Origin of the sequence: Clostridium ganghwense (genome assembly GCF_026735165.1) — a bacterium.
GTDB classification, from domain to species: domain Bacteria; phylum Bacillota; class Clostridia; order Clostridiales; family Clostridiaceae; genus Clostridium_H; species Clostridium_H ganghwense.
On sequence record NZ_JAPQES010000003.1, the window covers coordinates 1 to 57,671 of the forward strand.

At 28.8% G+C, this 57,671-nt stretch carries 54 protein-coding genes and 1 riboswitch (1 of these 55 running past the window's edge); of the genes, 12 read left to right on the forward strand and 42 right to left on the reverse strand.

The features are described 5' to 3' along the window. The 8 genes from OXH55_RS09280 to OXH55_RS09315 form a co-directional block, all read right to left on the reverse strand. A partial coding sequence (locus tag OXH55_RS09280; protein WP_268049659.1) for a PTS transporter subunit EIIC occupies positions 1–286 on the reverse strand: 286 nt, incomplete at its 3' end. Between the two features lie 522 nt (positions 287–808). Next, positions 809–943, reverse strand: coding sequence for a hypothetical protein (locus OXH55_RS09285; protein ID WP_268049660.1), 135 nt, complete (start codon positions 941–943; stop codon positions 809–811). Positions 944–974: 31 nt separating this feature from the next. Then, the gene (locus OXH55_RS09290) at positions 975–2,381 is read right to left on the reverse strand and encodes an aminopeptidase (RefSeq protein ID WP_268049661.1); all 1,407 of its coding nucleotides are present in this window, start codon (positions 2,379–2,381) and stop codon (positions 975–977) included. A 145-nt stretch (positions 2,382–2,526) separates the two neighbouring features. After that, positions 2,527–3,075: a 5-formyltetrahydrofolate cyclo-ligase gene (locus tag OXH55_RS09295; RefSeq protein WP_268049662.1), complete on the reverse strand. Its 549-nt coding sequence runs from the start codon at positions 3,073–3,075 to the stop codon at positions 2,527–2,529. Next, entirely contained in the window at positions 3,065–3,982 is a 918-nt protein-coding gene (hprK, locus tag OXH55_RS09300; RefSeq protein ID WP_268049663.1) for an HPr(Ser) kinase/phosphatase, read from the reverse strand. Before hprK ends, OXH55_RS09295 begins: the two co-directional genes overlap by 11 nt. Before the next feature lie 234 nt (positions 3,983–4,216). Further along, the gene (gene glpX, locus OXH55_RS09305; RefSeq protein ID WP_268049664.1) at positions 4,217–5,185 is read right to left on the reverse strand and encodes a class II fructose-bisphosphatase; all 969 of its coding nucleotides are present in this window, start codon (positions 5,183–5,185) and stop codon (positions 4,217–4,219) included. A gap of 349 nt (positions 5,186–5,534) precedes the next feature. Next, complete coding sequence (locus OXH55_RS09310) at positions 5,535–6,083, reverse strand: flavodoxin family protein (protein WP_268049665.1); 549 nt, start codon at positions 6,081–6,083, stop codon at positions 5,535–5,537. A gap of 18 nt (positions 6,084–6,101) precedes the next feature. After that, complete coding sequence (locus OXH55_RS09315; RefSeq protein ID WP_268049666.1) at positions 6,102–6,491, reverse strand: hypothetical protein; 390 nt, start codon at positions 6,489–6,491, stop codon at positions 6,102–6,104. 360 nt (positions 6,492–6,851) lie between these two features. Next, positions 6,852–6,939: riboswitch (cyclic di-GMP riboswitch) on the forward strand. 157 nt (positions 6,940–7,096) lie between these two features. On the opposite strand from OXH55_RS09315, the gene OXH55_RS09320 reads away from it, so the two are divergent. The 4 genes from OXH55_RS09320 to OXH55_RS09335 are packed head-to-tail and all read left to right on the forward strand — an operon-like array spanning position 7,097 to position 11,713. Further along, a complete protein-coding gene (locus OXH55_RS09320; protein WP_268049667.1) occupies positions 7,097–8,998 on the forward strand; it encodes a SpoIIE family protein phosphatase in 1,902 nt (633 codons plus the stop codon). A gap of 12 nt (positions 8,999–9,010) precedes the next feature. After that, positions 9,011–9,448, forward strand: coding sequence for an ATP-binding protein (locus tag OXH55_RS09325; protein ID WP_268049668.1), 438 nt, complete (start codon positions 9,011–9,013; stop codon positions 9,446–9,448). Beyond that, on the forward strand, positions 9,426–11,420 hold the full coding sequence (locus OXH55_RS09330) for a methyl-accepting chemotaxis protein (protein WP_268049669.1): 1,995 nt from the start codon (positions 9,426–9,428) through the stop codon (positions 11,418–11,420). The genes OXH55_RS09325 and OXH55_RS09330 overlap by 23 nt, the downstream gene beginning before the upstream one ends. Before the next feature lie 11 nt (positions 11,421–11,431). Continuing rightward, positions 11,432–11,713, forward strand: a complete 282-nt coding sequence (locus tag OXH55_RS09335; protein WP_268049670.1) for an STAS domain-containing protein — start codon at positions 11,432–11,434, stop codon at positions 11,711–11,713. Between the two features lie 148 nt (positions 11,714–11,861). Here the strand turns inward: OXH55_RS09335 and OXH55_RS09340 are convergent, their stop codons facing one another. The 3 genes from OXH55_RS09340 to OXH55_RS09350 form a co-directional block, all read right to left on the reverse strand. After that, positions 11,862–13,040: an FprA family A-type flavoprotein gene (locus OXH55_RS09340; protein ID WP_268049671.1), complete on the reverse strand. Its 1,179-nt coding sequence runs from the start codon at positions 13,038–13,040 to the stop codon at positions 11,862–11,864. A 157-nt stretch (positions 13,041–13,197) separates the two neighbouring features. Continuing rightward, positions 13,198–15,486 (reverse strand): RNA polymerase recycling motor HelD, encoded by a 2,289-nt coding sequence (gene helD, locus OXH55_RS09345; protein ID WP_268049672.1) that lies wholly within the window; start codon positions 15,484–15,486, stop codon positions 13,198–13,200. An 81-nt stretch (positions 15,487–15,567) separates the two neighbouring features. Next, positions 15,568–15,906: a hypothetical protein gene (locus OXH55_RS09350; protein WP_268049673.1), complete on the reverse strand. Its 339-nt coding sequence runs from the start codon at positions 15,904–15,906 to the stop codon at positions 15,568–15,570. A gap of 215 nt (positions 15,907–16,121) precedes the next feature. Here OXH55_RS09350 and OXH55_RS09355 point away from each other — a divergent pair, with 215 nt between their 5' ends. Continuing rightward, positions 16,122–16,970, forward strand: a complete 849-nt coding sequence (locus OXH55_RS09355; RefSeq protein ID WP_268049674.1) for an SDR family oxidoreductase — start codon at positions 16,122–16,124, stop codon at positions 16,968–16,970. A 22-nt stretch (positions 16,971–16,992) separates the two neighbouring features. Here OXH55_RS09355 and OXH55_RS09360 read toward each other — a convergent pair whose 3' ends face one another. Further along, complete coding sequence (locus OXH55_RS09360; protein ID WP_268049675.1) at positions 16,993–17,517, reverse strand: ECF transporter S component; 525 nt, start codon at positions 17,515–17,517, stop codon at positions 16,993–16,995. A gap of 176 nt (positions 17,518–17,693) precedes the next feature. On the opposite strand from OXH55_RS09360, the gene OXH55_RS09365 reads away from it, so the two are divergent. Further along, positions 17,694–17,990, forward strand: a complete 297-nt coding sequence (locus OXH55_RS09365; protein WP_268049676.1) for a hypothetical protein — start codon at positions 17,694–17,696, stop codon at positions 17,988–17,990. A gap of 131 nt (positions 17,991–18,121) precedes the next feature. Here OXH55_RS09365 and def read toward each other — a convergent pair whose 3' ends face one another. The 20 genes from def to OXH55_RS09465 all read right to left on the reverse strand — a co-directional run bounded on the left by def (position 18,122) and on the right by OXH55_RS09465 (position 38,023). Next, a complete protein-coding gene (gene def / locus OXH55_RS09370) occupies positions 18,122–18,586 on the reverse strand; it encodes a peptide deformylase (protein ID WP_268049677.1) in 465 nt (154 codons plus the stop codon). Positions 18,587–18,673: 87 nt separating this feature from the next. After that, on the reverse strand, positions 18,674–19,063 hold the full coding sequence (dhaM, locus tag OXH55_RS09375; RefSeq protein WP_268049678.1) for a dihydroxyacetone kinase phosphoryl donor subunit DhaM: 390 nt from the start codon (positions 19,061–19,063) through the stop codon (positions 18,674–18,676). A gap of 22 nt (positions 19,064–19,085) precedes the next feature. After that, the gene (gene dhaL, locus OXH55_RS09380) at positions 19,086–19,715 is read right to left on the reverse strand and encodes a dihydroxyacetone kinase subunit DhaL (protein ID WP_268049679.1); all 630 of its coding nucleotides are present in this window, start codon (positions 19,713–19,715) and stop codon (positions 19,086–19,088) included. Positions 19,716–19,781: 66 nt separating this feature from the next. Beyond that, positions 19,782–20,783 (reverse strand): dihydroxyacetone kinase subunit DhaK, encoded by a 1,002-nt coding sequence (dhaK, locus tag OXH55_RS09385; protein ID WP_268049680.1) that lies wholly within the window; start codon positions 20,781–20,783, stop codon positions 19,782–19,784. A 73-nt stretch (positions 20,784–20,856) separates the two neighbouring features. After that, positions 20,857–21,567: an MIP/aquaporin family protein gene (locus OXH55_RS09390; protein WP_268049681.1), complete on the reverse strand. Its 711-nt coding sequence runs from the start codon at positions 21,565–21,567 to the stop codon at positions 20,857–20,859. Positions 21,568–21,775: 208 nt separating this feature from the next. Further along, entirely contained in the window at positions 21,776–23,857 is a 2,082-nt protein-coding gene (locus OXH55_RS09395; RefSeq protein ID WP_268049682.1) for a sigma 54-interacting transcriptional regulator, read from the reverse strand. 142 nt (positions 23,858–23,999) lie between these two features. Beyond that, a complete protein-coding gene (locus OXH55_RS09400; RefSeq protein WP_268049683.1) occupies positions 24,000–24,662 on the reverse strand; it encodes a V-type ATP synthase subunit D in 663 nt (220 codons plus the stop codon). Positions 24,663–24,664: 2 nt separating this feature from the next. Then, the gene (locus OXH55_RS09405) at positions 24,665–26,047 is read right to left on the reverse strand and encodes a V-type ATP synthase subunit B (RefSeq protein WP_268049684.1); all 1,383 of its coding nucleotides are present in this window, start codon (positions 26,045–26,047) and stop codon (positions 24,665–24,667) included. Beyond that, positions 26,040–27,815: a V-type ATP synthase subunit A gene (locus OXH55_RS09410; protein WP_268049685.1), complete on the reverse strand. Its 1,776-nt coding sequence runs from the start codon at positions 27,813–27,815 to the stop codon at positions 26,040–26,042. The genes OXH55_RS09405 and OXH55_RS09410 overlap by 8 nt, the downstream gene beginning before the upstream one ends. A gap of 18 nt (positions 27,816–27,833) precedes the next feature. Continuing rightward, positions 27,834–28,148: a V-type ATP synthase subunit F gene (locus OXH55_RS09415; protein WP_268050069.1), complete on the reverse strand. Its 315-nt coding sequence runs from the start codon at positions 28,146–28,148 to the stop codon at positions 27,834–27,836. Continuing rightward, complete coding sequence (locus OXH55_RS09420; protein ID WP_268049686.1) at positions 28,135–29,136, reverse strand: V-type ATP synthase subunit C; 1,002 nt, start codon at positions 29,134–29,136, stop codon at positions 28,135–28,137. The genes OXH55_RS09415 and OXH55_RS09420 overlap by 14 nt, the downstream gene beginning before the upstream one ends. A 14-nt stretch (positions 29,137–29,150) precedes the next feature. Next, the gene (locus tag OXH55_RS09425) at positions 29,151–29,747 is read right to left on the reverse strand and encodes a V-type ATP synthase subunit E (protein WP_268049687.1); all 597 of its coding nucleotides are present in this window, start codon (positions 29,745–29,747) and stop codon (positions 29,151–29,153) included. A 22-nt stretch (positions 29,748–29,769) separates the two neighbouring features. Next, complete coding sequence (locus tag OXH55_RS09430; protein WP_268049688.1) at positions 29,770–30,261, reverse strand: V-type ATP synthase subunit K; 492 nt, start codon at positions 30,259–30,261, stop codon at positions 29,770–29,772. A gap of 119 nt (positions 30,262–30,380) precedes the next feature. Next, positions 30,381–32,339, reverse strand: coding sequence for a V-type ATP synthase subunit I (locus OXH55_RS09435; protein WP_268049689.1), 1,959 nt, complete (start codon positions 32,337–32,339; stop codon positions 30,381–30,383). After that, positions 32,326–32,652 (reverse strand): ATPase, encoded by a 327-nt coding sequence (locus OXH55_RS09440; RefSeq protein WP_268049690.1) that lies wholly within the window; start codon positions 32,650–32,652, stop codon positions 32,326–32,328. The genes OXH55_RS09435 and OXH55_RS09440 overlap by 14 nt, the downstream gene beginning before the upstream one ends. Positions 32,653–32,940: 288 nt before the next feature. Further along, the gene (locus OXH55_RS09445; protein WP_268049691.1) at positions 32,941–34,674 is read right to left on the reverse strand and encodes a B12-binding domain-containing radical SAM protein; all 1,734 of its coding nucleotides are present in this window, start codon (positions 34,672–34,674) and stop codon (positions 32,941–32,943) included. Beyond that, a complete protein-coding gene (locus OXH55_RS09450) occupies positions 34,649–35,185 on the reverse strand; it encodes a class I SAM-dependent methyltransferase (protein WP_268049692.1) in 537 nt (178 codons plus the stop codon). Before OXH55_RS09450 ends, OXH55_RS09445 begins: the two co-directional genes overlap by 26 nt. A 145-nt stretch (positions 35,186–35,330) precedes the next feature. Further along, positions 35,331–36,044: a zinc dependent phospholipase C family protein gene (locus OXH55_RS09455; protein WP_268049693.1), complete on the reverse strand. Its 714-nt coding sequence runs from the start codon at positions 36,042–36,044 to the stop codon at positions 35,331–35,333. Positions 36,045–36,064: 20 nt separating this feature from the next. After that, positions 36,065–37,387: a PQQ-dependent sugar dehydrogenase family protein gene (locus tag OXH55_RS09460; protein ID WP_268049694.1), complete on the reverse strand. Its 1,323-nt coding sequence runs from the start codon at positions 37,385–37,387 to the stop codon at positions 36,065–36,067. Between the two features lie 72 nt (positions 37,388–37,459). Continuing rightward, positions 37,460–38,023, reverse strand: coding sequence for a ferritin family protein (locus OXH55_RS09465; RefSeq protein ID WP_268049695.1), 564 nt, complete (start codon positions 38,021–38,023; stop codon positions 37,460–37,462). 210 nt (positions 38,024–38,233) lie between these two features. On the opposite strand from OXH55_RS09465, the gene OXH55_RS09470 reads away from it, so the two are divergent. Both OXH55_RS09470 and OXH55_RS09475 read left to right on the forward strand, forming a co-directional pair. Beyond that, a complete protein-coding gene (locus tag OXH55_RS09470; RefSeq protein WP_268049696.1) occupies positions 38,234–39,493 on the forward strand; it encodes a dicarboxylate/amino acid:cation symporter in 1,260 nt (419 codons plus the stop codon). Positions 39,494–39,660: 167 nt separating this feature from the next. Beyond that, positions 39,661–40,821, forward strand: a complete 1,161-nt coding sequence (locus OXH55_RS09475; protein ID WP_268049697.1) for a LysM peptidoglycan-binding domain-containing protein — start codon at positions 39,661–39,663, stop codon at positions 40,819–40,821. Between the two features lie 32 nt (positions 40,822–40,853). On the opposite strand, the gene uvsE is transcribed toward OXH55_RS09475, so the two are convergent. Continuing rightward, the gene (gene uvsE, locus OXH55_RS09480; RefSeq protein WP_268049698.1) at positions 40,854–41,813 is read right to left on the reverse strand and encodes a UV DNA damage repair endonuclease UvsE; all 960 of its coding nucleotides are present in this window, start codon (positions 41,811–41,813) and stop codon (positions 40,854–40,856) included. Between the two features lie 208 nt (positions 41,814–42,021). On the opposite strand from uvsE, the gene spoVB reads away from it, so the two are divergent. Further along, positions 42,022–43,548, forward strand: coding sequence for a stage V sporulation protein B (spoVB, locus tag OXH55_RS09485; protein ID WP_268049699.1), 1,527 nt, complete (start codon positions 42,022–42,024; stop codon positions 43,546–43,548). Between the two features lie 13 nt (positions 43,549–43,561). Here spoVB and OXH55_RS09490 read toward each other — a convergent pair whose 3' ends face one another. The 6 genes from OXH55_RS09490 to OXH55_RS09515 form a co-directional block, all read right to left on the reverse strand. Continuing rightward, a complete protein-coding gene (locus tag OXH55_RS09490) occupies positions 43,562–45,181 on the reverse strand; it encodes a putative polysaccharide biosynthesis protein (protein WP_268049700.1) in 1,620 nt (539 codons plus the stop codon). Positions 45,182–45,284: 103 nt separating this feature from the next. Beyond that, a complete protein-coding gene (locus OXH55_RS09495) occupies positions 45,285–46,253 on the reverse strand; it encodes an RluA family pseudouridine synthase (protein WP_268049701.1) in 969 nt (322 codons plus the stop codon). 102 nt (positions 46,254–46,355) lie between these two features. Continuing rightward, positions 46,356–47,537, reverse strand: coding sequence for a M20 metallopeptidase family protein (locus tag OXH55_RS09500; protein WP_268049702.1), 1,182 nt, complete (start codon positions 47,535–47,537; stop codon positions 46,356–46,358). Between the two features lie 23 nt (positions 47,538–47,560). Then, positions 47,561–49,630, reverse strand: coding sequence for a cell division protein FtsA (locus OXH55_RS09505; RefSeq protein ID WP_268049703.1), 2,070 nt, complete (start codon positions 49,628–49,630; stop codon positions 47,561–47,563). Positions 49,631–49,748: 118 nt separating this feature from the next. Next, complete coding sequence (locus OXH55_RS09510) at positions 49,749–50,042, reverse strand: hypothetical protein (RefSeq protein WP_268049704.1); 294 nt, start codon at positions 50,040–50,042, stop codon at positions 49,749–49,751. 225 nt (positions 50,043–50,267) lie between these two features. Further along, on the reverse strand, positions 50,268–52,448 hold the full coding sequence (locus OXH55_RS09515; protein WP_268049705.1) for an ATP-dependent helicase: 2,181 nt from the start codon (positions 52,446–52,448) through the stop codon (positions 50,268–50,270). A gap of 311 nt (positions 52,449–52,759) precedes the next feature. On the opposite strand from OXH55_RS09515, the gene OXH55_RS09520 reads away from it, so the two are divergent. Then, a complete protein-coding gene (locus OXH55_RS09520) occupies positions 52,760–54,235 on the forward strand; it encodes a nicotinate phosphoribosyltransferase (RefSeq protein ID WP_268049706.1) in 1,476 nt (491 codons plus the stop codon). Between the two features lie 84 nt (positions 54,236–54,319). Here OXH55_RS09520 and OXH55_RS09525 read toward each other — a convergent pair whose 3' ends face one another. Further along, positions 54,320–54,553, reverse strand: a complete 234-nt coding sequence (locus OXH55_RS09525) for a hypothetical protein (RefSeq protein WP_268049707.1) — start codon at positions 54,551–54,553, stop codon at positions 54,320–54,322. A 212-nt stretch (positions 54,554–54,765) separates the two neighbouring features. On the opposite strand from OXH55_RS09525, the gene OXH55_RS09530 reads away from it, so the two are divergent. Beyond that, a complete protein-coding gene (locus tag OXH55_RS09530; RefSeq protein ID WP_268049708.1) occupies positions 54,766–55,116 on the forward strand; it encodes a hypothetical protein in 351 nt (116 codons plus the stop codon). A gap of 27 nt (positions 55,117–55,143) precedes the next feature. Here the strand turns inward: OXH55_RS09530 and OXH55_RS09535 are convergent, their stop codons facing one another. Both OXH55_RS09535 and OXH55_RS09540 read right to left on the reverse strand, forming a co-directional pair. Further along, positions 55,144–56,382, reverse strand: a complete 1,239-nt coding sequence (locus tag OXH55_RS09535; protein ID WP_268049709.1) for a serine hydrolase — start codon at positions 56,380–56,382, stop codon at positions 55,144–55,146. A 102-nt stretch (positions 56,383–56,484) separates the two neighbouring features. Next, complete coding sequence (locus tag OXH55_RS09540) at positions 56,485–57,105, reverse strand: NUDIX hydrolase (RefSeq protein WP_268049710.1); 621 nt, start codon at positions 57,103–57,105, stop codon at positions 56,485–56,487. A 155-nt stretch (positions 57,106–57,260) separates the two neighbouring features. On the opposite strand from OXH55_RS09540, the gene OXH55_RS09545 reads away from it, so the two are divergent. Next, a protein-coding gene (locus OXH55_RS09545) for a D-alanyl-D-alanine carboxypeptidase family protein (protein ID WP_268049711.1) crosses the window boundary here: on the forward strand, positions 57,261–57,671 show its start. The gene runs 918 nt beyond the window's last position; 411 of the gene's 1,329 nt are visible here — the first part of the coding sequence; its start codon is at positions 57,261–57,263; the stop codon falls past the right edge of the window.

Genomic DNA, 57,671 nt, shown 5'->3' on the forward strand with positions numbered 1-57,671 from the left:
CTATTGCTGCAAGTCCTGCAACACCTTCTCCTCCTGCTAAACCTACTGCAACTCCTACTGCGAATAATAATGAAAGATTACCAAAAATAATTCCTCCTGATTGTTCCATAACTTTAGCAAATGCTTGAAACCAATGTACATTTAACGCTGGAACAGCTGATAAAAATTGTGGATTTTGGAACATATTACCAAAAGCAAGCAATAAACCTGCTGCTGGTAGTAATGCAACTGGTAACATTAATGCTTTACCTACTTGTTGCAAAACACCAAATGATTTTTTAAACATATGATTTTCTCCTTCCTCATTATTTTGTTGGTCATTTTATTGTGTTAACCAAAACATAAAAGGCATGAACAATAGTAACAAAGATTAAACTCATATTTAGTATTTGTATTACCCTTAAACTTATACAGTTAAAAATAACTAACTGCATAAATCCAATTATAAAAATCCCCTCTTGGAACTTTATAATTATAATACAAATAATAAATATAACTTCATCTTATTTATTACCATTGGTCATGCCTTGCCTGATCGAATCAGTAACACGCAAATGTCCAATTCAAAATACATAATATTATTAAATTTTATAAAAATTACATATGACATTACCTGTCTACGTTTACAGTATAGCACGTCATTTATAATTTTTCAATACTGAAAAACATAATTTTTATTTTCAAAAAATTTTCATATAAGTCAAACATTGTTTTGTATTTTCAAATAATTATATTATATTTCTATGAAAATTCTAATAAAAATTAGGTATGCAGGACTATATCAAAAACACTCCCACATACCTGTAATCTATTTTTTTCTGTTCAGTTCATCTATTACTCTTTTTATTGTATTAAATATCAATCCCAGCCCTATCAATACAAACACTATATATACTTTTTTCTTATTGGCTGGATTGTTTATAAACTGAAGAATTTTATCCATTTCCATCTCTCCAGAAATACTTAATTATTTATTAAGCTTCTTGTAAAAATGCATGGTATCCTCTCATTGTTTCGTATACATCAGCTTTACTTACAACTTCCCATGGAGCATGCATGTTTTGTACTGCAACACCACAATCTATAACTTCCATACCATATTCAGCAAGTATATACGCTATAGTTCCACCGCCGCCTTGGTCTACTTTTCCAAGTTCAGATGTTTGCCATGATACATTATGTTTTTCCATCATAGCTCTTATTTGTGCTATATACTCAGGATTCGCATCATTGCAGCCTGATTTTCCTCTTGCTCCTGTGTACTTATTAAATACTATACCTTTTCCAAAGTAAGCACAATTTCTCTTTTCCATTACTGATGGATAGTTTGGATCATAAGCAGCACTTACATCTGATGATAACATTTTAGAATTTGAAAGCGCACGTCTAACCTTTAGTTCATTGTAATCTCCGCAAAGATTCATAACTTCTGCTACTACATTTTCAAAGAATCTAGAGTGCATTCCTGTAGCACCAATACTTCCAACCTCTTCTTTATCAACTAAAAGAGTTACACAAGTTTTTGTTGGATTTTGCATTTTAAGCATTGCTTCAAAAGATGTAAATGAGCATACTCTGTCATCATGACCATAAGCCATAACCATACTCTTATCAAGTCCATAATGTCTTGCAGCACCAGCTGGAACTACTTCAAGTTCTGCTGATACAAAATCTTCTTCATCTATATCATATTTTTCGTTTAATATCTTTAATATGTTTTGTTTCACTCTGCTTTTAGCTTCTTTATCTTCAATTGGCATACTTCCAACTAAAATATTTAAATCTTCACCTTCAATTCCTTTAGCTAACTTCTTTTGAAGTTGATCTGCTGATAAATGAACCAATAGGTCTGAAATACCTACCACTGGATCATTAGCATCTTCTCCTATAACAACATTTACAACAGTTCCATCCTTCTTAATCATAACTCCGTGAATAGCAAGAGGTAATGTTACCCATTGATATTTTTTAATTCCACCATAGTAGTGAGTATCAAGTAATGCTAAGTCTGTATCTTCATATAATGGATTTTGTTTTAAATCTAGTCTTGGAGAATCAACATGAGCTCCAAGTATTCTCATTCCTTTTTCAAAACTTTCACTTCCTATTGTAAACATAGCTAAAGTTTTGCCCATGTTATTTCCATATACTTTGTCTCCAGCCTTAAGACTGCCATTTTCTTTTATTAAATCATCTATATTTTTATATCCTGCTTTTTCTGCAAGTACTATAAATTCGTCTATGCATTCTCTTTCTGTTTTACATTTTGACATAAAATTTATGTATCTATCATTTAATTCAAATACTTTTTCTAAATCTTCCTTAGAATATTTGTCCCAAGCATATTCATATTTTTTTTCTAAACTCTTTTTCTTTTCCATTTTCTTTCCTCCTATATAGTTGTATTATAAGAATATATAGTCTATTTAAGTCACATTATCCATTATACCATAAATTTTCAAATGAAAAAGTTTACTTGTATATTATCACCAACCAAATTTATTTAGCACGCTTAGTTTTTACTTTTTAGTTATTAATTATTCTATCTACCAAAACATCAAGTTCATCCTTAGGAACTTTGTCCATAACTTGAAAATCATAAGCTAAGGCAAGCTTTACTGTATATTGATTAAGATTTTTTAAAAATCTATCGTAAAACCCTCCCCCATAGCCTACCCTTCCTCCAAAATTATCGAAAGCTACTCCTGGAACTAATACTAAATCTATATTTTTTTCATCTATTTCATGTTTAAAGCTTTCAGGTTCTAAAATTCCATAAGCTCCCTTTTTTAATTCCATTAAGTTCTTTATTTGAACTGCCTTCATACCCTTTTCTTTTGAAATAACCTTAGGAACACATATATACTTATTATCTTTCAATGCATAATCTATAATTTTATGCGTATCTACTTCACCAGAAAAACTTACATATACAAAAATATATTTAGCCTCATTATATTCCTTACTGTTTATTAATTTACTAAATATAGAAATATCTAAAATTTCTTTTTCGCCGTTCCTCATTAAAGCTCTTTTTCTTTTTATATGCTCTCTTATCTCTTCTTTACTTTCCATTACCAAACATTTCTTCCATTCTTTTATCAATCGTTTCTACTGGAGATACCTTAGATACTAAACCATATCTATAATTTGCAGCAGCTGCTTCTATGATAACTGCTATATTTCTACCTGGTCTTATAGGTACAGTTATTTTTTTAACTGGAATATCTAATATATCTAAATATTGTTTATCAGTGCCTAATCTATCATAATTTTGCTCAGCTTTCCATTGTTCTAAGTATATTACAAAATCAATAGTTTTTTCTTCCAATACTGAACTCAATCCATAAAGAGCTGGCACATCAATTATTCCCATTCCTCTAACTTCCATCATACCTGAAGTTATATATGGTGCTGTTCCATGTAAATTGCCATCTATTTCTTTTATGTCTACTGCATCATCCGCAACTAATCTATGACCTCTTTTTATAAGTTCAAGAGCAGTCTCACTTTTTCCTATACCACTTTCTCCAGTTATCAATATACCAATACCATATACATCCACTAAAACACCATGTAATCTAGTTTCAGGTGCAAGTTCAGAATCAAGATAATTTTTAAGTCTTGTTACCACTTGTGTAGTCAATAATTTACTTCTAAGTACCCATCTATTATTAAGCTTAGCATGTTCTATAAACTCATCATGAGGTTCTAAACCTCTAGCTATAATAATGCATGGTGTTTCAAATTTAAAAAACTTTCTCATTCTCTTTTTTATAACTTCAATCTGCATCGTTTCTAAAAAGCTCCACTCAGCTTTCCCTACTATTTGAACTCTTTCATTAGCAAAATAGCTGTAGTATCCCGCAAATTGAAGTCCTGGTCTATTTATATCACTAGTTCTAATTTCTGCTCCTGCTTTACCTTCTACTAATACTTCAAGATCTAAATCTTCAACTAATTTTTCAACTGTTATCGCCATTCTTTTTCCTCTCTTTTCTAGTTTTCTAATCTAAATTTTAATACTGCTTTATATAATTGTTTTTTATATATTTTACAATATAATAAAACTTTTATCCATAATTTTATACATAAAATAACTTCTTATATACTTAATATGCACCATAAATCTTTCTTAAACTCATATTAAAAATAAAAAAACGACCACAAACAAGTAAAATCGTATTTGTAGTCGTTAAAATTCTTTTTGTTTTATTTATAAAAGACAAGTTCTATTTATATGATGTATAGCTTCAACAAATCTTATTGTTCTAGTTTTAGATCTCATAACAACTGAATGAGTTGTAGCTGTATCATTTTTAGAATACACTACTCCTTTTAACAAATCACAATCTGTTAAAGCTGTAGCTCCAAAATATACGTCATCAGATTTCACTAAATCATCTATTGTTAATACCTTATTCACATCTTCTATACCCATAGCGATACATCTTTCTCTTTCTTCTTCTGTATGAGGTTCAAGAATTGCTTGCATTTCTCCACCCATACACTTAATTGCTGCAGCTGCTATAACACCTTCTGGTGCTCCACCTGTTCCGATCATTATATCTATTCCAGTGTTTTCAAATCCACATGCTAAAATAGCAGCAACATCACCTTCTCCAAACATCTTTACTCTAGCTCCAATTTCTCTTGCCTGTTCTACTATATAATTATGTCTGTCTCTTTCTTGAACAATTACAGTTAATTCCGTTATATCTTTATGTAAAGCTTTTGCTACATTTAACATATTTTCTTTTGGTGATTTATTAATATCTATAACACCCTTTGCTCCTTCTCCAACAGCAATCTTTTTCATATACATATCAGGTGCATGCAAAAGACTTCCTTTAGGTCCCATTGCAACAACAGCTATAGAGTTAGGTAATCCTTTTGCAATAAGAACTGTCCCATCAATAGGATCTACCGCAATATCCATCGCTGGCATATTTTCATCGCCTATACCTACTTTTTGTCCAATATACAGCATTGGAGCTTCATCAAGTTCTCCTTCTCCAATTACAACTGTTCCACAAATCGGCATCATATTAAATGCATCTTCCATTCCATTAACAGCTTCTTGGTCAGCAGCATTTTTATCTCCTCTTCCCATAAACTTTGATCCTCTAAGAGCAGCTGCCTCTGTAACTCTAACTAATCCCATAGCTATATCTGTATTAATCATATTAATAACCTCCACCTTTCCGTTTTAACATCCTAATTTTATAAATAAACATTTTCATAATTATTTTTTCTTTTTATCATCTTATTCTGTCAATATATCTTATAATCATATATATATATAATCACATATATCTAATCCCGTTAAATATTATATCACATTTCTTGATTTATACAAGATTATTACACAATATTTCAATGTATATGTTTACAAGTTATATCTTTTAAAGTTTTTTGTATTATTTTTGCTATATTTTTCATGAATATGTTTATTTTTTCCATTAATTATTCATATTTAATATATTATGATACGCAAAAATAAGCACAAGCCATAAAACATAGCTTGTGCTTATTTATATATTACTTGCAATTTTGTATATTTTTTCAAAAATTCTAGGATTATTTTCCACTGGATTGTTATCAGTATCAGATACATATAATTTTTCTGTTATGTCTCCATTTATACTTTTTATAAAGTATTTAAATATGTTTTCCATAGGTTTAAACATATCTTTCCATTCACTCCCTGCATTTAAAAACAACATCCCTTTCTTACTCTTATTAGAATCTTTATATTTTAATATGTATGTTTTACTCCAATAAACCTGAGTTCTGTCTATTATATTTTTAAATGTTCCTGGATAAGAGGCAAAATACATAGGAGAGAATACAATTATGTTATCACATTCATTAATTCTTTTATAAATAGATGTCATATCATCTTTTAATGAACATTCTCCTTCATGAGTGTAACAAAATTTACAATCAATGCAAGGTTTAACATTTACATCATAAGAATAAATTATGTGAACTTCTCCCTTTAAACCTTTTAGAAAAGTATCTAGCATAGCTTGTGTATTTCCATTTTTATTAGGTGACGCCATAAATATCAAACTCTTCAAACTCTATATCACTCCACATTATAATTTTAATTCTGCTAAAATATCTTCAATATCAAATTCCTCTTCAGAAAATGCTACAATAAATTCATTCTGTTCTTCTTCTTCGTCTATATCATAAGAAATATATTGTGCTAGTAAATCAAATTCTTCAGTAGCTTCTTCTATTATTTCCCCGACATTGTCTTCTGCTAAGTCATTTAAATATGGTATAAAAAATTGTTCTTTCCATACCTCACCATTTTCTACATCATCACTTTCATCAGTTGCATAACTCTTAGCTGCTGATATCTCAGCTTTATCAAAGTCATAAAAAAATCTTAACATAAATATTTCTTCTTTATAATTTATTTCTTCCACATCATTAAGCCCGTTATCTGATAAAAACTCTCTTATCTCTCTTTTATTCATTTTAATCACTCCTCATTATATCTAGTGCAGTACACCCTACACAGATTAATTTTACATTATTATATTATCATAATAATAAAAAAATATGATTAATTTTCAAAAATAGTATCTGATTACTTTTAACATACCATTCTATATATATTATTTAGATTCTTAAAGATAGTATATCTTATTACTTCTTAATAATGCTAAAAATTATCACTCAAAGAGTAAATTTATTGATTAATAGTTATAAATCTTAAATTATTTAAAAAACTTGAAAATTTATCGATAAACTTATAGAATAAAAAAGGATTTTGACAAAAAATATCGAATATGATGTAAGACTAAAAATTCAATATATAAATAAAGGTAGATATATAACGATAATAGCAAACTTATCGAAAGATAAGGACGCAAAAACATGGGTCTAAGGTAAATAAATTACTATGATTGCCAGTTTGCCGAAACATATAAATACAAATTATTATTGTAAAAATGTTAAAGCAAAGGTATCTATTAATTATAGATACCTTTTATGTTTATGAATTAAATTCAATCCCTTCTATATTGGTACATCAGAAAATTTTTTGCAGCTTAATAAAAGTAAATTAGGGAGATTTTATATGAAGAAAATAAAATTTATTAACAAAATTAGAGTTAGGATAACAGGTGCAATGATTTTATGTTCTCTTATTATGGCGTTATTAATAAGTATTATCGGCATACTTACAAACTATAATTTTTTGAAGAGAGAAATCGTTGGAAAATTGACATTACTTCCGCAGAATTATTCTAATAGTTTTAACTCTGATTTTAAAGGAATTGAAAGTTCAGTAAATACTTTACAACATTATACTGCTGCAACATTCGACTTGAAAAACTTCAACAAAAATCCTAATGAGTATATTAAACAATATGAAAAAATGATGGATTCCATAATTAAAAAAATTGCTAAAGATGCAAATAAAGCTCAAGGAATACATACAACCAATGGAGTAGAAGCAGTATATTTTACTTTTAATCCTGAGTTGACAGAAGATGTACATGAGATTTGGTATGCTGATGCTGAAAAAAATGGAACGTTAAAAAAATTAAATCCTGATCCAGATCCTGCCGATCCTTATATAGAAGATTTTTATCCTAATAACGATGAGATGCGTTGGTATTATGATCCTATAAAAGAAAAAAAAGGTGTATGGAGCGCTCCTTATGAAGAAGTTGATTTAAACATAGATATTATTTCTTATACTGAACCAGTATTTAAAGATGATGTTTTAGTTGGTATTGTAGGTATGGACATTAATATAGATGCAATGAAAAATACGATAAAAAACATGAAAATATATGATACTGGATATGCTTTTTTAATGAATAATCAATATGAATTTTTAATTCATCCTACTTTTAAAACTAAAGATAATTTACAATCAATAGAAAATGGTAATTTAAAATTTATGATAGAAGAAATAGGCAAAAAAAATTCAGGAATTATCGAATATGAATTTAAAGGGAAAAAAATATTAGGTTATTCTCATTTATCCAATAGTTGGATTTTAGGTTTTACAATACCTTTAAATGAAGTCTATTCACCATTAGAAAAACAACTTTTTCTAATTATAATATCAACACTTTTATCAATTTGTATTATCACACTAATTTCATTACATATTGGAAAATCAATTGCAAAACCTATTGTGAAAATTACACACTTGATTAAAAATACAGCTAAATTTAATTTTACTGACAATAACTCTTTGAAACTTTTATCTCAAAATACTGATGAAATAGGCATAATGGCAAAAGAAATGTTGAATATGCAAAATATATTAAAAGAAACAGGGGTAGATAAGGCTGCAAAATTACAAAGACAGTCCTTACAAAACGAATTTCCTCTTCCTAATAAAATTAATATGGAGGTAATTTATACTCCATCCAAAACAGTTGGTGGTGACTTTTACCATATAGAAAAGATAAATGATCATCTAGTTATAGGAATAATATGGGATGTAAGTGGTAAAGGTGTTACAGCGGCACTTTATACTTATGCATTTAATGTTTTATTCCATGAATCGGTATTAGATAATCAAACCCCTGCCGGCATAATTCATGATTTAAATATTAAAGTATCCGACTTTCTTGGAGAAACATATATTGCAGCTTGCTGCTTTAGTTTTAATTTTAAAAATAACGAAACGCAAGTGGTCGGTGCCGGCATTAATCAGTTTATCTTTCAAACTAATAATCATAAATGTGAAGAAAGAATTGTTAAAGGTCCTTTTCTTGGTATGTTTGAAAATAGTATATTTGACGAACAAATAATTCATTTTAAATCAGGGGATAGATTTTACTTCTTTACCGATGGATTAGAATTTATATTTGATAATGATAAACTAAAAGAAAACTATCTTAAAACAAATTCAATAACTGAATTCAAAAATCATCTAAATATTGATTTAAATGCTATGTATACTGATATGGAAGGACTAAAAGATGATTGTACAATGCTTGCATTAGAGATAAAGTGAGGTGATAATTAGTTGGAGATAAAAAGAAATGAATTTATTTTATTGGGTTTAGAAAAATATAAAGAGATTATTGATAACATTGTTACTGATTTAAATGCTTTTAACCACTATTTTGATATTAGATTAATACTTACAGAAGCTTTAACAAATGTTTTTAAATATGGAAATAAGAATAGAATCGATAAACCTATTTACTTAAGATATATCTATAATGGTACAAAGGTAAAGTTTGAGCTAGAGAGCTCAGAAAATATACTTAAAAATGTAACTATTCCAGATAAATTATCAGATGATGATTTATTAAAAGAGAACGGGAGAGGATTATTTCTAATGAAGTGTTTTGCAGATAAAATTAACTTAAAAGACAATATTTTAATTATAGAAAAATCTTTAACTGAAGAATTCAACTTGAAAATGGAGGATAAAAATGAAAGTAAGTCTAAAAACTAAATTAGTCTCGATGTTCTTTATATTTATATCAATTCCACTTATTACTTTAGGGGTTGTTTCTCATAATATGTCTTCACGTTCAATACAGCATATAACCGAAGAAGAACTAAGAGAAATTACTATGGAAACAGGAGATGCCATAAATGAAACTGTAGATTCAGTAAATAAGTATATTCAACTTCTAAGTCATAATGAAGATTTAGCTAGATTTTCAGCTGGAGATAGCACACTTAGTTCCAAAGTTTTTAAATATTTATCAAAACTGCAAAACGAGAATAATGATCATATAGAAAAGTTAATTATTACAGATACTTTAGGTAAAGGTATTATTAGTAGTGAAAATGAAAATTATGATGTTAATTTAAGTGATTGTGACTATGTACAAGATGCTTTAAAAGGCTCTGCAACTGAAAGTCAAATTATATTATCTAAGGTTACAAATAAACCTGTAATCGCAATTACCTATCCTCTAATGCTTGACGGTAAGGTTGTAGGTACAATAACTGGAACTATTAGATTCGAAAAAATTTCTAATCATGCTTCTGAAGTAAAGATAGGTAAGAATGGATATGCCTATATGATTGATAAGAATGGGTTAATTGTATATCATCCTAAAAGTGAAAAAATTTTCAAAGAAAATGTAGGTGATATAAATAATGCGGAATTAAAATCTCTAGTAGATAAAATAAAATCTGGTGAAAGTGCTGAAGGCTATTATACCTATGAAGGAATTCGTAAATTTGTAAGATTTATTCCAGCCAATAAATGGGTTGTAGCAGTAACCGCTGAATACAATGAATATATGTCTGCAGCAACAAAAATTAAAAAAGATACAATAATAATAACTATATTATCATTACTCATTTCAATACTTTTAGCTTATTTTCTAACAACAAGAAATATAATAAATCCAATTAAAGCTTTAGAAAACTTAATGATTAAAGCAGGTGATGGAGATTTAACAGTTAGAGCTAAAATAACTACAAAGGATGAGATACAAACTTTAGGTGAATACTTTAATGAAATGATTGAACAACAAGCAAATATAATAAGTAATGCTAGAAAGGCATCAGAAGAATTAGCATCATCTTCCGAAGAAATAGCTGCTTCTAGCGAAGAAATAAGTTCATCAACTGAGCAAATTGCTGCTAGTATACAAGAAGTGGCATCTAATGCAGATGATCAAAATAATTCAATAGTTGAAACCTCAGAAGTTTTAGTTCAACTTTCTAGTTTAGTTCAAATAGCTCAAAAAAGAGCACTTACAACTAAAAATAACTCTGAACATACTATGAATGCTGCACAACAAGGGCGAATAAAAATTAAAGAAACAGTTGAAGCTATTGAAAATATAAATACAATGTCAACTGAAACATCAGATGTATTAAAAGTATTAGATGAAATTTCTAAAAAAGTTAGCGGAATTATTAGCACAATTAACAATATTTCAGACCAAACTAATTTATTAGCATTAAATGCTGCTATTGAAGCTGCAAGAGCTGGTGAACACGGAAAAGGTTTTGCAGTAGTTGCAGATGAAGTTCGTAAGCTTTCAGAACAAACAAATATTGGTGCAGGTGAAATCTCTTCATTGGTAAATGAAATGGTAATTCAAATAGATAAAGCAGTAAAATCTATGAATTCTAGTACGGAAGTAGTTAAAAATGGAGTATTTGTGGCAAATGAAACTGATAAATCATTTGTTGCAATTATAGATGCAGTAGTACAAATAGTACAAGATATTGAAAAAATAGTAGATGTTACAAAAGATGAAGTTGCAAGTTCTGATCAAATAGTAAAACTTATTGACTCAGTTGCAACTATTACTGAAACTACATCATCACATAGTCAAGAAGTTGCTGCTGCTGCTGAGGAACAATCTTCAATAGTTGAAAACCTAGCTGCTAGTTCAGAACAAACTAGTGCTATGGCAAGCAATTTAAATAATCTTGTAGAAAAGTTTATAGTTTGAGGTGAATATAAATGAATGATATAAATATGTTAATCCCTGAGAATTTTTCAGTAGATGAAGTTACTGAGTTTAGAGAAAAAGTTAACACTTTAATTAGTAACGGCGAAAAACATTTTGTGCTTAATTTTAGTAATTGCACATTTATTGACAGTACAGGACTTGGAGTGTTAGTAGGTATTTATAAAAAATGTATGGAGTTAAATGGTAGTTTGAAACTTCACTCACTTAATCAACAGGTTATGAAAGTTTTTAAACTAACTAGATTAGATAAAATATTTGATATTCAGATATAAAACTTTATTAGATTATAATATCAATGTTTTTTCTAATAAAAAATTGATTTTTAAATAAAATGAAAGGAACATAAATCTAGTCTTAGTCTACATTTATGTTCCTTTTTTATTTAATTTGATTGCCACTTCTTTTTATACGGTAAAATTATTATAATATTTCCATAAATCTTTCTAAAAACTCATCTGCCATTTTATAATCTTTTTCTGAAGGTACAAGCTTAAATCTAAATCCTTCATCCAAAGTTTTAAACTTCATAGATTTTAATCTATCATTCATCATTGGAACTCCTTCTCCACTCCATCCATAAGAACCAAAGGCTGCTGCTGCTTTTCCTCTATTTGGTATCACGCATATTGAAGTTAGTAATCTCCAAGCTGGTTCAACTGCATCTTGGTTAATTGTTGGAGAACCTACAAGTATTCCAGTTGCTTTATTTACAAGCTCTACAGCTTCATTTATATCCATAGAAGTTATCTCATGTGCTTCTGCTCTTATGCCCTTTTCACTAATTTTCTCTGCTAGATATTTAGCCATTTCCTCTGTATTGTGATAAGCTGATATATATAAAATTTGAACATTTTTCTCTAATGGTTCTTCAGTTGCCATTTCTTTGTATAATTCAATAGATTTTTCTACAGATTCACCAGAATGAATTGGACCATGACTTGGTGCTATCATATCTATATCTAAGCCTTTAATTTTATCTAACCCTGCTAAAACAAATTTCTTAAATGGTCCCATTATTACATTGAAATAATATGTGAACTCTTTTAAATAATCCTCATTATGATGTTCCATTATTATATTTTGTGGACAATAATGAGCTCCAGTTACATCACAAGTAAATAAAATATTTTTTTCTTCAACATAAGTAAATATAGTATCTGGCCAGTGCAAGTTTGGAGCAGACACAAATTTCAATGTATGTTTACCTAAATTAAGTTCTCCAAGCTTTGATGCATTTTCTGATTTGAACTCTCTATTTAAAATATCACCTAAATAATTTATAGCTGCAGGTGAGGCAACAACTACTGCTTCTGGATAAACTTCCAACATCTTTTTAACAGAACCACTATGATCAAGCTCTGTATGCTGAACTATTATATAATCAACCTTTCTATCTCCTATTACTTCTTTTATACTTTCTATAGATTGGTCAAAAAATCCGTCTTTTACACTATCTATAACTGCAACTTTCTCATCATCTATAATATAAGAGTTATATGTAGTTCCTTTTTCTGTCTTCATTATTATATCAAAAACTTCAAGCCCAGGATCTTTAACTCCTACCCAATAAATGCTATTCTTTAATTCAACTGTACTCATTTTAATTCCCTCCTCAAATTAAATTATTTCCCCTAACCTTATTTTAATAGTTATATTTTATCATAAAACAAACAAATATTAAATAATAATTTTTATTATTTAATATTTGTTGTAAAATTCTAATCTATAAATTTATTATTTCCTTTTAGCAAACTTATTACTCTATAAGAATAGATTTATTTCCATTATAGAATATATATTCTAAATGTAATGCTCTTGTCAAAACCACATATAATAATTTTTTATCTAATTCTATATTTTTATAATTCTCATCATTACAATTGTAAATTACACTACAGTCAAACTCTAATCCTTTTGTCATATATGATGGTAAAATTATCTTTCCTAAGTTCAAATCTGTATCATTGTCCTTAATACAATTCCATTTATACACACTGTGCTTTTCCACAATTTCATGTATCTTTGAGCATTCTTCTAAGTGCCTACCTATTATTGCTATATTATTCTTTCCTACAGCTTCAACCTGTTTTACTATTTTATCAAGCTTTAGTACAAATTCTTCATCATTATCAAATTTTATAATTTCTGGTTCTTTTCCATGTCTTAATACGGGCAGTGCAGGTTTTAAGTTATTCTTTTGTTTTCTTAATACTTTATTTGCAAAATTTATAATTTCTACTGTTGAACGATAGCTTTGAGTCATTTGAACATAAGTTGCTTCTTTTTTAAAAGTATCATCTATAACTTTTTCCCATTCTTCAATTCCTTTATAGTAATATATTCCTTGACCCACATCTCCAACTATTGTTAGTGAAGTATTAGTTGACATTTCCTTTAAAATTTCAAGCTGGAATACACTATAATCCTGTGCTTCATCTACAACTATATGCTTATATTTATTATTATTTCCATCAATTTTAAATTTTAAGTACATAAGTGCAGCTAAATCATCACTATCTATAATACCTTTATTTAAATTTTCTCTTATTTCAGTCATCATATATTCTGATAAATTTTTAGGAATTTTACCTTTTGTAACTTCATTAAAAATTTCTTCATTAGTTAAAAATTGATTATATAACTTTAAAATATCTTTATCCTTCCAATTTCTAAAATATTCTTTTACCGATTTTAGTGCCTTATCTTTGATGCCTTCCGTTTCTTTATCTCTTCTATCATATAATTCTATTATTTTCTTTCTTTGTTCTTCTCCATTACTCATACTTTTCTTAATATTTTTTATATCATCGGAATATTTTAACTCTATTTCGTCACATATTCCCCTAACTTTTTCATTGACTCTACCATTAATGTATCTTTGCATTTCATCTTTTCTTTTATTTAATGGAAGATGTACTAAATCTTTCGCATAAAGTCTTTTAATTGAGTTTTTATCAAATAACACATACTCTTCTACCATTATAGATTCTATGTCTGTATCTCTTATTTCTAAATATCTTATATATCTATCTATTAAAATTTTAAAAATTGCACTCCCCTTAAGTTTGCTACTATTCAGAGCTAATTTTTTTATATTATTATCTTTACATTCTAATATGTATCCTAATTTTTCATCTTTATTATAAATTTTTTTATGTATTCCTAAATATGAAGATACCATTTCCTCAAAAGTTATTTGAGTAACATCATCCGCTCCTAAACTTGGTAGAACTTCAGATATGTAATCTAAAAATAACTTATTAGGTGCTATTACCAAAATATCTTTTCCTTCAATTTTATTTTTATATCTATAAAGTAAATAAGCTAACCTATGCAGCGCTACCGTAGTCTTTCCTGAACCTGCAGAACCTTGAACAATTATAGGTTTATTTATATCTGCTCTTATTATATCATTTTGCTCTTTCTGAATAGTGGCAACTACATCTTTAAGTTTACTGCTTACATTCTCTTCTAAGTTTATTTTTAAAAACTCATCTATAAGTGAATTTCCTTCTTCTTCTCCCATACCCGTCTTAAGAATTATATCATTTATTCCTTCATCAAATATATCAACTATTTTTGAATTCTTAAATAAAAATTTTCTCTTTAATAAAAGCTCTCCATAAATCTCTCCTACTGGTGCATCATAACTTGCCTTTCCCTGAGTACCACTGTAATACAAATCTGCAATAGGTGATCTCCAATCTATTACAATCTCTTCCTCATCTTTACTATCATATAATCCAAATTTTCCAATATAAAAGTTCTCTTCTTCTCTCAGATTTTCTTTAAAATCTATTCTAGCAAAATAAGGCTGTTCCATAGCCTCACTATATTTTTTATAGTTTTTAGCTGTATTTTTATATAACTTATTGTTTATTTCTAATTCAACATTATAACTTCTTGTTTTTTTCTTAAGATGAGCTATTTTCTCTTTCAATTTTTCTTTATTTATAGCGATAGATTCAATTTCTTTTTTAATCCATATTTTTATATTTTTTAAATTTTCCTTTTCTAATTGTAAATCATTTTTCTTTAAAGTCATAAAGTTACACTCGCCCCCTTTTTCTTCAATATTCTTCGTAAATTATTGTATAATAAAAAGATACCTTTTGGTACCTTTTTATCAATATATTAATGTATCATAGGGATATATTTGCAAATAAGCTTCAAATAATTGTCTCGCATCCTCTTCTGAAGTTTTTCCTTCTGACAAACTTCTATAAAGCATATATAACTTTGAATGTAATTCTGGATTTCTATGCGCTGCTTCTTTCATTTTCTCATGAATTATTTCCTGTAATGGTTTATCCTCATTATAATTAGAAGCTTTCATTAACATATTTGTTACATCACTTATCCTTTTCTTTAACACATAATCAGGACAGCAATTATTTATCTCTTTTAATTCAAATATAACCTTTTCTATTACTTCCTTATCTATATAGATTTCATTATCTTCCATTTTACCCCACTCCTATTATTATATAACATTATTTATAATTTTTTCTGTAATTTTATATTAATTGTATTTTTTTACTTATAATACAATTATAACAGATATAGTCAATGTTAAAACATTAATATCATAACTTTTTATATAATAAAACTTTATATAAATGCATCATTTTAACCTTTGTTATCATAAAATTTAATAACAAACTTTTTTAGGAGGTAGATATGAATATATTAATAACTGGTGGAGATAAACCTTTAGGAAAAGCTTTTGCAAAACACTTAGGAAATAAGCATAAAATATTTTTAATGAATGAAAATACCTTAGATATAACTAACCGAGTGGAAACATTAAGAACTATATCTAATATTAATCCTGAAATAGTTATTCATTGTGATGAAATAGATAATATAGAGAAATGTGAAAAAAACGAAAACTTAGCTTATACTGTAAACACTATAGGCTGCTTAAATGTAGCTTATAGTTGTTATTCTTTGGATATTCCAATTATTTATCTCTCAACAAATTATGTATATGATGGTAAAAAAGAAAGTCCTTATTATGAAACTGATAACTGTACTCCTATTAATGTATATGGCAAAACAAAACTTGCTGGTGAAAAATTAATCCAAACTCTATATAACAAATTTTTTATTATTCGATGTGGCTGGCTCTTTGGTGAAGAAAATAACTTTATTCAAAAAATACTTAATAATAGAGATGTTCCTGTTTTTATGTGTTCTAATGAAATAGGAAGTCCAACCTATATTGAAGACGTATGCACTGCTGTAGATATATTGCTTTCTACAAATTATTATGGAATATATAATTGTGCAAATCCTGACCCAGTTAATAAATCCTTATGGGTAAAATATATATTAGATTGTTCAAATATAAAAAAAGAAATCATTGAAATTCCTCAAAATTATATACCTAATTGCGCTCCTAGACCTCATTATTCTGCTATAGAAACAACTCTATTAAAAAATTGCTTTAACATTAAACTACCAAATTGGAGAGAAAGAACAAAAACTGTAGTAGCAAATATAAATAAAAAGCCACCTACAAAGTAGGTAACTTTTATGTAGATACCTTTTATTTGGCCGCTGCTTTTTTAATAAAGTTAGCTTGCCCACTTTTATTTAGTGCTTGTACAAGTACTCCTGATATAACACCATCTACTAAATGATGAAGTAATGTACCTATTCCTATAGTCAATATAACATAATTAATACTGAACCCTTTAGCCCCCATAAATGGTATAGTTGATAATCCTTCTAATATTCCATGTATTGGTGCCGTAACAATTACTATTTTTGTAAAATCCACTCCCTTTTTAAGCAGATAAGCTCCTATAATACCTACAAATACATGCATAAAAGCTCTAGCTGCAATATATGGTCCAAGAGCAATTAAAAATCCAAATGCAGATCCTACTCCAACTACAACAGCTGCTCCTGGACCTAAAAACATTGCTAAAAATACTGGTACATGTGATGCAAGAGTTGCTGAAAATACTGGTGGTATAACCACCCTTAAAAAACCAAAATAAAGTGGTATTATAATTGCAAAAGCAGTTAATAATGCCGTAAATGTTAATTTCCTTACATTTTCTCTCATGTTTTACACCTCCATATACTACTGTATATACAGTAGTATACACTAGCTATTTCGTATTGTAAATAATATTTTTTAACTTTATATTCATTTGTATGGAAAAACTATCTATTTGACAAGCTTTTACTCTACAAATTACAATTAATATATACCCATATATGGTATGGAGGTGATTTTCTATGATAACAATTAATAATACAGCATTAAAAACAGCTAAAAATATGAACGCTTCCTTCGTCATTAGAGTCACAACCAGTGGTTGCGGATGTGGAGGCGGCATTAGAAAAAGCTTATGGATTGAGCTTTCTAATGATTTTGTAGATATTAATAATCATTACACACTTTTTGAATATGAAGGTGTAAATGTATACATCAGTAAAAAACTAAACTTAAGTAATAATGTATATATCTTTCAAAAATTTAAGTTTCCAGTTATAGGACCAGTTTTTAGCAGCAAAGGCATATCTATTTCATAAATATACAGCCTTATAATTAAATATAAAAATTAATAAGTTAAAATTCATGATATTTTTTCATATATAAAAAGAAGTAAAGATATATATATCTAAATATATCTTTACTTCTTTTATTCTCTCTTTTTATTTGTCTACTCTTCTATTTTGTATACTTTTTTTGCTACATCCATATAAAGTACTCCATCTAAATGATCTGTTTCATGACATATAGCTCTAGCCATAAGTCCTTCTGCTTCATATTGAACTATTCTTCCTTTTTCATTCATACCAGTTACAATTACTCTTCTAGGTCTTACCACTATCCCCTCATGTCCTGGGTAACTTAAGCATCCTTCTACATCTTCATATTTACCTATTTTTTTAATTATTTTAGGATTTAACAGAATTAAAGGTTCACTTCCATCTCTCAAATCTATTATGAATGCTCTTTTTAATATACCTATCTGTGGAGCAGCAAGTCCTACTCCATCACCTGCATATAATGTATCTTTTAAATCTTGAATTGCTTCTAATGTTTCATTATTAATCTCTGTAATTCTTCTACTTTTACGTCTTAGAACATCATTTCCAACCTTAACTATTTCTCTAACTGCCATGTAAAGCTTCCTCCTATGAAAAAATAATAGTATTGGGTTAATACCCAATACTATTATATACCTTCCTTTATTCTTTAGCTACATCTATTATGGCATTTTACCAAGACTCATAGCTGCTACTGATTGTTTTACTGATTCTAAAGTTCCATTTATGCTGCTCTCAACTGCTGCCGAAACTGCTCCTTCAACTAGAGCTGTATCTACTATTTCAATATTTTTTTGCATATCTTCAGGTAGACATTCTATTGCCATTTCAGAATTCATATATGCACTTCCTAAATCAAATAGTATTACTACTCCATCTTCTGAATAAACTTCTTGTATAGCATTCATTATTTTTTCAACATCTGTTCCAAGTCTTCCATCTGAAGTTCCGCCTGCAGCAACCATTGGCACATCTGCAGCCATTTGACCAGCAAGTTCCTTTATTCCTTCAGCCACTTTATTACTATGCGATACTATTACAATTCCTACCATGTTTTGTCCTCCATTAAGTTAATTATTTTATATTCTCATAAATAGTTTTAAATATTAGATAGCTTGATGTTGCACCTGGATCTTGATGTCCTATACTTCTCTCTCCTAAATAACTTGCTCTTCCCTTTGTAGCTACTATTTCTTTAGTATGTTCAACACCGCTTTCAGCTGCCTTAACAGCATTTTCCAAAGCTTCTATGCTGCTTAATCCTTTATCTATTGATTCTTTCAAAGCATTTAATGCAGGTTGTATAGAATCAATCATTGTTTTTTCTTCAACGTCACTTTTACCTCTCATTTTGATTCCATTTAAAGCTTCTTCCACCATTGCTGCAAAATCATTTATATCTACTTCTTCTTTTCCATTAACTTTCATTCCCGCCTTCATAAAAGCTGTTCCATATAATGGTCCTGAAGCTCCACCTACATTTGAAACCAATGCCATTCCAGCAGTTTTTAATAAATTACCTATATTTTTTTCTTCACTGCCTTCAAGCTTTTCTACTACAGCATTAAAACCTTTATTCATATTTAGTCCGTGATCGCCATCTCCGATTGCTCCATCTAATTCACTTAAGAATAGCTTATTTTCATCCATTACAGTACTTATATTTTTTAATATTTTCATTATGTCTACTGCCTTTACTGCCATATTTACCATCCCTTTCTTATTTACTCTTTATCTAATTATTATCAAATCTTAAATTCTATATATTAATTAACCAAATACTTTAAATGCAGGTGTATCTGCCTTAGCATCTAATAATGTTTTTAATTCTTTATCTAATTTTAATATTGAAACTGAGAATCCTGCCATTTCAAGTGAAGTCATATATTCTCCAACAAAAGTTTTATGAACTTTAATTCCTTTTTCTGCTAAAATTTCACTAACTTTTTTATTAGCAATGTATAGTTCCATATAAGGTGTAGAAGCTAATCCATTAACCATAACGGCTACTTCTTCTCCCTGTTTAACGGGCATATCTTCTAATATTTTTGAAACTAAGTGATCAGTTATTTCATCTGCAGTTTTTAATTCTTCTCTATGAGTTCCAGGTTCTCCATGAATACCCATACCTATTTCCATTTCCTTTTCTCCTAAAGTGAAATTAGGTTTACCTGCTGCTGGTACAGTACATGGACTTATTGCCATTCCCATACTTCTAACATTCGCAATAACTTTTTCTGCTACTTCTTTTACTTCTACAAGTGAAGCACCTGTTTCTGCTTTTGAACCTGCTATTTTATGAACAAATACAGTTCCTGCAATTCCTCTTCTTCCTGTAGTATAAGTACTATTTTCAACAGCAACATCGTCATTTACAATAACAGCTTCTACATTTAGCCCTTCCATTTCAGCCATATCTTTAGCCATTTCAAAATTCATAACGTCCCCGCTGTAATTCTTTATTACTAGTAATGTTCCTTTTCCTGAATCTACAGCTTTTATTGCTTCATATACTTGATCCGGTGTAGGTGATGTGAAAACTTCTCCTGCAACAGCAGCATCAAGCATTCCATATCCTACATATCCACCATGTGCAGGTTCATGTCCACTTCCACCACCACTTACTAAAGCTACTTTTCCTTCAACTGGTGTGTTAACACGTGCAACAACATTCGCATTTTCTAATTTTTTCAAATATTCAGGATGTGCAGCACACATTCCTTTTAACATATCGTTTAACACTTCATTTGGATTGTTTATTATTTTTTTCATTTTATATTCCTCCCGTTTTATATATTTTTATTGAACTTAATTATCTTAAATTTATTTTTTTATTATTAAGCTATTAAGCTCCAAATACACATTTAAATAATACTGCTCCTGCAATTCCTCCAACAATTGGTGCAATCACTGGAATCCATGCATATCCCCAGTCAGAACTTCCTTTACCTTTAATAGGTAGAATAGCATGTGCTATACGAGGAGCTAAATCTCTAGCTGGATTTATTGCATATCCTGTAGGTCCTCCTAATGAAATACCTATTGACCAAATTAATCCACCAACTACTAATGCACCAAGCCCTTCAGCCATTTGTTGAGATACTATTCCCAATATTCCGAAAGTTAAAACTGCTGTTCCTATAAATTCTGATATAAAGTTTGAAATATTATTTCTTATAGCTGGTCCTGTTGAGAACGAACCTAGAACTGCTCCTTTATCTTCTGTTTCTTCCCAATGTGGTAAATACATTAACCATACTAAAACTGCTCCTATAAATGCTCCAATAAACTGAGCAGCTATATAAGTTGGCACCTCATTCCAAGAGAATTTTCCAATAGCTGCAAATCCTAATGTTACAGCTGGATTTAAATGAGCTCCACTTACACTTCCAAAGATAAATGCTGGAATCATAACAGCTAATGCCCAGCCTGTTGCAATTACAATCCATCCTGAATTTTGCCCCTTACTTTTGTTCAAAACAACATTAGCAACTACTCCATTTCCCAATAATATCAATAATAATGTTCCTATAAGTTCTGCTAAAAAATGTGACATGATGATTCCTCCTTTGTTTAATTTTTTCACTTATATATTTAGCAAGTGCCGTGCCAAATGTAAACATTTTCACTATAATTTCTTCAAACCTTCTATTTTCCTAAGATTGAGGAATCATCACATTGTAATCGTTTTACTTTTCATTTAAAACTTATTGGGAAAAAGTATCAAGTTAACACTTTTCTTCTGATACTTTTTCCCACTATGTTCACTTTTCCCAACTGATAACTTTTTGTATTCCATACTTCCTTGCTTTAGCAGCTACTGTTTTATGTGTAACACCTAAAACCTTTGCAGCTGCATTATAGCTTCCATACTTCTTCAATGCTTTTTCAATAATAATTTTTTCATAATCACTTAATTTTAATATTTCTTCACTATTTTCAATTTCACTCTTTATATTATTTTTCTTCTCCTTAACATTATTTAAGTTTTCAAGTTTGTCATCACTATTATCCTGTTTAATATATATAGGAAGATCTTCATTTTCTATATATTCATCTTCTGATAATGCAACAACTCTTTCTATTAAATTTTCAAGTTCTCTAACATTACCAGGCCATTTATATTTTATGAAAGTATCTAAAGCTTTATTACTTATACCATTAATATCTTTTTTCATTTCTCTACTTATCTTTTCTATAAAATATTCCACTAAAATAGGTATATCTTGTTTTCGTTCTCTCAAAGGTGGTAAAAATATAGGAATTACATTTAATCTATAATATAAATCTTCTCTAAAATCACCTCTTTTAACCATGTCTTCAAGATTTCTATTAGTAGCTGCAATTATTCTAACATTTATTTTTATTGTTTCTTCTCCACCAACTCTTTGAAATTCTCTTTCCTGAAGTACCCTCAAAAGTTTTGCCTGCATACTTTTATCAGTTTCTCCTATTTCATCTAAAAAAATTGTTCCTTTATTAGCTAATTCAAATTTTCCTAACTTTCTTTTGATAGCTCCAGTAAAGGAACCTTTTTCATGTCCAAACAATTCACTTTCAAGCAAATTAGACGGAATTGCTGCACAGTTAACCCTTATAAATGGTCCATCAGCACAACTACTGGCAAAATGTATCCCCTCTGCAATAAGTTCCTTTCCCGTTCCACTTTCTCCTCTTATCAAAACAGTAGAATAACTTTTAGCAGCTTTTGTTGCAATAGCCAAAGCATCTCTTACCTTACCGCTATTACCTATAAACTTTTTAAAAGCTTCATTAGGTTTTTTAGTCCTAAAAAGTTCTTCTTCAAGATACTCAGCCTTTGCGGTTATTTCATTTAAATTTTTGTATAATTTCCTTATCTGTGTAAGATCTTTTACTACTGAAACAACACCTCTTATTTCTCCATAAACCTTAATTGCACTTACATCTGCAGCCATTACAACACCATTAGGCTTTTTTACTATAACGCCTCTTTTATTATTTCCTGATAACAACACCTGCTGTCTTAATCCATTTGGAGAAGTATGTGATATATTAACACCTATTACTTTCTCAGGTTCTTCTTTAAGTATTTTGTAATAAGCTTCATTTGCATAAGTTACATATCCCTCTTTATCTATAACACATATTCCATCTTGCACTGAATCTAGTACAAGCTGTAATCTTTCTTTTAGTTCTTTAACTTCCTTTAACTCTCCTGTTAATTTCTCTATATTTGAAATATCTTGAAAAGATATTACAGATCCCTTTCTATTTCCTTCTATTAATATTGGTGTTTCATTTAAAAGTACAATAGTATTATTAATCTCTTTTCTTAAACCTATTTTTGATTTTCCATTGTTGCAAATTATACCCATTTCTTCTTTAGGAATAATCTCATATATATTTTTACCTATAGCTTCATTAGCTTTTACATTTAGTATTTTTTCAGCCATTGGATTAAAAACTGTTATTATATCATTTTCATCTAAAACTATAAGTCCATTTGCCAAACTTTCAAATATTTGCTCCCATGCTATGGTATTATCATGAATAATATTATCTACTTGGCTTATAGTACTCTCATCTGAAATATTGAAATCACTTTGAAGAAATGCTCCCATCTCGCCTAAAGGCTCTTTTACTCTATCTCCAACAGCTTCAAGTAAAATTTCTTCATTTTGTTTAATTTTCAATAGTACTAATGGCATTAAGCTCTTAGCTGGTACTTTTTTTGTATTTTTATAGATAAAAAACTGTACATTATATTTTTTCTCTAATTCATCTACCTTATGTACTACTATAGCTGCAACTCGTGCATGAATCCCTTTTTCATTTTTTATTATAACTTTTACAGAATCTCTCAAATCAAATTCACTCCCACGTTATATCATAACTATCTCATTATTTATATTTTATTACATACAACAAATAAAATAAAATATAAAAAAAGCATATTAACTATACCTAAGTATAATCAATATGCTTTTCACCCTTTTTCATGATATTTTAAGCATTTTCTGCTGCTTTTGCATCTGCTTCTTCCATCATACTCTTAACCTTCATAAGTCTTGTTAAGGCACTTCTTTCATTTTCATCCAGCTTCATTTGAATATATCTTATTGTTTCTTGAAGCTGAGGAATTGTCATATACTCAAGTGCATTAACTCTTCTTCTTGTCTTTTCAATTTCATCAGCCATAAGCTGACAAGACTTTTCAACTTCTGCCAGTTCTAAAAGCTTTGGAAGTATTCCATAAAGCTTTTCTATAGCTCCATCTAGTTCTCCTGAAGTATTTGCAAAACCATAAGGATAAATACTTCCTTCATCATCTCCAAGTGCTCTTTTAAATTCCATTTTAGGAACATTAACACTCATTATATTTTTAGTTGAAACATCAACAGTAATGTGCTCCTTTGGATAAGCAATCGCTTCCTCTAATAATTCAGAAGACATCAATGCTCTAGCCATAACGAAATCCTTGAAGGAACTTCCAAGCTCTTCTTCTACACTCTTTCTAAGCTGATTATTATATTTTACAAGGTCAATAAATCTTCTCATAAGCTCATCTTGCTTGTCTTTTAAAAGCTTATGCCCCCTTGTAGCAGTAACCAATCTCTTTTTTAGTTTTGTGAGCTCCATTCTTGTAGGATTGACATTAAGCCTAGCCATGGTTACTCACCTTCTTTTTCATCTAAATATTTATCTAAGTATTCATCTCTAATTCTCTTAAGCTCTGTTCTTGGAAGTATCTTAAGTAGTTTCCATCCCAAGTTTAATGTCTCTTCAATACTTCTATTTGTTTCAAAACCTTGTGCTACATATTCTTTTTCAAAAGAATCAGCAAATTTTGCATAAGCTTTATCTGTATCTGATAATGCAGATTCTCCAAGGATTACTGCAAGCTCTTTTGCCTGTTTACCTTGTGCATAAGCTGAGAACAATTGGTTCATTGTATCTGCATGGTCTTCTCTAGTTTTTTCTTTACCAATACCCTTATCTTTAAGTCTTGAAAGTGATGGTAATACATCTATTGGAGGCATTATTCCTTTTTTATAAAGCTCTCTTGATAATATAATCTGTCCCTCTGTTATGTATCCTGTAAGGTCAGGAATCGGGTGAGTTTTATCATCTTCAGGCATTGTAAGGATTGGTATTTGTGTTATTGAACCTTCTTTTCCTTTTATTCTTCCTGCTCTTTCATATAAAGTAGAAAGGTCAGTATATAGATATCCTGGATATCCACGTCTACCTGGAACTTCTTTTCTAGCTGCTGAAACCTCACGAAGAGCTTCACAATAGTTTGTAATATCAGTCATTATTACAAGTACGTGCATTCCTCTTTCATAAGCTAAGTATTCAGCTGTAGTAAGTGCCATTCTAGGAGTTGCTATACGTTCAACAGCTGGATCTGATGCAAGATTCATAAATAAAACCGTTCTATCGATCGCTCCAGTTCTTGTAAAGTCTTCTACGAAGAATTGAGCTTCTTCAAATGTAATACCAACAGCTGCAAAAACAACGGCAAATTTAGATTCTGATTTTAAAACTTTTGCCTGTCTCGCTATTTGTGCCGCAAGTTCAGCATGTGGAAGACCTGATCCTGAGAACACTGGAAGTTTTTGTCCTCTAACTAAAGTATTAAGTCCATCTATTGCAGAAACACCTGTTTGAATAAACTCTGAAGGATAGTCTCTTGCAAAAGGATTTAAAGGTTCACCGTTAATATCAAGTTTTTTATCAGGAAGTATTTTTGGTCCCCCATCCTTTGGTCTTCCAAGTCCATCAAAGACCCTTCCAAGCATATCCTCTGAAACCCCTATTTCAAGAGGTCTTCCAAGGAATCTAGCCTTTGTTTCTTTTAAGTTGATACCAGAAGACCCTTCAAATAACTGAACTACAGCTTTATCTTGATTAATTTCAAGTACGTTTCCATGTCTTATTTCACCAGTTTGAAGTTCAATTTCAACAAGTTCTCCGTAATTTACACCTTTAACCCCATCAACTACCATTAAAGGTCCAACAACTTCTGTAACTGTTTTATATTCTTTAAGCATTTGCAACACCTTCTTCCGCTATCAGCTTATCCATTGCCTTGTTCAATTCTACTCTTATTTGTTCAATTTTTTCTAATTCAGTTTCTTGAATATATTTTGCTCTTGCTATTTTATCTCTCATTTCTTCCATATCTATAATTTTCTTTAAATAAACTCCTGCTTTTAATGCACGTTCTGCTTCATCTCCAAAGGCAAGAACAAGCTTTAGCATTTTGTACTGTTTATCTAATGAAGCATAAGTATCAACATCATGGAAAGCATTTTGCATTAAATAATCTTCTCTTATAGATTTTGCAACTTCTAGTTTTAATCTATCTTTCTCAGAAAGAGCGTCGATACCAACAAGTCTAACTATTTCTTGAAGATTTGCTTCCTCTTGAAGTAAAGTCATAGCTCTTGTTCTTAACTCAACCCATTCTTCTGAAACATTTTCATTCATCCATGCACCTATTTTTTCAAGATATAGAGAATACGAATTTAACCAGTTAATTGCTGGGAAATGTCTTCTATATGCAAGCTGTGCATCAAGTCCCCAGAACACCTTAACTATTCTTAAAGTTGCCTGTGTTACTGGTTCAGACAAATCTCCTCCTGGAGGTGATACTGCACCGATAGCTGTAAGTGCACCTTCTCTTCCATCTTCTCCAAGACATATAACCTTACCTGCTCTTTCATAGAAATCTGCAAGTCTTGATCCCAAATACGCTGGATAACCTTCATCACCAGGCATTTCTTCAAGTCTTCCTGACATTTCTCTAAGTGCTTCTGCCCAACGTGATGTTGAATCAGCCATAAGAGCTACTGAATATCCCATGTCTCTAAAATATTCTGCAATTGTTATACCAGTATATATTGAGGCTTCACGAGCTGCAACTGGCATGTTTGAAGTATTGGCTATAAGTACTGTTCTCTTCATTAGAGTTTCACCAGTTTTAGGGTCTTTAAGTTCTGGGAACTCATTAAGAACGTCAGTCATCTCATTTCCACGTTCTCCACAACCTATATATACAACTATCTCTGCATCTCCCCATTTAGCAAGCTGATGCTGAACTACTGTTTTACCACTTCCGAAAGGTCCTGGTACGCAAGCGGCACCACCCTTTGCAACTGGGAAAAATGTATCTACTATTCTTTGACCTGTAACCATTGGTGCAGCTGGATTTAATTTTTCAGCATATGGTCTACCACGTCTAACAGGCCATTTTTGCATTAAAGTAAGCTTTTTTATTCCATTTGCTGTTTCTACTTCTGCAACAGTTTCTTCTACTGTATAGTCTCCTTCAGAAATTGATTTTATCTTTCCTTCTACTCCATAAGGTACTATTATTTTATGGTTTACAACAGTAGTTTCTTGTACGGTTCCTATAATGTATCCTGATTTCACTTCATCTCCCACATTAATTGTAGGTATAAAGTGCCATTTTTTTTCTCTGTTTAATGGTAATACTTCCACACCTTTTGTTAAAAAACTTCCTGCCTTTTCCATTATGGCATCTAGTGGTCTTTGAATTCCGTCAAACATTGATTCTATAAGTCCAGGACCAAGCTCTACACTTAAAGGTTCTCCTGTTGTAACAACAGGGTCACCAGGTCCAAGACCTGAAGTTTCTTCGTATACTTGAATAGAAGCTTTATCGCCTCTCATTTCAATTATTTCACCTATAAGACGCTTATTACCAACTTTAACAACGTCATAGATATTAGCTTCATCCATGCCTTCAGCTATAACCAAAGGTCCTGATACTTTGATAATTCTTCCGCTCTTCAAGTTACCTACCTACCTTCCTTATAAAATATTAACTCCTACAGCTTTTTCTACATTGTCTCTTATTCTCTGCATACCAATATTAAGCGAACCTTGATTACTTGGAATCAATATAACAGCTGGAAGTGTTTGTCTATTATATCGTTCAATTGTTTCTTCAATATCTTTAGCAACTTGCTCAGTAACAAATATAACTGCATATTTATCCATAGCCATTCTATCAATAGTTTTTTGGGCTTCTTCTGCTTCCACAACTGGATATACATCAATGCCAATTGCTTTAAATGCAAGAATTGAATCTTTATCCCCAACAACACCTATCTTATACATAAATATCACGCAGCCTTTCTCTTATAACATCTCCAGCAATATTGTTAAGCTTTCCAACCATTATAATCCTAACAATTTTTATTTCATTTTCTTTAGCGAAGATATAGGCAAGTAACGGTTCTATTCCAAAACTAATATATTTTGAATCTTTTATAAAATTCATTATGAAATTGTCAGAAAGTTTTTCTAGCACATTAAATTTGCCTGTTTGTATGTATTCCTCCATTCCTAATCTCATAATTTCATTATAATCAGTATACTGTAAGCTGCTTACAATATTTTCATTAGATCCATTTAACATATCAAGTAAAGTTTCTCTTTCCAGTTTACCGCCTTCTATTAAGACACTGTCTAAAAACTTTCTAGATTTTTTTTGTTTTTTTACTCTAAGTAAAGTTTTTAGATTTATTAAATCAATATTCATTTTTAAAAATTCTAATAAGTATGGCTCACCTAAAACTTCAGCTCTAAAAAGCATATCTTTATACATATATTCATCTAAGATTATATCTATCTGTTGAGGATCTTTATGTTCCCCAAAACTTGTTTCTGATTTTTGTATTGCTTCCTTCATTATAGGAGTCAACTCCCTATAATCCTCCATTGAAATATACATTTTCATGTCATCAACAGCCACTGTTCCTACTGGAATTAGAAGATAACTTAAATCTTTATTTAAAGCCTTTCCCTTCAAAAGTACTTTGATATTATGATAATCATATCTTATACTCATAGTATCTATTAAATTTTCATCAGGAGATACTTCATACATAAATGAGTATACTCTTTTAAGTTCTTCACTTAACACTATTTCATAATCTTCTGGTCTTTTCACATTAGTCATTAATGTGCCATATTCAGTTTCTTGAAGTATTTTAAAGGTTTCTTCTGCAGAATTCCCATCTATCATTCTTTCTATCTTGGCTTTGTCAAGGAGCTTATTTTCTAACGCTCTGATTCTTGGTACAGCCTGAACATACTTTATGTTACTCATTAAGCCATCCTCCTTTAGTTAAACAATGCACTTATAACTTCGGCCTCAAGCTCATCTCTTAAAGACATAATCAAAGCTTCAAAAGTATTATTTATTTCAATACCATTCTTAGCTAAGATATAACCACCTTTTATATCTCTTTTTTCAGAACTTAATTTTAATTCTCCTTTTTTACCTTCAGCTATTAATGCCTTATTTAATTCTTTTATAAATTCAGGAGTTACTGCATTATTATTTTCTCCAACTATTATTTTCTCATCGCCATCTATATCTAGTGATAAAATACTCTCCATCATAAACTTCAAAAGCTTTTCCTTAGAAATTTTATTTAATTTTTCTAGTGCTATATTAAAAGTGTTATCTAAAACTTCTCCCTTTGCACTTAATTTCATATTTCTAACTTGTAGATGAGCATTAGATATAATTCTTTCTGCTCTAGTTTTCGCCTCAGATTCAGCTTTTGAAACCATTATTTTTTTCTCTGCTTCACCTTCTGCTATTTTTTTATTTATTAAACTTTTTTCTGTATTTTTAGCTTCTTCAATAAGTCCCTTAGCAGTATTATTTGCATCTTCTATTATTTTCGATGTCAAATTATTGATACTAGACATGCCTATCCACATCCTAACCTTTTTATTTTATGTTGAATATCATCAATAATGATGCAACGAATCCTAATAATGCATATGTTTCAACCATTACTGAGAATAATACACCTTTCATTACGTGATCTGGTTTTTTAGCTAAAATAGTCATACCTGCTGCTGCAGTTTTTGCTTGTGATATTGCTGATTTCCAACCTGTAAATGCTATAGGAAGTGCTGCTAAAAAGTAGAAAAATCCACTTCCAAGTTCTGGTGTAGTTCCACCTATCATTCCTATTCTAGTAAGAATAAGTATTCCTGTAACGAATCCATATAAACCTTGAGTACCTGGTAATAATTCAAGGATAAGTGCTTTACCAAATTTATCTGGGTCTTCTGTAACTACTCCTGTAGCCGCTTCACCAACTATACCTATACCTTTTGCTGAACCTATTCCAGGTAATAATGTAGCAAGTCCAGCACCTAATAGTGCAAATAATAATCCTCCATTTTGTACCATAAAATCCATAACAGTATTCATTTACGATTCCTCCTATAATTTAGTTATTATTTTAAATATTTTAAATATTGAAAGTATAAAAATATTTAAAATATTTAAAGTAGTATTTTATAATTATAAAAATTATATTTTATTTATTATTAATTAACATTTACTTTTTTATTTGTAATATTCACAAATTTATTTGTAGACTTGAATGGAGTAAATTTTTTTCCTCCGCCCTCATAGAACTTATTAAAAAACTCTAAGTACTGTAATCTACTTGTATGCACATAAGAACCTAATGCATTAATTCCTAAGTTAAATAAGTGCCCAACCAAGAATATAATTATTCCTGCTATAATTCTTGGAATTCCTGCCGGTATTAAGTTTATCATAAGGTTAAATGCATTGGCTATAAATCCTGTTGCAAGTCCTAACGCTAAAAGTCTTGAATAAGATACTATATCTCCTATATATCCAGTAATCCCATATAAGCCATAAATTCCTCCGCCTATTTTACCACCAATTGTTTCAGCATCTCTTCCCTGTGTTAAAACCAATCCAACAAAACCAATTATCATTACTATCTTACCTGCTGGTAGTCCTTTATAAATCATAAAAATTCCTGCTAATGACACATACCAAAGTCCTACATCAAAAACTGCATCAAGATATTTCTTATCTCTTATCAACACATAAGCCTTCATTCCAAGTCCTATTAAGATATGAATAACACCCAATACTATAGCAAGACTAAATATCTTCATTATGTCACTAGATGGATTCAATAGACGTGGTGCAGGTGTTCCTAAAAATTTTTCTGGAGCATCCCCAAACCATCCTCCGTATATAGCACCCCAAACAGTTGTTGATATTCCTAGGTATAAAAATAACTTCATAAAGTTTTTTGTACCCTTTTGTAATTTAAAGAACTTTAATGCTAACGCTGTTCCAACTACCATAACTATTCCATATCCCGCATCGGATAACATCATGCCGAAAAATATAAAATAGAATACAGACATTATAGGAGTTGGATCTACCTCTTTATAATTTGGTAGAGAATACATTTCTGTTATGCTTTCAAAAGGCTCTACAAATCCATTATTTTTTAATAATATTGGTACTTTATCCCCTTCTTTAGCTTCTTCAAATTCTAAATAGTAATTTTCTTTAACTACTTCCTTAATAGTTTCTTCAAATTCTTCATTTGATAATGTAGTATTCCATCCTTGAATTGCTATTATATTGTTTGTCCTTATAAAGTTCGAACTCGCCTTAGCTCTATCTAGTTTATTAGAATAATACTCATAAACTAGTTGGAGTTTTTCTTGATAGTCATTTAGATTCTTAAGACTTTTTTCAATTTTCTCTTTTTCATTCTCTATCTGTTTAATTCTATTTTTATAACTTTTAATTATGTTGTCAGGACTTTCATCATAATTAAAACTTACTTTAGTGAATCCATATTTCTTAAGTATTTCAATACCCTTATCATGTAATTTTTTAATTACTATTGCTAAAAGATATACTTCATCTTTACCCTCATTTATAAATTCTAAATATGAATAATCTAATTCCTTTTCAAATTCTTCGGTAAAAGAATCTTTTAAATTAGTTGGTATAGTACCTAGAAAACACGAAGTATATTTTAGATTTTTTACTTGATCAAGAGAACAATCAAAATTACTCCAAGGTAATAAAGTTTCTATTTCAGCTTCAATTTTTGTTCTCTCATTGCTAAAAGAATTTTGTTTTTCCTCTTTTTCTTTTAACTCTTCATAAATTGATATCCAATTTATATTCTTAACTTGTTGCTCTAATTCATCAAAGCTAATAATTTTTTTGCCTTTTTTAAGTGCTTCAATTCCACTCTCTTTCTCCATATAAGGTTTTAAAAAATCTAAACAAAATTTTATTTTGGACAATTCATTCTCACTTTGCAGAATCTCCTTATCCCTTGTAGCACTTTTTAGAAAGCTTAGCTCTTCATTTTCCAGCCTAGGTTGAAGGTCAACAAATTGTACTCCTTCAAATTTCTGTAGATTCTCGAGTAAGACTTCCTTTTCATTTTCAAAGGCAAATAATGTGAATTTATTCATTTTAACTATTGCCATTTATATTCACTATCCTCTCAATTACTAAATTCACTGCCTTATTAAGTCTTTCCTTAGAAATGTTCCTAATACTTTCTGTTTCTTTTTTGCCTTCTTCTAGTATGGGTGTTGCTTTCTTTTTTGAGTCTTCTACAGCTGTGTCAATAACTTTTTTTGATTCTAATTTAGCCTCAGATAAAACTCTTTTATATTCATTTAAAGCTTTAATCTCTGCATCCTTAGTAATCTTATTACTTTCATTTTGAGCGTTTTTAACAATTTCAAATGCCTTTTCTTCTGTAGACTTAATTTCTTTAATTGCTTCTATGGCCAAGATATCACCACCTTTTAAATAGTTTGTAATTTAAACTAACTTGATAAATTATAAAAACTAATACTTAATATAGTATTAGCAACACTTAATGTAGTATCACTAATACTTAATATAGTATTTATAACACCTTAGCTATAACTTATTATAATACTGTTATATAACAAATTTCAATATTTAAAATTGTTATATTTCAAAAAATTAAATAATTTTTCGATAATTATCACCATTTTCCTAGCAAATACACCTTTTATTACTATTTTTTAATTTTTGAAAAATTTATTATCATTTTTAGTGTATTATATCAGTTACATTCTGTATATTCTTGTAATCTTTTTCATCATACGCCAAATATATATTTTTTTTCAAAACTTCATTTGTTTCTATAAAGTGTATCACATTGATATTAAACTTTTCAACATGGAACTTATTTTTTTCAAAGTTAAAATGGCTATCCATCACCTTGGTCTTAATCTCTTTATTTTCTTTTTTATCAGTTTCACCTCTTAAAAACTCTGGTATTCCCCTTTTTTTATTAAACATAAGATAATCATATTTAACAATTTCTTTTAATATTAAATTACTCTCCTTTAGCTTTTCACAATTAAACTCTAGAAATACCTTGTAATAATCTACTGCTGATATATTTCTTTGGAAATATCCTTTTTCCTCAAAGAAACGTCCTAAACTATAATAGAACTCAAAAGGATTACTAAATTTCAACATAAAATATTTTAAAATTGTATTGAACTTTTGTGAATTATAATATTTATCCACTACAGCTTCAACTTTCTTTAATTTTAATAGTTCATCATAACTTATATGATTAGTCTCAAGTATCTCATAAGGTGGATATGGTGAATATTTCATACCCCATTTATCCGCTTCTATCCTCATAGGTGAACCTTTTAAAAGTTTTAAAAATCCTAATTGCAGCTCTTCTGGCTCCATAAGATACACATCATTAAAAGATCTTCTAAAAGACTCAAAATCTTCTCCTGGCAATCCTGCTATAAGATCTAAATGTTGACTTATATTTTTTAAATTCTTTACTTCTTCCACCTTTTCTCTAATATTTTTAAAGTTTACATGTCTATTTATGTTTTTTAATACATTATTATTTGTAGTTTGAACACCTACCTCAAATTGAATTCTGCCTTTAGGCGCCTTACTTAAAACTTTCAATTCATTTTCTGTTAAAAGATCAGCAGAAATTTCAAAGTGAAATTTTGTTTCTGTGTCTTGTTCAATTAAAAATTTCCAAATACTCACAGCAAAATTTTCATTACAATTAAAAGTTCTATCTACAAATTTAACAAGCCTTACTTTCTTATCTATTAAAAATTTCAATTCTGACTTAACTTTTTCAATATCTCTAAGTCTAACCTTTCTATCTACAGAAGAAAGACAATATTTACATCCAAATGGGCATCCTCTTGATGCTTCGTAATATACTATTTTATTACTTAAATCATCCTCTTCAGTATATGGAAAAATAACATCATCTATATACATGTTATTTCTATTTCCTCCATAATAAACTTCTCCATCTATTTTGTAATACAAACCTCTAATATGATCTAACTCTAATACTTTCTCATTTTCCTTTATGTTTTTACTTTCTTGTTCAAGTTTATGCTTATATGATTTCCATAAAATCAATTCTCTATAAGTATTTTCTCCTTCTCCTTGTATTAAATATTCTCCCACATTATTTTCTAAAAATTCTTCTCCATTAAAACTTACTTCTGGCCCACCATAAATTATTTCGATATCATTGTTAATAATTTTTATAAGATTAGCTAAAGCTTTAACAAACTCAATATTCCATATGTAACATGAAAAAGCTATCATATCTGGATTTTCTTTTATAATTTCTTCAACTATTCTTTCTACTCTATCATTTATAGAAAACTCTCTTATATTACATTCATACTCTAAATCTTCAGTGTAAGCTTTTAAATATCTTACCGCTAAATTTGAATGTATAAATTTTGAATTAACTGCTACCAAAGTCACTTTCATTTTCTCTTCTCCTTTTCTTCTGTGCTTTTATGCAATATATATTATTTAAACTTTTAGAATATATTATATCAAAATATATTCTAAAAAGTTCTAAAGTACTTTTTTGCGATGTCTCCTTAAAAATATTATAATCTTTTATATATAACTCTTTAATTTTTCTATGAGGCATTAAAACTTTTATTTTATTATCAAAGATTTTCCCATAGCTTTTCTCTATATCCCAAATATATATATAACCATCTACCTTTAAATATTTATTGATTTCTTCTAATAAAGCTTTCCTTCTTATTTTAAACATTATACTACTAAAAGATAAAAACATCACGCAACTATCATAACAACTTTCCTCAACATTGCTGATGCTATCATTTCCATTTATATATTCTATCTTGAAATCTTTATTATTTAATTTATATATATTATAAACTATACCATGATTATAAAATCCTATATCTAGTATATTGCCTGAAAATCTTTCATTTTGAAGATTAATTAGAATTTCTTCTCTCATATTTCTGCCCCCCTTTTCGTAATGATCTTAAACTATAATATTTAAAATACTTTATATAAATTTCTACATAAAAAAAATATTCCCTCCATTATATGGAAGAAATATTTTTTTCCTACATAAACTTATATATTTTCTTATATTAAATTTAACATTCAGTCTTTTCTTTTAACGTTTCATAAAAATCCAACATAAAACCTGCTGTTGTAATTTGAGCTTCCTGTATAATGCTAGAAGCAATTTTCATATACCTTTCGTCTATATCTTTTGTATTTATATATTTTAAATAGGTATTATTAGCCGTTAAAGCATTGTTCTTTATATATTCATCGACACTTTCACAAGTTTTAATTCCATTTTTAACCTCAAAATGATGTCCCATTGCAATTTTTTTTATTATCCATAGTTCAAATTTTCTGTGATGCTTTAAAAGTTTATTATTTACATGTTGAGGCACAGTTGTATCTTGTATTAAATGACATGCTGCTCCCAAGTAAAACATTGATTTTTTTATATCTCCAAGTTCAAGATAAGTATTAGCTTTATTGTAATATTTTTTACATTCATCTAATGCATTAGTACATCCATATAAACCTTTTTCCTTACTAAAATGATAAAAATGCCCTGAACTTTTAAAATCCTGATCTGCCCAAGTAACTCCCTCATTTAATTCTTTTATATATTTTTGATAATGATTATATTGCTGCAAATGCCCTTCATTTTTTAATATGTCAATAGCTTTATTAGTTATATACTTATGAGCCATACAATGAGTATTTATAATAAGTTTTTTTATAGGATTTACAACAAACAGAACACTTTTTAGTGCTTTCCCATAAGTTGCTTCTATCTTTTTTTTCATGCTTTTTTCCCCATTTCACTCTAGTTATTTTCACCTTTATGCCAGCTGTCTACTAACATCTTTAACATGCTAATTATTACTATTAGAATAGATATCAATAAAAAGTAGATAATTGGTTTTTTATTTATAGACACTTCATTTTTTTCTTTTAAACCTAAACTATATAAATTACCTTGATTACAATCTAATATTATAATTTGATTTTTTATATATTTAATACTAGAAATTTTACTTTCATTATTAAATTTCAACTTTTCATTCATTACTCCTTTTTCATTAAGATACCATAATTTTTTATCTTTTTCATCATAAAAATATATGCTATCAGCTTCCCCTAAGCCCCCTTCTTTATCTATAGCAATACTCTTTAATGTTGCCAAACTATTATGCACATATAGTGGTGCTGCTGGATTAGTTGTAGTGTGATTGTCTAGTATAAATGAAACAGTTTTATTATTAGCACCTTTAAATTTAGGTGAATTTATCGGATCTCCGCCACTATAATCTGGCCATCCATACCAACTTTTAGGTTTTATAACATAAATATAATCTGTATCTCCTTTAACTGGTCTAAGTCCTCTATCTTCCATTCCCCCAACAGAAGCTATCATCCTTTCTCTACTGTCAAAGTCTAAACCTTTTATATTCCTTATTCCCCAAGCATAAGTAGTTGAATCACCAGTTTCTAAATTATACATCATTATAGAAGCATTTCCCGGAAAATGTCCCGATATAATCTGACCTTCAATATTTTTTGTACCATAATTCACAAATGCCCCGTTTTTTCCATTGGCAAAATTTATACCTCTTAATACAATCTTATGAGGTGAAACATCATGGTTATATGGGTTATTCTTTAACCATTCATTATCTTCTCCAACCACTCCTGAATTTGTAGCTGCTCCTATGGTTATATATAGATAGTCCCCATTCACTTTTAGAATACTGTCTTTATAATCTCCAAAGTTAGGTAAATTACTAATTATTTCTTTACATTCTTTACTATGTAAATCAAAATAATAAACACAGCAATTGCTAGAAAAATACAACTTTTCTTTATAATACTCTATACTGCTTATATTCATATTTTTATCTGCAAATATATTGAAACTTTTTCCATCCTTATCTATATATTGTATTTTTGTTTTATAACATATATAATAATCCCCTTTACTATCTATTGTAAAGTCAATAGCATCCTTTAATCCTTTATATTTTAAGTTCCATTCCATATTATTATCTTTTAAAACAATATTATAATCTTTTAAATAGTGTTTTTTTAGAAATACTATTGCAAAACTAAAAATAACAATTATTAATAATGCCTTTAAAAACTTTTTCATATTACCTCCAAAAAAATTTCTCTTGTCTAAAATATATTTTTTTAAACAAGAGGATATGTATAAATATTTTTGTTATTTAGTTTCAATTAAAATTATATGTTCTTTCTCCACTTCTGACAAAGCATTTAAGGTCTTTCTTACAATTTCACTGTATACTACCTTGGAATACTTATTATAAAAAGCCACTGCATGCTCTTCTCGTTTTTTTGCAATTTCTAAAAACTCCTCATCCTTTTTATACTTCGTATAATCAGGTTTGTGAAGCTCTGAAAGTTCTTTAAACCCTCCTAGTCTTTTGTGTACATTTGCATGCATATATTCAATTCTACTTAAATCTAAAAACTCTTTTTTTAGATTTTCATTCTTCACAAGCTTTGAAGCTTCAACATAAAAATCTCCATTAAATACTTCAAGCTTCATAGCATGATCTAATATTTTTATTGTATTAGAATCTAATGTATTTACATCTACACTATATACTTTTCCATCTTCTTGAAGATAAATTTCATTAACCCCACAAAACGGACAATATCTAATATAACTTTTTTTATTTCCGTCTATAAATGCATAGCTATTTAAATTAAAATTTTTTTCGTTTACATTCATTCCACAAATCACACACTTTAACATACTCATATTTTCACCCCTTCATATTATATACATTTATTCTTATTTTAAATGATAAATAATTTATTCCCAAATATATTTTTGATAATTTATTATTAATTTTCTCTTTTTATTATCTATTTTATTATTATTCTGTTGATTTTCTTAACAATTTACATTAAAATATAATTAGTTTTTTAAAATTTTATTATTTGATTTTTGTTAGGAGGGAAATATTAGATGCCTAAAAAAGAAAAAGGACTTTTATCAAACTTAGGTTTTTGGATTATTATTTCGATGATATTAGGTATTATTGTTGGTCTTAAAATGGGAAAAGAAGCAGCTATGTTTGCTCCACTTGGAGACATCTTTATGCAGCTTATTAAAATGGTAGTTATTCCATTAGTTGCCGCTTCTATTGTATCAGGAGCAGCTTCTATAGGAGACTCTAAGTCAGCAGGTAAAATGGGAATATCAACATTTGCTTACTATTTAGCAACTACAGCAATAGCTGTATCTTTAGGTTTAATCTTTGGTGAATTAGTGAAACCAGGTGCTGGAATACCTAAAGAAACTGTTCAATCAATGTTTTCACTTGAATATGCTGATAAGGGTACTATTCCTGGTTTTTGGGAAACTATAAAGGGAATTATTCCTGTAAATCCATTTGCTACCTTAGCTGATGGAAATAATATTCTTGCAATATTATTCTTTAGTTTATTCTTCGGATTTGGTGTTTCATCCTTGAAAGGTGAAAATAAAAAGATAGTGCTTGGTTTCTTCAATGGAGTAACTGATGCTCTTGTATTTGTAATAACAAAGGTTATGTATGTAGCTCCACTAGGAGTATTTGCATTGATGGCTGATGCTACAGGTAACTTTGGATGGAAGATAATTGGAATGCTTCTTGGTAAACTTTTAGTTGCAAATATTATAGTTTTACTTATTCATGCTTATGGAGTTTATGGAACAGCAGTTAAATTATTCTCAAATGTATCTCCATTAAAATTCTTTAAAAAAATATACAAAGCTCAATTATTTGCACTATCTACAGCATCTTCAATGGCTACTCTTCCACTTAATAAAGAAATATGTGAAGAAGAACTTGGAGTATCAAACGAAACTACATCCTTTGTACTTCCATTAGGTGCAACTATCAACATGGATGGTAATGCTATTTACTATGCATTAGCAACTTGCTTCTTTGCTCAATTATTTGGTATAGATTTAGGTATGCCTCAATATATAGCAATTATATTCACTGCTACTATAGGTTCTATAGGTCAAGCTGGTGTACCAGGACCTTCATTATTAGTTGTTGCAGTTCTAATTGCTGCTGGTATACCTACTGAAGGATTACCAATATTATTTGGTGTAGATAGAATTTTTGATATGATGAGAACTTCTGTAAATATAGTAGGGGATGCCTCTTGTGCAGTTATAATAGACGGTATTAGGAAAAAAGATGATATAAAAATTGAAAATAGCGCAAATGCTTAAACACTATAATAGAGGAAGACATAAGTTACCAGTAACTTATGTCTTCCTCTATTATTTGCTGCAAACTAACTACATTTTGGTTTTTCCTCCTCCAATCCACTAATTAGAAACTCTTCATTTTCATCGATAAAGTACTTAAGGCTTAATTTACAAAGGAGGAATATTTCATGAAATCAAGAAAACTTGCAGCAATTCTTACAGGATTATTTTTATTAGGAGCTGCTTCGACTGCTAAAGCTGCTACAGTAGATCACACTGTAAAAAGCGGAGATTCTTTATGGAAAATCGCTCAAGAATACAAGACTACATCTTCTGAAATAATGTCATTAAATACTCTTAGCGAAAATAGCTATATTTATGTTGGACAAGTTTTAAAAGTAGAAACTCCTTATTTAATGCATACAGTAGTTTCTGGTGATACTCTATGGGGACTAGGAACTAAATATGAAACAACAGTTGATAAAATTAAGCAAATCAACAACTTAACTAGTGATGCTCTTTATATTGGACAAGTTTTAAAAATTGAAACTGATTATTCAGAACATACAGTAGTTTCTGGAGATACTTTATGGGGGCTAGCAACTAAATATGGAACAACTGTTGATCAAATTAAACAATTTAACAACTTAACTAGTGATGCTCTTTATATTGGACAAATCCTGATTGTTCCAGGTACTTCTTCTGATAATAATATAATTTCACAACCATCCGTTAAAACTGTGAATTATACTGTAATGTCAGGAGATAATTTATGGACAATCGCTGAAAAACATAACACTTCCATGGATGCCATAATAAAAAGCAATATGCTTGCCTCTAATAAGTTAATGCCTGGTCAAATTTTAACTGTACCTGTAAATTCCACTGAAATAGTTTCTCCTGTAGGTATTACAATGATAAGAAAGAGACCAACTGATACTTATGGTGACTTATATGACTGGCAAAATGCAAGAAGAGTCTTTACAGTTGGACAACCCGCTGTTCTTAGAGATTTACAAACAGGGATAACATTTAATGTTAAATATTATGGCGGCTCCAACCATGCAGATATAGTTACACTTACAAAAGATGATACAGCTAAACTACAAAAAGTATTTTCTACTTGGTCATGGTATAACAAAAAACCAATGGTTTTATGCTTTACTCAAGGTGGTAAATACCATCAACTTGCTGTAAGTGTAACTGGAATGCCACATGGTACTACTGATATCTACGATAATGGCTTAACTGGACATTTAGATATGTATTTCTATAACAGTAAAGGCCATGCAAATCCTGTAATAAATACGTCTCATCAAGCTAATGTACTAAAAGCAAATGGACAATAGAAGAAGAAAAGTGCTTTGCACTTTTCTTTTTATTATACTTCAAATGTAGTTTCATCTATCCATTTCCAATCTTCTCTAATATTTTTAATATCATTTACTAATTTATAAAGAGCCAGATCTTTCTTCTTTGCTTCAATCATTACATCTAAATCTTTATTAAATATCTTACACTTTTCAATAAACTGTATAAAATCATACACATTAATATAATCTGCATGTTTTCTATCTTTTTCTCCCTCCTTAGGACTTGAGAAATGAACTTTAGGTGGAAGTATATCTTCATTCCATGTATCAAAAATATCACCCAATATAGATTGTAGAGATTCACCATCATTATTACATACATAGTGATGGACATCTAAAACCATAGGTATATTAACTTCTTTGCAAATTCTTAATACATCTTCTGCTGTAAAAGTTTTATCATCATTTTCTAGAATTATTTTTTCTGTTATTTCTTTTGGATAGTTATTAAAATTATTTATGAATCTATTAATAGCTTCCTCTTTTCCGCCCTGACCACTTCCTATATGTATTATCATTTTACCTAGTTTATAATTCATGTCTTCAAATAAATGTACGTGAATCCATAAATTTCGCTTTGTATTTTCCACAACATTTTCTTTCATGCTATTAATAACATTGAACTCATTAGGATGAGTATCTATTCTCATTTTGTGTTCTTTAATTATATTTCCTATTCTTTCAAAATCTTTTTTGAATATATTTCTGTAGTGCCAATCATTAACCTCTGGATGTGTAGCTAATGGAATTAATGCAGACGTTACTCTATAAAAATGTATATCATTTTCAATATTATATTGTAATATTTTATACAGATCATCTAAATTTGATAATGTCACCTTTTTTAACTTATTCAGCTTCTCTTCTTTTGAATTTAGTTTTGAATATGTCTTAAAAGTTACATTACTTGAAGACGTTACTTTAGGAAGCTTTAATGCAATTGCAACATAACCAAGTCTAACTCTCATATATAATCCCTTCTTTTTATTAATTCTTAGCTAATTCTTTAATATATTATCTGCAACATAGGATTTTAATATAACCCTACTCAAGATTTATATACTTAATTATTAACTACATCTACATCCTCAAAAAATCTATTAGTTAAAAATATAGAATATAATATCTTAACCTCACATAATTATTAATGTTATTAATTCTGTGAGGTTACTATTTATGAAAAAAGATAAATTCCTGAGAAACTCTATATTATTAACAATTTCAAATTCAACAACTGGTGTATTAAAATTTGTATTTTCTATAATTTTATCTAGAGAATTAGGTGCTGAAGGTATGGGGCTATATGCTTTAATTATGCCAATATACGATTTATTTTCTTGTCTTGTATGTGGAGGTATGATGACTGCTTTATCTAAAGAATCCTCTTCATATGAAAGCAAAAAAGATTATACTAGCATACATAAATCCATCCATGTTACATTAATCTTTGACTTTATTTGGTCTTTTCTTATTGTAATATTTGTTTTTATTAATTCTAAATACATAAGTATCAGCATTATAAAAGATAGTAGAAGCTTGCAAAGCCTTATTTTTATATGTCCAGCTTTAATTTGTGTGGCTTTATCCTCAATAATAAAAGGATACTTTTATGGAACATCTAAAGTAAGTATACCAGCTATAATTGATATTGTTGAAAAAGCTGTAAGGATAGTTGTGACTATTTTTGCAATAAAACTTATTGCTTTTAAAAATATTGAAAATACTGTATCAGTTGTATATGGTGCTCTAGCAGCCGGAGAATTTATAAGTTTTATGTTTTTATATACTTTCTATAGATTGAATAAGCATAAAGACTTTTCTTTGGCAAATACTCGCTCTGCTTCAGAAGGCACAGCTCAATTGCTATTCAATGTTTTAATTATGGCAGTACCTTTATGTGTTAATGGTTTTTTATCAACAGCACTCTCCACTGTTTCCACCTTAATATTGCCTCGCCGACTTTTACTAGCAGGTTTTACACATAGTACCGCACTAGCAATGATAGGAAAGTTTTCTGGAATGGCTTTAAGCATAATATTTTTTCCTCTTGTCGTCGTTATGTCTATGTCTATAGTATTAATTCCTGATATTGCAGAAAGTATTGAAAAAAAGGACTTTATTAATCTGGAAGAAAGAATAAATCAAGTTTTAAGAATATCCTTTTTACTTGGAATGTCAACTTTAATTATTTGTTTTAGCATGCCAAATGCTCTTGGCAAACTATTTTTTGCAAGAAATGATTTGACAATTTATATAAAGTTTGCTGCACTTTCAGCTCCATTTTCCTATATATCAGCCACAACCTTCAGTATATTAAATGGACTTGGAAAACAGGGTATTCTCCTTAGAAATTCTATAATTGTATCTGTAGAAGAAGTTATACTATTATTTGTACTAACCTCTATACCTAGTATAAATATTTTAGGCTATGGTCTTAGCCTAACTATAACTTCTTTAACTAGCTTAATTATGAATCTATATGAAATAAAAAAGAAATGCTATATAAATCTTTCTTTAGAAAATTTCTTTTTAGATATGATGATAAGTCTTTTAGTTTATTTTGTATTAAACATTTTTAATATTGTAATTCCAAACACATATTTTAAATTTAAAACAATTTCACTCATCTTTTTTGGTTTTTTATTCTTCTTTTATTGCTCCTCATTCATTAATAAGAAAATAAAAAGAGAAAGTTTAGGATAAACCTACACTTTCTCTATTTCCTTATTTTATTTATAATCATTTTAGGTAAAAATCTTTTTATTCTAGCTGGCAAAACTCCTAAGTCCTGTTCAGTTATTCCACCTGTTAAAACCAATCCATACATATATGTAAATACACCTATCCCAATTGATATAATGCAAGAAATAGCATTATTTAGATATCCAGTAACAAATTTATTAAGTACAGTAGTTAATCCTAAATATGTACCATATGCCATTACTCCCATCAATACAGAAGCCATTAATGGCTTTAAACCATGAGTAAACATATTCAATTTGATTTTCAATGACTTATTTATAAAAATATAGTTAAGTCCTAATGGAATTGCAAAGCACACCATATTTCCGAATACAGCACCTGTAATATTAAGTTGTGGTATACCTACTAACAAATAATTAGTTACTATTTTTCCCATAACACCAAGTATCATAAAAAACGTAGATAAATATAGTTTATTTATACTTTGAAGTATTGTCATTTGAATTTGAACAAGAGCAGTTAACACCAACACTACTGACCCTAAAAACATAAGCTTCCATCCTTCTTCAAATGCTGGAAAAATCATTTTAAAAATAGGATGACTTAATACTGATAGTCCTACAGCAGATGGTACTGCTACTAATAAGCATAATCTAAAAGTATAATTTATCTTATTTTGTAAGCTCTTTTTATCCTTTAACGCAAAAGCTCCTGCTAAAGAAGGAAGTACTGACGCTGATAGAGCTGAAACTAAAGCTATAGGTACTCCTAAAAGTGCTCTATATTTGGTAAATACTCCAAACTTAGTATCAGTTAAGCTTTGACTATACCCTACAGCATGTATAAGTCTACTTTTAACTATAGCCAAATCCACAAGATCTCCTGCATTTTGAAGCCCTACACAAATTACTATTGGTAATCCATAGTGAATTATTTTCTTAAGTATTTGTTTATTAGTATGTTTATTGTGGTCAATCTCCCTATATCCTTTGGGTACAATAATCTTCTTCTTTTTTTCATAAACTATTATTAAGTAAATAACAGCTCCTAGAGATCCTATTGCCGTACCAATTGTTCCACCTGCACAAGCTGCTTCTACACCGTATTTCAAAAGCATTGCTGCAAAAACCAAAGTAAAAATTGTATTTAAGATTTGCTCTATAACCTGTGATACTGCAGTAGGAGTCATGTTTCCTCTTCCTTGAAAATATCCTCTATATGTAGATACTATAGATGTTAAAAAAATGGTTGGTGCTAAAGCCATAATTGAAAGTGTTGAACTTGTACTACTAGTAGCTGCAGCAAGTGGTCTTGCAAGTACAAACATTAATACAGCCATAAGTGTACCTATAATTAGCATCAACATCCGAGCAATTTTAAAGCTTTTCACTGCGTCTTCATATCGCTTTAGTGCCATAAATTCTGATACTGATTTAGATACAGCAATAGGTATACCTGAGTTAGTAAGTACATATACAAACGCATAAATTTTATAAGCAGAGGAATATATTCCCCATCCTTCTTCACCTATAATCCTCGCCAAAAAAGGTATGTATAGTAAAGATAATACTTTTACAATCATACCTGCAGCTGACAATATAGCAAAACCCTTAGTGGTTGACTGTTTTTTCATAATGATAAAACTCCCCTATAAAACAGTTGAGAGTTGATAATTGAAAGTGGATAGTTACTCACTAATATCATACTTTCTTCATTTTCAAACTCTCAACTTTTAACTAAAATTTTAATACGTCTCTTTTTACTCTCTTAAAGATTGGCGGCATCGTTTCTACAATAGTCTTATTTTCCATATAAGCTAGTTCCTTTGGACAATCTTTAAAAACTAATTTATAAGCATATAAGAATTGATAATATAATCCATATCTATTGTTGAAGAAACTATTTAACTTCTTGTTTCCGTACTTATCATCACCAATAATAGGATTTTTTAAATAAGCTAAATGTGCTCTTAATTGATGACTTCTTCCTGTTATTAAATCAAGTTCTAAAAAAGAGTAACTTCCTACAGTATCTAAAACCTTAACTTCCATAGCAATTTTTTTTGTATTAGATTTTTCAGTCTCAAAAATTTTAGACAAATTGTTATCTTGATCTTTAGAAATATATGCTTCATAGTGCCCTTCTTTAATCTTTCCTTTAACCAACGCATTGTAATATTTCTTTATCTTTCTTTCTCTTATCATCTCGTTCAAAAGCTTTAAGCTTTGATAATTTTTACCAAATATAACTAAACCTGAAGTATTTCTATCTAATCTGTTACATGGAGCTGGAGTAAAAGTAACTTCTTTTTCAGGTATATATTCTTCTTTTTCATGTAAGTAAGAAAGTACATAATCAGTTAATGTAGGTTCTCCATTTTTTTTATCTGAATGCACCAAAACTCCTGGCCATTTCTCTACAATAACCATATTCTCATCTTCATATGTAATCTTCATGCCACTATAATCTACATCTTGAAACTTTTCTTCCTTTGTTTTCGGTTTTGTATTAGAAGTCATATATTTAGCTTCAACAATATCTCCTTCTTCAAGAAAATAATTTTGTTTTACTTTTTTTCCATTAACTCTTAAATCTCCCTTTCTGAGTCCTTTAAATATTGCTCCTAAAGGTACATCATTTAACCATTTTCTAGCAAATTTATCTATTCTTTGTCCTGCTTCATTTGTTCCTATTTCTATTCTCATTTTCTACCTCCGTAATATCGCATCATACTACTTAAAATACCAACATTTTTCGACGCAACATTAAAAATTATATACTAACAAAGTACAATTTACAATGGACAATTAACCATTGTTAACATTATTTAAAAAATTTATTACTGTTTCACAGTTTACAGCAACTCCAACAGGAATACACTCTTCATCTACATCAAAAAAACTGCTGTGAAGTGGATGCATTGTATCTTTCTCTTTATTACCTGTACCTAAATAATAAAAAACAGAAGGTATTTGTAATGAAAAGTATGCAAAGCTTTCAACTCCCATAGTTGGTTTTTGAAGCATAACTATATTTTCACTTCCTAAAGTATTTTGTGCAGAATTCTTTAATATATCTACCATAGTATCATCATTATACAAACAAGGGTAACTCTCCTGTATGTCTATCTCACAACTTCCTCTCATAGATTCTACTATTCCTTTGGTAACTTCAACAATTCTTCTTTTCGTATATTCTCTATCTTCCAATGTCATAGTTCTAATAATACCTGAAATTTTCACTTCATCTGGTATTATATTTTGAGTTGTACCTCCATGTATTGAACCAATAGTTATCACAGCTGGATTGGTTGGTTGAATTTCTCTGCTGACTATAGATTGAATTGCAGTAATAACATTTGCACTTATAGCAATAGGGTCAATTGTACTATGTGGATACGCACCATGTCCTCCCTTTCCCATTATTTTAATGTTAAATGGATTTGAAGCTGCATTAACTACATCTCTCTTTATTCCTATTTTACCAACCTGTATATTAGGTTCTACATGCAGACCTATTACTGCATCTACCTTAGGATTTTCTAGTACTTCTTCTTGTATCATGTGTATCGCTCCACCCGTAGTCTCTTCTGCAGGTTCAAAAAGTAATTTGACATTTCCATTTAATTTATCCTTAATTTTATTTAAAACTTTTGCTACCCCTAAAAGCACAGTTGTATGTACATCATGACCACAAGCATGCATTCTTCCTTCAATTTTAGAAGAATATTCACAATTTCTTTTCTCATCCATAGGAAGAGCATCCATATCTGCTCTTATGGCTATTGTTCTTTCTCCAGTTCCTCTTATAATACCACAAATTCCATTCTTTGAAGTTTCAATATATTCTATACCTTCTTTTTCTAAAACTTCTTTTATTTGCCCCACTGTTCTTTTTAAATCAAAATCCAACTCTGGATACATATGAAAATCTCTTCTTATTGAAATTAATTCATCTTGTATTTCCTTAGCCATTTCAAAAAAATTCATTTATTTTGCCCCCATTTTTAATATTATTTTTTCTCCCAAAATATTTTTATAATATCTCCTTCTTTTAATTGGTCATAATATCCTGCATTTTCATCATTTAATGTAAGGACCAAATTCCCCTTTGGAGTTGATAAATCAAATTCGATTTTTGAAAATATATCTACAAATACATAACTATTCTTCCCTGTTAAAATTACAGGTTTATCATTCACAATAACTTTGATTTCCTCAAATTCTCTGTCTTGGACTTCAATATCTTTTGTATTATTTTCCGCTTGCTTTAAAGTATCTATACTCAATTCATCATTATTCTTATTAATAATGTTCTCCTCATCTTTATCTATATATTCAACTTTTTCTTTATATATTCTATCTCCTTCTTTTATTGCATAATCCTTTGTTAGTTCTTTATCTTTTAAATAATATTTATATTCATTATTATCTTCATTGAAATATTTTATATATTCACCTAATGTAGAAGGAAAAATAATTTCAACCTTATCTCCTTCTTTTATATGTTCTTCCATATCTGTACTTTTATTATTTATAAATCCTACCGGTTCTAAATTTTCAATTATATCATCCAAATAAAAACTTATAGAATTTATTTTTTTTACATATTCGATTAATTTAGGAGATGCATCCCTACCATCCTTTGCAAAAGTTACTTCAATCTTATCTCCTTCTTTTATTTCTGTATCTATACTTGCGTCTTTATCATTAACCTTTATAATTGCTCCTTTTCCAAGGGAACCAAAAGCAACTCTCTTTATACCATTTAATTCAAATCTAATATTCTTACCATTCTTTCCTATAAGAACCTTATGATTAATTCCTGCTTGTATCATAACATCCATAACTGTATGGTTATGAGAATTAAAAAGACTAATTACTTCTTTGTTTAAAATAACATCAATGAAATCATTTCCTGACTGCTTTATTCTTACAAGAGCAATACCCAGAACAGTTACGCCTATGCTTCCTAAATCATTGTTAGGGCTTGTACAATCAATAACAGATTCTCTATCTTTTATACCTATCCTTTGAGGAGATAAGTTTAATTTTTCAGCTAAATATTCTTTAAAATTAGGTGTATGCGCTCCTCCTCCAACTAAAAATACTGCATTAGGGGATTTACCACCATTTAATTCTATGATTCTATTAGCTATTTCTTCACATATTTTTTGAGTAACAGGATTCATTGTTTTAATAATCTCTTCTGCTGAAATTTCGTTTTCAATTCCTAAAATATCTATGTATTTTATACTTTCTTGCTTTGTACATTGTTTTTTTATTACTTCCGCAGTGTTAAAATCCACTAAATAATTCTGTACTATACATTCGGTAATCTCATCACCTGCCATAGGCACCATACCATATGCACTAATGGCATTATTGCTGCTTATAGCTATATCCGAAGTACCTGCACCTACATCCACTAAAGCTAAATTAAGGAGTCTTAATTTTTTAGGAACAGCAGCTTCCATAGCTGCAATAGGCTCTAAAGTTAAACTATTTATATTTAAATTAACCTTATTCATTACAGAATAAAGACTATCTACTACCGCTCTTGGAAGAAAAGTTACAATAACATCCGCTGAAATTTTGTCACCTTTTTGAGAAAGTAAATTAGATATAATATATCCATTTAAATAATAATTTTTCACGCTATACCCTACACAATATAATTTCCCTTTAGTTTGTTTATTGACTTCTTCTTCAGCATTTTTTACTGCAGTAAGTTCTAAGCTCCTGATAATTTCTTTATCAATTTCTTTATCTTCATCCATATCTATCTCTACTTTTACTTCTGTTGTTCTCAAGAATCTACCAGCCGCTGCAATAGCTACTTCCTCTAAAGTTAAATTAAGTTCTTGTTCTAAATCTTTTTTTACCTTGCTTACTGTATTGGCAACTAAATTAATATCATGAATTTGTCCATCTATCATGGCCCTTTCATCATGCTCAAGATATTTTTCACTAATAACTTGAAATTTTTTCTCCTTTATAATTCCAACAGTTCCAATAATAGAACGTGTACCTATATCTAATGCAAAAATTATATCTTTAGGGTTAATATTTAATAAGTTCATATTCTATCTCCCTCTTTAACGCATAATATAATAGGCTCATATTCTTAGAATATGAGCCTATTAAAATTATATACTATTGTTTTACATTATTCAACAAACTATACGATAACTTCTACGTTTAGTCAACTAGTTTTAGTACATCAGCACTTTCACTTATATAAGGTAAGTTTTTAATTACCTTGTATACATATTTAAGTGCATCCTGCTTATTAGCTTCTTCTTTTGAAAACTCATTAAAACAAAGCATTCTGCACCAAAAGTCTACAAAATCTTCTTTTGTCACAAATTTAGTAGTACCTTCTTCTCTAATAACGAATCCTGTTTTATATTTTTCTATTATGTCAATATCTTTAACTTCATCTTTTGAAATCATCACAACTGCATCTTCCCACATTTTTTTAAACGTAACCACATTATCCACTCCTTATCTTAAATTTTCTAATACTAACTACATATATAATAACTCTTTATATATAATAACGCTTTATATATAATAACTTTTTTTCTCATCATCTCAATAATAATTTAACACATATATATGAAATATGTCAACATTAATATACTGTAATATACTGTCATATATATAAATAGTATATCATATACATTATTTATGTTTTACATTATAAGTTTTTAGCTACTAATATTTTTTAATTAATCCATTATTGTAAATTACTAAAACATCAAAAGTTCTAATAATTTTATTATTAAACTCTATTTCAATTTTTTTATCATCAATAAATTTAACCTCACCCTCTCCAAAACTTTTATGTATTATTCTCTCACCAATCTTGTAGGTGTTTTGGAATAATGAATACAATTTACATTCCTTAATAAATCTAGATACCTTTTTATTTTTTCCCCTTATCTCATTAGATATACATAGTGACAAATTTTCTATAGTTCTTGTGATACCTACATAAAAAAGCCTTCTCTCTTCTTCTATGTTTTCATCCATACTATTTATATGAGGAATATTTTCTTCATTACAATTAATAATAAATACATTTTTAAATTCCATTCCTTTAACTCCATGTATTGTACTCAATATAACGCTATCTTTATTCTCATTTCTTTTATTTTTAATTATCTCTTCTTCTACTTCATCTACATGAACTAAAAAGGTTATTATTGTTTTATACTCTTCTGCTGAAGCTTTGAATTCTTCTAAAATTTCTTCAAGTTCAGATATATCTATCTTAAATTTAGAACTATATTCTTTTAAATAATCATAATATCCTAAGTTAGATAAAATAGAACTTATTGCTCCGCTGAGAGACATCTTATTTAGTCTTTGAATATCTTTCTTTAATTCATCTATACTCTTTAGTTGAAACACAGGTAAATTATCAATACTTTTTAAATTTTCAAAACAATCCCCTCTATTAGTACTTTTTCTTACCTTCTCAATATTTATTTTGCTTATATATCTAAACGGCTTGTTTATTATTCTGAAAAAACTTTCCTTATCACTACTGTCTATACTTAATTTAAGATATGCTAAGACATCCTTACATATGAAATGCTCAAAAAAATTATACTCTTTATCTAATAATTTAAAAGGAATTTTTTTTCTTATAAATGAATCTATAATGCTTCTACTTTCAACATTAGTTCTATATAATATAGCATTTTCATTATATTCACACTGATTTAGACCTTTTAATTTTATTATATTCAAAGATATATCTTCTGCTTGCATATTTTCATTTTTATAATTCATAACATTAATTTTAGGTCTATATTCTTTTTGTGCATACATAATTTTATTATTTCTCATTTTATTGTTTTTTATAAGATTATCTGATATTTCTACTACACTATCAGGACATCTATAATTTCTTCCTAGAAAAAGTTTTTTACCATCATTAAAGTAATACTGAAAATTAACCATACATTCAGGTTTTGCTCCTCTAAAACTATAAATGCATTGATCTTCATCTCCTACTGCAAAAATTGAATTATCTTCATTTAAAAGTTTTAGAATATCTATTTCTATTTCATCACAATCTTGAAATTCATCTACTAACATATACTTAAATAGATTTCTATAACCCTTTAAAAACCTCTCATCTTTTAAAAATAATTCCTTACATCTAATCTGCAGATCATCAAAGTCTAAAAGATTGTTTTGACTTTTATAATCTTCATAGGTTCTATAGCATTCTACAAAAATATCTTTATCTATATTAGTAGTAAATTCTTTCATAGTTATATTATTAGTTTTATAAAAAGAAATTGCATTTATAGTTTCTTTTACTTTTTCATCACTAATTTGTTCTAAATAAGCAGATAATACACCTTTAATTAGTCTATAAGCTTTATTACTTTGTATTATGTTTATATTTCCATAAATTCTACTTAAAATCTTATAGAATAATCCATGAAAAGTACCAAAAAAAGGAACAGCTTTACATTTACTCATTTTTTTATATTTTTCTTTCATATTTAATGCAGCTGCCCTTGTAAAAGTTATTACAATTATATTATTAGGGCTTATAGCTTTATAACCTAAAAGATATTTCACCCTTAAATTATTAATAACTTGATTATTAAAATACCCTTTTATTAATTTTACATCTTCTAAGGTAAGCCCTTTTGGAATAAAGTTTGTCTTATATACATTTCCAAAGGTAACTAAATAATCTACTTTTCTAATAAGTGTACTTGTCTTGCCTGCTCCTGGACATGCTATTAAAGCTAAATTCCTGTCATTATTTAAAACTGCTTTCCTCTGATTGTCATTCAAATCTTTATATCTTTCCTCTATTATTTTGTCTCTAATAGCACAAAATTCATTTGCAACATCCCTATTTATCATATGTTCACCTACTTAATAATGTTTATACTCTACATCTGCTATCTTAAATTATATACTATTTTTATTATTATAATCATGGTATAAAAAATTGCTACGACATTTTATTCTATAATGTATTATACAATATTTTCCTTGTACTTTCCAATATTTTCTATAAAAATTAATTATTTGTTTTAAAATCATTTCATACACTAAGTAAATCCTTAATTCATCTAAACTTGTTTTCATAAAAATTGTTGTAATAATCTAAATAAGGTATTAAAATAGATTTATCAAATGTATATACACTTTATAAGTTAGAGGGGAAAAAAATGACTAATAGTAATTTTTTAAATATTAAAAACGGTAGAAATCTTACAATGTTAGTTGATTTTTATGAACTAACAATGGGAAATGGTTATTTAGATAATAACGTAGGAGATAAAATAGCATACTTTGATATGTTCTTTAGAAGAGTTCCTGATGGCGGTGGCTATTGTATTATGGCTGGTGTTCAGCAGTTAACAGAATATTTATCAAACTTAAAATTTACAGAAGAAGATATAGACTATTTAAGAAGTAAAAATTGTTTTGATGAAAGATTTTTAGAGTATCTAAAAAACTTCAAATTTGAATGCGATGTTTGGGCTGTTCCAGAAGGCAATCCTGTTTTTCCTGGTGAACCTTTAGTTACTGTTAGAGGACCTATTCTTCAAGCTCAATTTGTTGAAACAATGATTCTTCTAACAGTTAATCATCAAACTTTAATTGCAACTAAATCTAATAGGATTTGTAGGGCTGCTGAAGGAAGACCTGTAATGGAATTTGGTTCAAGACGTGCACAAGGATATGACGGTGCTATCTATGGAGCTCGTTCAGCTATTATCGGGGGATGTACTGCAACTGCATGTACAATAGCTGAACAAATGTTTAAAATTCCTGCTTCTGGAACTATGGCTCATAGTTGGATTCAACTTTTCTCAACAGAATATGAAGCATTTAAAGCATGGACTAAAACTTATCCTGACAATTGTATTCTTCTAGTAGATACATACAACGTATTAAAATCAGGTCTACCTAATGCTATAAAAGTTTTTGATGAAATATTAAAACCTATGGGATATAGACCTAAGGGAATAAGAATAGATAGTGGTGATATAACCTACTTAACTAAAAAATGCAGAAAAATTTTAGATGAAGCTGGATATGAAGATGTTAAAATTATTATATCTAATTCTCTAGATGAACATATAATTACAGACGTACTTAGTCAAGGTGCTAAAATCGATAGCTTTGGAGTTGGTGAGAGATTAATAACAGCAAGATCTGAACCTGTTTTTGGTGGAGTTTATAAGCTTGTTGCTGTAGAAGAAAATGGAGAAATAATTCCTAAAATCAAAATAAGTGAAAATGAAGAAAAAATAACAAACCCAGGTTTCAAGAAAATTTATAGATTATTTGATAAATCTACAGATAAAGCTATTGCTGATTTAATAAGTTTACATGATGAAAAAATAGATGATACTAAACCACTTGAAATATTTGATCCAGTACATACTTGGAAAAAGAAAAAACTAACTAACTATTATGCTAAAGATTTGATGGTAAAAATATTTGATAAGGGTAACCCATGCTATAAAAATCCTCCGGTAAAAGAAATTCAAAAATTTGCCAAAGAAGAAACTGAAAAGCTTTGGGAGGAAGTTTTAAGATTTGAAAATCCTCATACTTATTATGTTGACCTTTCAAATAAGCTTTGGAATCTTAAACATAGCTTACTAAATAAATTTTCTGATTTATACGACTAAAAACTTATTTAATATAATATATAAAAGCAGAGTAATTTTTATTTACTCTGCTTTTATATATTTAAATTATTAACTTCCCCAAACTTATATTTGAAAAAACTTTAAATAATTATTTTGTTGGTATATATCGTCTAATACACTAATATTGTCATCTTGTAATTCATTATATTTATAAAAATGATTTTTCTTCAACATTTTATTTGTTGAAAGTGCTTTAAAAGGACAACATCCATCATTATCTTTACATTCATGAAATGGACATTCTTTAAAGCAACTTACTTTATTATCAAAGGTTGATAAAAATGGACATCTAGACATTATAATATACCCCCCAATTTCTAATCATCTAAGTATATTATAACCCAAAATATGTAAAATTTGAATACCTTTTCATAAATTACCATATCTTTTTTGAAAATTTTTTCCATTACATATAAATAACGCCAACATACACTTAAATAAGAATACTTATTATTTTTTCATATACTAGGGTATACTAATAGCAAAATATTAATAAGAGGTGTTGTGTTATGAATATAACTAGTTTTTCCTTATCCTATCTTTTTTTAGGTGCTTGTTTGATATCATTGGTATTCTTTTTATATTTTAAAACGTTAATAGTTAAAACAGAACCTAATAATAAGTCACGGGAAAAAATTGTTGGAACTATGAAAGATCCAGATTCTTGGAGAGCCAAAAATAATATGATGTCATATATATCGGCTTTCTGGACTGTATTATCTCTTATACTATTTATTTATTTTAAGTTTTACTATAAATCTGGATTAATTAATGTAATTTACTTTTTTGCATATATAGCAGTAATAGTACTTTCAGTAGTATTTTTAGGTGCTAGAAAAAAAAGCAAAAGTAAATCATAAAGACTATGTTAATAAAGCATAGTCTCTTTATATTTTACGACCATTCTCTTCATATTTATAAATCTCTCTTCCTAGATTGGCTAAGAAAGGCATACCTACTTTGTAATACTCGTATTTTCCATCATTAAAAATATCATTTTCATTTGAATATATTACACTTGTAAGTAGAAACTCAATTCCTTTACTTTCATCAACAATATATGCATTATCTACAAGATATCCATAGGCACATCCTATTTTATTATATATTTTCATATTTTTAGGAATAGATTTGCTAGTATCTCCAAACATAAAATATTTAACATGACTATCTTTAAAATTATATTTTGGATTATCACATTCCTTTGGAAGCATACACATATATTTTCTTAAAAATTCATAATCCTCTTTTTTTAGATTAAAACGTCTTTTTTCTGGTACTGCTTCTGGAAACATAACTGCCTTTAATATTCCTTGAAGACATTCTATTGAAAAGTAATTGGACTTTGAAAAGTCTTTGGGTCCATTTATATGTCTTCCTCCACTTTTATATCCCTTTCCTTTTTTCGTATCCCTAATTTTATTTGTATAAGCCTTTTGACCATATGCCATTGGTTGACTATATATTACTTTATCTCCTTTATAAAATTCAAAAGGATTTGTATATCTATTTTCTTCATAATTCATTGGATTTCCAAGTCTATGAAGTATTAAGGTATCTGTGTATCCTTTTTTCCAAAGAGTTTCGTTATAATATTCTTGCCCTAAAAATTCATATAATCTATCAAATCCATCATTATCACTTACCACAAAAACTTTCTTTATATAATTGCCTATAGTTGGCATCTTACTTTGTGAACTATAATCCTTATATACTGATTTTTGAGAAGGACGTGCCTTCTCTATTTTTAAAGGAGTATCTTTGTCTATTCCTAAATTATTTAACTTCTCTAAGGCTAAAACACATGCTGAAAGCTTCACAGAACTTGCTGGATAAAAATACTTATCTTTATCAACTCTATATTTGAAAGTTCTAAAGCTGGGTACATTATTTTCACCTCTATCTATTTGTGTATATAAAATTTGAACTTGATATTTATCTGGATTTCTTAATATCTTTCCAAAAACCTCTGGTTTCTTTTTTAAAATTTCTTCAATTAAATTGTCTTTTTGCTCCTGTATCCCCGCAGCCTTAGCCTCAATTTTAAATTCTCCTAAATTTACTACTCCTGCAATCATACATATTAATAAGGATTTTACAATTAAATTCATAAAATTTTTCTTCATTTGAATACTCTCCTTACGTTTACTATTCTCTCCAAAAATAATTTACCCAAATTTTACTTTTTTATGAGAGTTTCAAAAGAATAAAAATTACGACATAAGTTTCTAGCAACTTATGTCGTAATTTTCTTCTTTTAAGATTTCAACAAATCTCTTAATTATAAGTGCAGTAAATCCCCATATTACATAATCATCATATAAATAAAAATACTCATTAATTTTTCCTGTTCCAAATTTATAGTTTCTTCCCCCTTCTATAAGATGAAAAGGAAAATCATCTTTTAACTTTGGTCCTATATCCAGCTTATAACACATAGGTTCATTTTCTAAAAAATACTTAAGAGGCACTTTAAATACATGATCTACTTCATCTTTATTTGGGGTTATTTGATTGGTATGCAATTTACCTACAAAAGGATACATTATTGTATAATAAGGACTTATAAAATAATCCATTGGACCAATTAGCTCAATGTTAACTCCTTTAACATTTAACTCCTCCTCTGTTTCTCGCATAGCAGCCTCCATTGGAGTTTCATTTTCTTCTATCAATCCACCTGGTAGTGATATATCGCCAGGCTGCCTTTTTAAAGTTAATGCTCTTTTCTCAAATAATATATAAGTTTCTCCTTCTTCTTCTATTAATAAAATCATTACCGCACTATTTCTATATTTTCCGATAGGTTTTGCTTTTCTATCAATAAAAGTTTTCTTAATTTTTTCCATTTATCTTCCTCCCTTAATACACACAATATATCCCAATATAACTTCTTTTTTCTTTAATTTGTAACCTTTTTTTTAGTTGTTCTATATATACTAAAATGGTATACTAAAATTGAATTAAAATCTACATTAAAATTTCAAAGTAGGAGAGATGAAACTTGAGACGTAAATTATCAACTTTATTACTAACAATAATTTTCTTACTATCGTTTTCTATGACAGCATTAGCAGATAATGCAGATTTACCAAAAATATATGGTAAAACAGCTATTGTAGTTGATGTTAACACTGGAGAAATTATATATACAAAAGGTATAGATGAATCTCCAATGTATCCTGCCAGTACAACAAAGCTTTTAACTGCATTATTATTGGCAGAAAACAAACAGCCTACAGATGTAATTAAATATACTCAGAATGCTGCAAAGCAGCCTGCATATTCATTGTACAACCTTGTAGGGAAAAGCAAAATCACAACTAAAGATACTATGACTGCTGATGATGTAATGAAAGCTCTTCTTCTATTTTCAGCTAACGATTCTGCATATATGATAGCTGATAATGTTGCA

What these genes read in the sequence shown, in the direction of transcription:
- OXH55_RS09285 (WP_268049660.1), bottom strand. Translation starts at nt 943, where the DNA reads ATGGATAAAATTCTTCAGTTTATAAACAATCCAGCCAATAAGAAAAAA.
- OXH55_RS09290 (WP_268049661.1), bottom strand. Translation starts at nt 2,381, where the DNA reads ATGGAAAAGAAAAAGAGTTTAGAAAAAAAATATGAATATGCTTGGGAC.
- OXH55_RS09295 (WP_268049662.1), bottom strand. Translation starts at nt 3,075, where the DNA reads ATGGAAAGTAAAGAAGAGATAAGAGAGCATATAAAAAGAAAAAGAGCT.
- hprK (WP_268049663.1), bottom strand. Translation starts at nt 3,982, where the DNA reads ATGGCGATAACAGTTGAAAAATTAGTTGAAGATTTAGATCTTGAAGTA.
- glpX (WP_268049664.1), bottom strand. Translation starts at nt 5,185, where the DNA reads ATGATTAATACAGATATAGCTATGGGATTAGTTAGAGTTACAGAGGCA.
- OXH55_RS09315 (WP_268049666.1), bottom strand. Translation starts at nt 6,491, where the DNA reads ATGAATAAAAGAGAGATAAGAGAGTTTTTATCAGATAACGGGCTTAAT.
- OXH55_RS09320 (WP_268049667.1), top strand. Translation starts at nt 7,097, where the DNA reads ATGAAGAAAATAAAATTTATTAACAAAATTAGAGTTAGGATAACAGGT.
- OXH55_RS09330 (WP_268049669.1), top strand. Translation starts at nt 9,426, where the DNA reads ATGAAAGTAAGTCTAAAAACTAAATTAGTCTCGATGTTCTTTATATTT.
- OXH55_RS09335 (WP_268049670.1), top strand. Translation starts at nt 11,432, where the DNA reads ATGAATGATATAAATATGTTAATCCCTGAGAATTTTTCAGTAGATGAA.
- OXH55_RS09340 (WP_268049671.1), bottom strand. Translation starts at nt 13,040, where the DNA reads ATGAGTACAGTTGAATTAAAGAATAGCATTTATTGGGTAGGAGTTAAA.
- helD (WP_268049672.1), bottom strand. Translation starts at nt 15,486, where the DNA reads ATGACTTTAAAGAAAAATGATTTACAATTAGAAAAGGAAAATTTAAAA.
- OXH55_RS09350 (WP_268049673.1), bottom strand. Translation starts at nt 15,906, where the DNA reads ATGGAAGATAATGAAATCTATATAGATAAGGAAGTAATAGAAAAGGTT.
- OXH55_RS09355 (WP_268049674.1), top strand. Translation starts at nt 16,122, where the DNA reads ATGAATATATTAATAACTGGTGGAGATAAACCTTTAGGAAAAGCTTTT.
- OXH55_RS09360 (WP_268049675.1), bottom strand. Translation starts at nt 17,517, where the DNA reads ATGAGAGAAAATGTAAGGAAATTAACATTTACGGCATTATTAACTGCT.
- OXH55_RS09365 (WP_268049676.1), top strand. Translation starts at nt 17,694, where the DNA reads ATGATAACAATTAATAATACAGCATTAAAAACAGCTAAAAATATGAAC.
- def (WP_268049677.1), bottom strand. Translation starts at nt 18,586, where the DNA reads ATGGCAGTTAGAGAAATAGTTAAGGTTGGAAATGATGTTCTAAGACGT.
- dhaM (WP_268049678.1), bottom strand. Translation starts at nt 19,063, where the DNA reads ATGGTAGGAATTGTAATAGTATCGCATAGTAATAAAGTGGCTGAAGGA.
- dhaL (WP_268049679.1), bottom strand. Translation starts at nt 19,715, where the DNA reads ATGGCAGTAAAGGCAGTAGACATAATGAAAATATTAAAAAATATAAGT.
- dhaK (WP_268049680.1), bottom strand. Translation starts at nt 20,783, where the DNA reads ATGAAAAAAATAATAAACAATCCAAATGAAGTGTTAAACGATATGTTA.
- OXH55_RS09390 (WP_268049681.1), bottom strand. Translation starts at nt 21,567, where the DNA reads ATGTCACATTTTTTAGCAGAACTTATAGGAACATTATTATTGATATTA.
- OXH55_RS09400 (WP_268049683.1), bottom strand. Translation starts at nt 24,662, where the DNA reads ATGGCTAGGCTTAATGTCAATCCTACAAGAATGGAGCTCACAAAACTA.
- OXH55_RS09405 (WP_268049684.1), bottom strand. Translation starts at nt 26,047, where the DNA reads ATGCTTAAAGAATATAAAACAGTTACAGAAGTTGTTGGACCTTTAATG.
- OXH55_RS09420 (WP_268049686.1), bottom strand. Translation starts at nt 29,136, where the DNA reads ATGAGTAACATAAAGTATGTTCAGGCTGTACCAAGAATCAGAGCGTTA.
- OXH55_RS09425 (WP_268049687.1), bottom strand. Translation starts at nt 29,747, where the DNA reads ATGTCTAGTATCAATAATTTGACATCGAAAATAATAGAAGATGCAAAT.
- OXH55_RS09430 (WP_268049688.1), bottom strand. Translation starts at nt 30,261, where the DNA reads ATGAATACTGTTATGGATTTTATGGTACAAAATGGAGGATTATTATTT.
- OXH55_RS09435 (WP_268049689.1), bottom strand. Translation starts at nt 32,339, where the DNA reads ATGGCAATAGTTAAAATGAATAAATTCACATTATTTGCCTTTGAAAAT.
- OXH55_RS09445 (WP_268049691.1), bottom strand. Translation starts at nt 34,674, where the DNA reads ATGAAAGTGACTTTGGTAGCAGTTAATTCAAAATTTATACATTCAAAT.
- OXH55_RS09450 (WP_268049692.1), bottom strand. Translation starts at nt 35,185, where the DNA reads ATGAGAGAAGAAATTCTAATTAATCTTCAAAATGAAAGATTTTCAGGC.
- OXH55_RS09455 (WP_268049693.1), bottom strand. Translation starts at nt 36,044, where the DNA reads ATGAAAAAAAAGATAGAAGCAACTTATGGGAAAGCACTAAAAAGTGTT.
- OXH55_RS09460 (WP_268049694.1), bottom strand. Translation starts at nt 37,387, where the DNA reads ATGAAAAAGTTTTTAAAGGCATTATTAATAATTGTTATTTTTAGTTTT.
- OXH55_RS09465 (WP_268049695.1), bottom strand. Translation starts at nt 38,023, where the DNA reads ATGAGTATGTTAAAGTGTGTGATTTGTGGAATGAATGTAAACGAAAAA.
- OXH55_RS09470 (WP_268049696.1), top strand. Translation starts at nt 38,234, where the DNA reads ATGCCTAAAAAAGAAAAAGGACTTTTATCAAACTTAGGTTTTTGGATT.
- OXH55_RS09475 (WP_268049697.1), top strand. Translation starts at nt 39,661, where the DNA reads ATGAAATCAAGAAAACTTGCAGCAATTCTTACAGGATTATTTTTATTA.
- uvsE (WP_268049698.1), bottom strand. Translation starts at nt 41,813, where the DNA reads ATGAGAGTTAGACTTGGTTATGTTGCAATTGCATTAAAGCTTCCTAAA.
- spoVB (WP_268049699.1), top strand. Translation starts at nt 42,022, where the DNA reads ATGAAAAAAGATAAATTCCTGAGAAACTCTATATTATTAACAATTTCA.
- OXH55_RS09490 (WP_268049700.1), bottom strand. Translation starts at nt 45,181, where the DNA reads ATGAAAAAACAGTCAACCACTAAGGGTTTTGCTATATTGTCAGCTGCA.
- OXH55_RS09495 (WP_268049701.1), bottom strand. Translation starts at nt 46,253, where the DNA reads ATGAGAATAGAAATAGGAACAAATGAAGCAGGACAAAGAATAGATAAA.
- OXH55_RS09500 (WP_268049702.1), bottom strand. Translation starts at nt 47,537, where the DNA reads ATGAATTTTTTTGAAATGGCTAAGGAAATACAAGATGAATTAATTTCA.
- OXH55_RS09505 (WP_268049703.1), bottom strand. Translation starts at nt 49,630, where the DNA reads ATGAACTTATTAAATATTAACCCTAAAGATATAATTTTTGCATTAGAT.
- OXH55_RS09515 (WP_268049705.1), bottom strand. Translation starts at nt 52,448, where the DNA reads ATGATAAATAGGGATGTTGCAAATGAATTTTGTGCTATTAGAGACAAA.
- OXH55_RS09520 (WP_268049706.1), top strand. Translation starts at nt 52,760, where the DNA reads ATGACTAATAGTAATTTTTTAAATATTAAAAACGGTAGAAATCTTACA.
- OXH55_RS09525 (WP_268049707.1), bottom strand. Translation starts at nt 54,553, where the DNA reads ATGTCTAGATGTCCATTTTTATCAACCTTTGATAATAAAGTAAGTTGC.
- OXH55_RS09530 (WP_268049708.1), top strand. Translation starts at nt 54,766, where the DNA reads ATGAATATAACTAGTTTTTCCTTATCCTATCTTTTTTTAGGTGCTTGT.
- OXH55_RS09535 (WP_268049709.1), bottom strand. Translation starts at nt 56,382, where the DNA reads ATGAAGAAAAATTTTATGAATTTAATTGTAAAATCCTTATTAATATGT.
- OXH55_RS09540 (WP_268049710.1), bottom strand. Translation starts at nt 57,105, where the DNA reads ATGGAAAAAATTAAGAAAACTTTTATTGATAGAAAAGCAAAACCTATC.